This window comes from Streptomyces longwoodensis, assembly GCF_001514125.1.
GTDB classification, from domain to species: Bacteria; Actinomycetota; Actinomycetes; order Streptomycetales; family Streptomycetaceae; genus Streptomyces; species Streptomyces longwoodensis.
Genome location: NZ_KQ948552.1, coordinates 114,324 through 168,387, shown reverse-complemented (window position 1 = coordinate 168,387; position 54,064 = coordinate 114,324). Strand labels below are relative to the sequence as shown.

Here is a 54,064-nt window from a genome sequence, read left to right as displayed (position 1 = left end):
TCGAAGAACTCGGCTACCGGCCCAACGCCGCCGCCCGCAGCCTCAGCGAACGCCGCACCCGCACCGTCGGCGTCCTGCTGAACGACCTGCGCAACCCCTGGTACGTCGACCTGCTCGACGGCCTGAACACGCGCCTGTACGACAGCGGTCTGCACGTGCTGCTCGCCGACGGCCACCTCAACCGGCGCCTGGGGGAGGACCTGACCCGCACCTTCACCGACCTGCGCGTCGACGGTCTGATCGCCGTGGGCACCCTGCACGACCCGCAGGCGCTGCGCACCGCCGCCGGCCGTGTCCCCACCGTCGTCGCCGGCACCCGCGAACCCGTGCTGCCCGGCGTGGACATCGTCGCCGGGGACGACGAGTTCGGTGCCCGGCTGGCCACCGAGCACCTCATCGGCCTGGGCCACCGGCACATCGCCCACATCGCCGGCCGGGGCGCGGTCGGCGAGCTGCGCCGCCGCGCCTTCGAGGCGACCATGCGCGAGCACGGCCTGGCCGCGACGGCGACCGTGGAGCAGGGCGACCTCACGGAGGAGGGCGGCTACCGGGCCACCGTGCGGCTCCTGGGCCGCCCCCACCGCCCCACCGCCGTCTTCGCGGTCAACGACGTGACCTGCGTCGGCGCGCTGTCGGCCGCCGAGGAGAGCGGCCTGCGGGTGCCCCGGGACCTCTCCCTGGTCGGCTACGACAACACCTCCCTCGCCCGGCTGCGCCACCTGTGGCTGACCACCGTGGACCACGCGGGCCACGACGTCGGCCGCCGGGCCGCCCAGCGCCTCCTGGACCGCATCGAGGACCCGGCCCGCCCCGGCGCGGTGGAACTCGCCGCCCCGGCCCTGGAGGTGCGCGGCACCACCGCGCCACCCGGCACCTGACCCGCTCGGCCGGCCCCGCGCCGACACCGGCGGGGACCGGGACTGGTGGCCTCGGTCGGCCCGGCCGCCCGTACGCACGACGGGCCCCCGCCCGCGGACCGATGCCGCCGGGCGGGGACCCGTGTCGTGCTGCCGGTGTGTCAGGACAGCGACAGCACCGTGGAGAGCACCTCGTGCAGGATCGCCTCCGGGTCCGTGGCCGGCTCCGGGGAGCGCCAGGCCACGAAGCCGTCGGGGCGGACCAGCATCGCCCCGCCGGGGGAGATGCCCAGCCGGCCGGCCCAGTCGGTGTCCTCGTCGGGGACCAGCTCCGCGTCCGGACCCAGGCGCAGGGACACCAGCGGCACCGAGAGCCGCTCGGCCAGGCGCCCGGCCGCACCGTGCCAGTCGCAGTCCGCGCCGGCCGGGCCCGACCCCGGGCCGCCCGACAGCAGCACCAGCGACGTCTCGAACAGGTCCAGGGTGGAGACCCGTTCGCCCCGGTGCCGGACCCACAGGTGCGGTGCCCGGCTGCCCGGCTCGCCGGTCAGGGCCAGCTTGTCGGGGACGACCTGGGCCGCCGGGTCGGTGCCGACGACGGCGCCCTGGGGGTAGCGGTACCCCAGGGCTACGTTGAGGATGCCGCCGGCACGGCCGCCGCCCCCGCCCGCGTCGGGCGCCGGGGCGTAGCCCGGGTGGCTGTGCTCGACCGAGCGCGCGGCGGCGCGGGCGCTGGTGGCCTCCGCGACGGGGCGGCGCTCGCTGTCGTAGGTGTCCAGCAGACCGTCGCCCGCCCAGCCGCCGAGGACCGCGGCCAGCTTCCACGCCAGGTTGTGGGCGTCCTGGATACCGGTGTTGGAGCCGAACGCCCCGGTCGGGGACATCTCGTGCGCCGAGTCACCGGCGAGCAGGACCCGGCCGGCGCGGTAGCGCTCGGCGACCCGCTGGGCCGCGTGCCAGGCCGCCCTGCCGGTGATCTCCACGTCGAGGTCCGGGTCGCCGACCGCGCGGCGGATGTGCTCCGCGCACCGCTCCTCGGTGAAGTCCTCGAGGGTCTCGCCCCGTTCGGGGTGCCACGGCGCGTGGAAGACCCAGCGCTCCTGGTTGTCCACGGGCAGCAGCGCCCCGTCCGCGTCGGGACGGGTCAGGTAGCAGACGATGAACCGGCGGTCGCCCACCACGTCGGCCAGCCGGCGCGAGCGGAACGTCAGGCTGATGTTGTGGAACAGGTCGCCCGGGCCGCTCTGCCCGATGCCGAGCTGCTCGCGCACGGGGCTGCGCGGACCGTCGGCGGCGACCAGGTACTGCGCCCGGACGACGGTGTGCTCGCCCGTCTCCCGGCTCTTCAGGTACGCGGTGACCCCGTCCGGGTCGGCGTCGAACGACTGCAGCTCGGTCGAGAACCGCAGGTCCCCGCCGAGTTCCACGGCCCGGTCGAGCAGCACCGGCTCCAGGTCGTTCTGGCTGCACAGGCACCACGAGGCCGGGCTGAACCGGGCCAGTCCGCCGCCCGGGTCGATCTCCCGGAACAGCCACTCGCCCTCGCCGCCGGCCAGCGCCGGGGTCTGCAGGATGCCGTGGTTCTCGGCCAGCGTGGCCGCTGCCCGGCGGATCCCGTCCTCCGCGCCCGCCACCCGGAACAGCTCCATCGTGCGGACGTTGTTGCCCCGGCCGCGCGGGTGGATCGACGTCCCCGCGTGCTTCTCCACCAGGGTGTGCCGTACGCCGAGCCGGCCGAGGAAGAGCGAGGTCGACAGACCGACCAGGGAACCTCCGACGATGAGTACCGGGACCTCCAGGTCGGGCCGCCCGGCTTGTGCGTTCATCTCGCCTCCACACACGTCGTGACCACCGGCTCGGGCGAATCCGGCCGGGGCCTTCATCCATGCCCCGCGGCACGCTCCGCGGCCCAGGCTTCACCCGCTTAACCCGCCCGGTTCGCGGTGGCGCACGGCAGCGCCCACGATCGACCTGACGACGCGACCGACGCCGCCCGGCGCGCGCTCCGGGACCACCGTCCCGGTGCGCGGGGGCCCCGCAGGGGCCACGGGGGGCCGCGTCCGCCCCACAGGTCCGCGACAGGCGTGGACGTACCGCGAGGAAGCCATGTGGAAGACCACGAGGAAGAGGTGCGCCGGATGACCGTCTCCCCCGATCCGCCGACGGTCCCGGGCGGTGTGTCCAGCACCGCGTTCGACGGGTCCCGCGTGCGGGTCCTGCTGATGCTGGACGTCCACGACGGAGCCCAGCAGCAGTTCCTGGACGCCTACGAGCGGATGCGCCACCGCGTCGCCGCCGTGCCGGGCCACCTGAGCGACCAGCTGTGCCAGTCCCTGGAGAACCCCACCCAGTGGCTGCTCACCAGCGAATGGGAGAGCGCACCGCCCTTCCTCGCCTGGGTCAACAGCGAGCAACACCTGGACATGGTCGAGCCGCTGGCCGGCTGCGTCCGCGACACCCGGTCGCTGCGCTACACGATCCTGCGCGAGACCACCGGCACCGACACCGCCCCGGCCCCCGGGGCCGCCGCGCTGCAGTCCGCGCCCCGCACCGGTGACAACGTCGTCCGGCACGCCCTCACGTTCACCGTCACCCCGGGCAGCGAGTCCAAGGTCGCCGAGATCCTCTCCGGCTACGCCTCACCGCAGCCGGTCGTCAACGACACCACCCGGCTGCTGCGCACCTCGCTGTTCCTGCACGGCAACCGCGTGGTGCGGGCGGTCGAGGTGCGCGGCGACCTCCAGGACGCCCTGCGGCACGTCTCCCGCCAGCCCGAGGTGCGGGCCGTGGAGCAGGCGATCGACCCCTACCTGGAACAGGAACGGGACCTGACCGACCCCAAGTCCGCGCGGGTGTTCTTCACCCGGGCCGCCCTGCCCGCCGTGCACCACACGGCCTCCGGGCGCCCGGAGGGTTCCGCCGCCACGCGGTGCGCGCTGTTCCTCCCGGCCCTCCCCGGCCGCGGGGAGGAGCTCGCCCGGCTGCTGGCCCGGCAGGACGAGACCGTCGCCGCCCACGCGCACGGTCCCGTCCTCTCGGCCACCGTCTTCCACCGGGACGACATCGTCGTACGCCTGGTCGACGTGGACGGTGACCCGGAGGACGCGCCCGGGCCGGTCCTGGCGCTGGCCGACGCGGCGTCGGCCGCCGAGGCCGGGCGCCTGCTGGACGCGGCCGCCCTGGGGCTGGACGGCCCCCCGACGGACGAGCGGGCGGTGCGGCGGCTGCTCGCCCACGCCCGGATGCAGCCGCTCACCGACCGCCGCGCCCCGGTCTCCTGACCCACCGCCGGCACCGGACCACCCTCCCCGCCCCACCGTCCTCACCGTCCCCACCCACGACCTTTTCCGGAGTGACCGACATGACACAACAGCAGCAGGCAGGCATCGGCGTCGGCGGCGGCGTCGTCGACCTCAGCTCCATCGCACCCAACCGCCGCCGCGGCGGCGACGTGCGCGCCCTGCTCACGCCCTCCACGGTGGGTTCGACGAGCGGCTTCATGGGCGTCGCCATCGTCCGGCCGGGGGAGAGCATCGCCGAGCACTACCACCCGTACTCCGAGGAGTTCGTGTACGTCGTCGAGGGCGCCTTCGAGGTGGACCTCAACGGCGAACCGCAGCCCCTGCGCGCCGAGCAGGGCCTGCTCATCCCCAAGGACGTCCGGCACCGGTTCCGCAACGTCGGCGACCGCGACGCCCGGCTCGTCTTCCACCTCGGCCCGCTGGCCCCCCGCCCCGACCTCGGGCACGTCGACACCGAGGAAGGCCCGCGGGACGCCACGGCCGAGGGCCTCGCGGCCGAGGCGGTGTCATGAGCCGGCGGGTCGCGGTCACCGGCATAGGCGTCGTCGCCCCCGGCGGCACGGGCGTGACCCGGTTCTGGGACCTGCTGTCCCAGGGGCGCACCGCGACGCGACGCATCTCCCTGTTCGACCCGGCCGGGCTGCGGTCGCAGATCGCCGCCGAGTGCGACTTCGACCCGGCGGCGCACGGCCTGGACCCGACGACCGTCGAACGCTGCGACCGCTACGTGCAGTTCGCGCTGGTCGCCGCGCGCGAGGCGGTGCAGCACGCCGGGCTGGACATGACGCGCGAGAACCCCTGGCGCACCGGGGTCAGCCTGGGCACGGCGGTCGGCGGCACCACCCGGCTGGAGCAGGACTACGTCCTGGTCAGCGAGCGCGGCGCACGCTGGGACGTCGACGCCCGCAAGGCGGGCCCGGCCCTGGAACGGGCCTTCTCGCCCAGCACCCTGGCCTCCGCCGTGGCCGAGGAGTTCGGCGCCCACGGGCCCGTGCAGACCGTGTCCACCGGCTGCACCTCGGGCCTGGACGCGGTCGGCTACGCCCACCAGGCGGTCGCCGACGGCCGGGTCGACGTGTGCATAGCCGGCGCGTCCGACTCGCCGATCTCCCCGATCACCATGGCGTGCTTCGACGCGATCAAGGCGACCTCGCCGAACAACGACGACCCGGCCCACGCGTCGCGTCCGTTCGACGCCCACCGCAACGGGTTCGTCATGGGCGAGGGCGCCGCCGTCCTCGTCCTGGAGGAACTGGAACACGCCCGCGCCCGCGGGGCCCAGGTCCTGTGCGAGATCGCCGGCTACGCCACCTTCGGCAACGCCCACCACATGACCGGGCTCACCAAGGACGGCCTGGAGATGGCGCGCGCCATCGAGACCGCCCTCGACGAGGCCCGCCTCGACCCGACGGTCATCGACTACGTCAACGCGCACGGCTCGGGCACCAAGCAGAACGACCGGCACGAGACCGCGGCCGTCAAGCGCGCCCTGGGCGAGCACGCGTACAAGACGCCGATGAGCTCCATCAAGTCGATGGTGGGCCACTCGCTCGGCGCGATCGGCTCCATCGAACTCGTCGCGTGCGTCCTCGCGCTGACGCACCAGGTGGTGCCGCCCACGGCCAACTACGAGACCCCCGACCCCGAGTGCGACCTCGACTACGTCCCGCGCGAGGCGCGTGAGCGCCGGCTGCGCGGGGTGCTGTCCGTGGGCAGCGGGTTCGGCGGGTTCCAGTCGGCGGTCGTCCTGACCGGTCCCGAGCGGAAGGCGTGAGGCGATGAGCGGACGAGAACCCCGGAGGGCGGTCGTCACCGGCATCGGTGCGGTCACCCCGCACGGCATCGGCACCGAGGTGTTCTGGAAGACCACCGTCGGCGGCGGCAGCAGCCTCGCCGCCCTGGACCGGGGCGGCTGCGAGGGCTACCCGCTGCGCGTCGCCGGCCAGGTGCGCGGCTTCGACCCGGCGGCACTGGTCGAGGAGACGTTCCTCGTGCAGACCGACCGGTTCACCCACTTCGCGATGGCCGCGGCCCGGCTGGCCCTGGAGGACGCGCTGCTGGCGGACGCCGACTTCGACTCGCCGTACTCGGTGGGCGTGGTCACGGCCGCCGGCTCCGGCGGCGGCGAGTTCGGCCAGCGCGAACTGCAGAACCTGTGGGGGCAGGGGTCCAAGTACGTCGGCCCCTACCAGTCGATCGCCTGGTTCTACGCGGCCAGCACCGGCCAGATCTCCATCCGGCACGGCTTCAAGGGGCCGTGCGGGGTGGTGGCCAGCGACGAGGCCGGCGGGCTCGACGCCCTCGCGCAGGCCGCGCGGACCGTGCGGCACGGCACCGACACGGTGGTCGTCGGCGCGGCCGAGGCACCCCTCGCGCCGTACTCGATCGTCTGCCAGCTCGGCTACCCCGAGCTGAGCCGGGCCACCCGGCCCGACCACGCGTACCGCCCCTTCACCTCCGAGGCCTGCGGCTTCGCCCCCGCCGAGGGCGGCGCGGTGCTGGTCCTGGAGGAGGAGCGCGCGGCACGCGCCCGGGGCGCCGAGGTCCGGGCCACCGTCGCCGGGCACGGCGCGACGTTCACCGGCGCGTCCCGCTGGGCCGAGTCCCGCGACGGGCTCGCCCACGCCATCGACATCGCGCTGGGGGAGGCCGGCTGCCGTCCCGAGGACGTCGACGTGGTCTACGCCGACGCCCTCGGCGTGCCCGAGGCCGACCGGGCCGAGGCCGGGGCGCTCGCCGACGCGCTCGGCCCGCACGCCCGGCGCGTCCCCGTCACCGCCCCGAAGACGGGCACCGGCCGCGCCTACTGCGCCGCGCCGGTGCTCGACGTGACGGCGGCAGTGCTCGGCCTGCAGCACGGGCTGATCCCGCCCACCCCGCACGTGACCGACCCCTGCCACGACCTGGACCTGGTGACCGGCCCCGCCCGTGCCGTGGAGGCCCGCACGGCCCTGGTCCTCAGCCGGGGGCTCATGGGCTGCAACGCGGCGCTCGTCCTGCGCAAGGGCGGCGCCCGGGGCCCGCACCGGTAACCGATCCGCACCACCGAAGGAGCGCACCCCATGACCGACCAAGTCTCCTACGAGGTCACCCTGGAGGACCTGGCCGCGCTGATGAAGCGCACCGCCGGCGTCTCCGTCGACCCCGACCAGTTCGCCCGGCAGGCAGACGCCGGCTTCGACACCTTCGGCCTGGACTCGCTGGGCCTGCTCGGCATCGTCGCCGAGCTGGAGAAGCGCTACGGCCTGTCGATGCCGCCGGACGCCGAGCGCTGCAAGTCGCCCGCGGAGTTCCTCGCGCTCATCAACAGCGCGCTGACGACAGGAGTCTGAGATGCCCGCGCACACCGACAACGAGATCGTCATCGACGCGCCCTTCGATCTCGTCTGGGACATGACCAACGACATCGAGAACTGGCCGCAGCTGTTCAGCGAGTACGCCTCGGTGGAGATCCTCGAGCGCGAGGGCGACCGCACCACCTTCCGGCTCACCATGCACCCGGACGAGCAGGGCCGGGTGTGGAGCTGGGTGTCCGAGCGCACCGCCGACCGCGCCGCCCGCAAGGTCGACGCCCACCGCGTCGAGACCGGGCCGTTCGCGTTCATGCGGATCCACTGGGAGTACGAGGAGACCCCGGCCGGCACGCGGATGCGCTGGGTCCAGGACTTCTCGATGAAGCCCGAGGCCCCGGTGGACGACGCCGGCATGGAGGAGATGATCAACCGCAACTCCCGCACCCAGCTGGCCCTCATCCGCGACCGCATCGAGCAGGCCGCGGGCGAGCGGCGTCCCGCCGCCGTCCTGAGCGAGTGAGGGGCACGCCGATGCACCACACCCTGATCGTCGCCCGGATGAAGCCCGGCGCGGCCGACGACATCGCGCGGGTCTTCGCCGAGTCCGACAGCGGTGACCTGCCCCACCTGATCGGCGTCACCCGGCGCAGCCTCTTCCAGTTCGGTGATGTGTACCTGCACCTCATCGAGAGCGAGAACGACCCGGGTCCGGCCATCGCCCGCCTCACCGACCACCCCGAGTTCCGCGAGGTGAGCGAGCGGCTGACGCCGTTCGTCTCCGCCTACGACCCGGAGACCTGGCGCGGTCCGAAGGACGCCATGGCGCAGTGCTTCTACCGCTGGGAGAGCGACGCCGTGGTGTCCGGCTGATCCGGACCCGCCCACCGCGGACGCACGGGGCACGGCCTTCGGGCCGGGCCCCGTGCGCGTGTGTCCGGCGCCCGCGGCGGGGCGTCCGGGCACCCGGAGCGCGCGGGAGCGTGCGACCCGCTTTGCATGACCATGCGAGAGGGTGCATACTCTTCCTATGTCCAAGGTCCTCACCTCCCTCCCCGTCGGCGAGCGCGTCGGCATCGCCTTCTCGGGCGGCCTCGACACCTCGGTCGCGGTCGCGTGGATGCGCGAAAAGGGCGCCGTCCCCTGCACCTACACCGCCGACATCGGCCAGTACGACGAGCCCGACATCGCCTCGGTGCCCGGCCGCGCGGAGACCTACGGCGCGGAGATCGCCCGCCTGGTCGACTGCCGCGCCGCACTGGTCGAGGAGGGCCTGGCCGCGCTCACCTGCGGCGCGTTCCACATCCGCTCCGGCGGACGCGCGTACTTCAACACCACGCCGCTGGGCCGCGCCGTCACCGGCACGCTGCTGGTGCGGGCGATGCTCGAGGACGACGTCCAGATCTGGGGCGACGGCTCGACGTACAAGGGCAACGACATCGAGCGGTTCTACCGCTACGGCCTGCTCGCCAACCCCAACCTGCGGATCTACAAGCCGTGGCTGGACGCGGACTTCGTGACCGAGCTCGGCGGCCGCAAGGAGATGTCGGAGTGGCTCCTCGCCCACGACCTCCCCTACCGCGCCAGCACCGAGAAGGCCTACTCCACCGACGCCAACATCTGGGGCGCCACCCACGAGGCCAAGACCCTGGAGCACCTGGACACCGGGGTCGAGACGGTCGAGCCGATCATGGGCGTCCGGTTCTGGGACCCGGCCGTGGAGGTCCCCACCGAGGACGTGACGATCGGCTTCGACCAGGGCCGCCCCGTCACCGTCAACGGCAAGGAGTTCGCCTCCGCCGTCGACCTGGTGATGGAGGCCAACGCCATCGGCGGCCGGCACGGCCTCGGCATGTCCGACCAGATCGAGAACCGCATCATCGAGGCCAAGAGCCGCGGCATCTACGAGGCCCCCGGCATGGCCCTGCTGCACGCGGTCTACGAGCGCCTGGTCAACGCCATCCACAACGAGGACACGCTCGCCCAGTACCACACCGAGGGCCGGCGCCTGGGCCGCCTGATGTACGAGGGCCGCTGGCTGGACCCGCAGGCGCTGATGATCCGCGAGTCGCTGCAGCGCTGGGTCGGCTCGGCGATCACCGGCCAGGTCACCCTGCGGCTGCGGCGCGGCGAGGACTACTCGATCCTCGACACCACCGGCCCGGCGTTCAGCTACCACCCCGACAAGCTGTCCATGGAGCGCACCGAGGACTCCGCGTTCGGCCCGGTCGACCGGATCGGCCAGCTGACCATGCGCAACCTGGACATCGCCGACTCCCGCGCCAAGCTGGAGCAGTACGTCGGGCTCGGCCTGATCGGCACCGCCACCCCGACCATCGGCGCCTCCCAGGCCGCCGCGACCGGGCTCATCGGCACCATGCCCGAGCTGCCCGAGGGCGGCGCCGAGGCCATCGCCTCGCGGGGCGAGGTCTCCGAGGAGGACGCGCTGCTGGACCGCGCGGCGATGGAGTCCGGCACGGACTGACGGGCTCCGCCCGGTCCACCACCACTACCGGAGGGCCGGCTCGACGAGACACTCGCCGAGCCGGCCCTCCGGCCTGTTGCCGGCGAGGTGCCCGGCAGGGGACGCGAGGTCCGCGGTGGCCCCGGAGCTCAGTCCGACAGGGTCGCAGCCAGGTCCGTGGCGGCCCGGACGAGGTCCGGGTCCGTGGCGGTGTCGGGGTCGGCGAGCAGTGCGTCGAGGACCGCGCGCCCGGCGCGCACCGCCTCGCGGGCCGCGCGCTCCCAGCCGACGTAGTCCTCGGGGTGGTGCAGCAGCTTCGGGTACGTCGCAGCCGTGGTCTCCCACTGGCGCGCGTGGACGATGTCGGTCAGCAGGCGCAGGACGCGGGCGCGGCAGCCGAGGTGGGACAGCTGGACGAGGTCCCACAGGAACGGCACCGTCGGGGCGGTGGCCTGGTCGACGACGAAGCCGTAGCGGCAGACGCGGTCGCGGAGCTGCGCGAGCGCGGACGTGGCGGCCGGTTCGTCGCCCCGGGCGACCGTGGTGAGCAGGGAGGGGATCGCCGAGGCCGGCCCGGCGCAGTCCTTGATCCCGGACCAGGGCACCAGGGCGAGGTCGTCGAGGGTTCTCTTCACCGTGGTCATGTCAGGCCTGCGTTCGCGTCGGCAGCATCGCCCAGACGGTCTTGCCGAGGGGCGCGCGGCGGGTCCAGCCCCAGTGGGCCGACAGGGCCTCCACGATGTGCAGTCCCCGGCCGTGCTCCAGCAGCGAGTCCCCGGGGGACGGGTACAGCGGGGGCGTGTCGCACTGGTCGGTGACCGCGCAGACCAGGTGGGCCCGGCGCAGGGTGAGCCGCAGCCGCACGTCGGCGCCGCCCGGCGGCACGTCCGGCAGGGCGTGCAGCACCGCGTTGGCGGCGAGCTCGGTGACGACCGTGACCGCGTCGTCGGCGCACTCGCCCACGTCCCACATGTCCAGCGTGCGGTGGGTGAACTCGCGCGCCTCGGCGAACCCCTCCCGGCTGCCGGTGATGCGGAAGGTGGCTGTTCGGGCCGAGTCGTGCACGGACTCTCGGTTCCGGAACTGTGCAGGTGATGACACGGCATCTCCCTGAGGCGACGTCAGGACGGGGCGCCGGAACGGCGGTTGACGGCACGGCTATTATCCACGCTGAGAGTGGCCTCGTGCAATTTCACGGGAAATTGCGCGCACGAACGAGGAGAGTGCCGTGGCGTCGATACGGAACGGAGTGCGGGCGAGCTCGCTGGGCGTCCGCTGGATCAAGAGCACCCACAGCGCTGCCGAGGGCAACTGCGTCGAGGTGGCGGCGCTGGACGGCGGCGGCGTCGCGCTGCGCAACTCGCGTGACCCCGAGGGTCCCGCCCTGGTCTACACGCCGGCCGAGGTCGCCGCGTTCCTGGCGGGCGCCAAGGACGGGGAGTTCGACCACCTGGTGTGACCTCGCGGTTCGGCCGGACGGCCCCAAGGGGCCACCCGACGAGGGGAACTGAGGAGGTTTCAGCTTCCGCACCCCGTGCGGTGGACGGCGGCCGGATGCGATACTGCGGGAGTCGTCTGCCGGACCAGCGGGAGTCAGGATGTCTGTCGAGAAGCCCCGGGTCTCCCGTCTCGAACCGTATCTGAGCCGTTCGGAACCAGCCCCGACCCTGCTGAAGATGCTGGTCGGCGTGCAGCTGGCGGGCATCCGCGAGGACGCGGGCTACTCCCAGGAGCAGGCCGCGCGACAGCTGGGCTTCAGCCCGGCGAAGCTGTCGCGCATCGAGGCGGGCAAGGGCCGCAAGCCCCCGACCGAGGCCGACGTGCGCGCCCTGCTCGGGCTGTACGGCACCGGTGAGTACGAGGCGTCGCTGCTCCTGCAGTTGCTGCGGCGGGCCAACGAGCCGGGCTGGTGGCAGCGCTACGACAAGCGGCTGATGCCCGAGTGGTTCGACCGGCTGGTCGGACTCCAGGAGGCGGCCACCGCGATCCGTACCTTCGAGATCCAGTACGTGCCGGGCCTGCTCCAGACGGCCGCGTACGCCCGCGCCGTCGTCGAGCGCGGTCTGCCTTCCGCGCCGCTCCGTGAGGTCGAGCGGCGCGTGGAGCTGCGCATGCGCCGCTGCCAGCTGCTCCAGCGCCCGGACGCCCCGCAGCTGTGGGCGGTCGTCGACGAGTCGGTGCTGCTGCGCGTGCTGGGCGGCCGCGAGGTCATGCGCGAACAGCTAGAGCACCTGGTGACGATGGCGCAGAAGCCCCACGTCACCCTGCAGGTCGTGCCCCTGGACGTGACCCACGCCTCCGCGCCGGTGATCCCCGTCACCTACCTGCGCTTCGGCGGCTCGGACCTGCCCGACGTGGTGTACCTGGAGTAGATCCGCAGCGCCACCTTCCTGGAGGACCAGGACGAGACCGAGGAGTACCGGGTCACCCTCGACCGGCTGGCCGACGAGGCGCTCAACCCGCGGGAGTCCCTGGACCTGCTGCGCGACACGATGAAGCAGCGCTACGCGCAGTAGCGCCGCGCGCCGACCGTCCCGGTAACCGACGAGGGCGCCGCACCGCGGCGCCCTCGGCCCTGCCTAGCCCAGACGGGCCACACCGCCGAACTCGATCCACTCCTGCGTCAGTTGGCGGGGAGCCACCTCGGTGTCCGGGCGCCAGGTGGAGACCTCGACCAGACCCGGTTCGAGCACGTCGAGCCCCTCGAACCAGGCCTCGACGTCCTTCTGCTCCCGCACCCGGCCCCAGTGCCCCTGGGTCGCCTTGTCCATGAAGTCGGTGACGAACTCGCGGACCGCCGGGTCGTCGCTGACCAGCTGGCACATCACCAGGCAGCTGCCCGGCGCCAGCCGCTCGACGACGCGGCGCACCACGGCCGGCGGGCCGTCGGTCTCGCTGTCCGGGATGCAGTGGAACACCGAGTTGAACAGCACGGCCACCGGCTGGTCGAAGTCGATCAGGCGCCGGGTGTCCTCGTGTCCGAAGATCGCGTCGGTCTCGCGCAGGTCGGCGTGTATGACCGTGGTCCGCTCGTCCTGCTCCAGCAGGGCCCGGCCGTGGACCATGACCATCGGGTCGTTGTCGACGTAGACCACGTGGACGCCGGGGTCGATGCGCTGGGCGACCTGGTGGATGTTGTCCTGGGTCGGCAGCCCGGACCCGTGGTCCAGGAACTGCCGGATGCCGTACTCCTGGGTCAGCGTGCGCACGACCCGCTGGAGGAAGCGGCGGTTGTTCAGCGCGAGGGCCCTGGTGCTGGGGACGACCTTGTCCAGCTCCTCGACGGCCGCGCGGTCGGCGGCGTAGTTGTCCTTGCCGCCGAGGTAGTAGTCGTACATGCGCGCGGCCGTGGGGACCGACGCGTCGATCTTCGTGGACAGTTGCTCTCCAGGCTGCATCTCTTCCCCCAGACACCCGCGCCGTGGACCGGCGCGACCGACAATACATCGTGGGGGAGCGGGACTTGGAGGGACCGGGCAATGATCGTGCCGTCGCCCTCCGCCGCCCCGCGCCCCCTCGGCCGCGCGGCACGGGCGTCGAATGGCGGGTGGCCCGGGACGGGCGGAGGATGAAGGGATGGGGTGCGGTCCCCCATCGGTGACGTCCAGGGCCGCCGGGGAGACCGGCCCCGGCCGTGAGGCACGGCCGGAAGGGAGGAGCGTCATGCTGGAAGTGAAGACGCTCGACAAGCCCGACGAGCGGCGCGATTTCCCCCGCGGTCACCTCGAAGCCGTCCACCTGAGCGGGCTGGACTTCGCCGTGGCCACCTTCGAGCCCGGGTGGCGCTGGTCGGAGTCCGTGGCACCCATCGCGGGCACCGAGACCTGCCAGGTCCACCACAACGGCTACGTCGTGCAGGGACGCATGCACCTGCACATGGACGACGGCGGGGAGAGCGAGGTCGGTCCCGGCGACGTGTTCGTCTGCACGCCCGGCCACGACGCCTGGGTCGTCGGGGACGAGCAGGTCGTGGTGTACGACTTCGCCGGCGCCATGGCCCGGGACTACGCGAAGGCCGGGGACTGACCGCACGGCGCCCCGCCGTGGCGCACCACCCGGACGGACCGGGGCGGGGGAGGGGTCGCACCCCTCTCCCGCCCCGCGGCGTGCCCGGCGCCTCCCGGACGGGTCAGACCGGCAGGAGGCGCTCGACGAGGGTGCCGAGCTGGCGGGCGGTGCGGCACTCGTGCATGGGCACCAGGTCGGCGTAGGCGAGCGCCGCCGAGTCCCCGGTGCCCCACTGGGCGCGCGGCTCCGGGTTCAGCCAGTGGACGCGGCGGCAGCGCCGCGCGATCGCGCGGACGGCGGGCAGGTTCGGGTCGCTGCGGTTGGTCCGCGCGTCGCCGAGGACGAACACGGTGGTGCGGGGGGTGAGCGTGCGGGCGTACCGCTCGGCGAACTCGCCCAGGGCGACGCCGTAGTCGCTGCTGCCGTGCCAGGCGGCGACGGCGGCCTCGCCGTGGATGCGGGCGCTCAGGCCCTCGGGGTCGGCGGCGCCGTGCACGAGCAGCCCGGTCACCTCGTCGACGCGGTTGACGAAGGCGAACACGCGCACCTTGGTGAACTGGTCGTGCAGCGCCTGCACCAGCAGCATCGTGAAGTCCGAGAACCCGGCCACCGAACCCGACACGTCGCACAGCAGCACCAGCTCGGGACGGGCCGGCCGGCGCCGCCGCAGCACCGGCCGCATGGGCACGCCCCCGGTGGACAGGGAGCCGCGCAGGGTGCGGCGCAGGTCGACGGAGCCCCGGGCGGCCCGCCGCCGGCGCGCGGCCAGCCGGGTGGCGAGCTTGCGGGCCAACGGCTGGACGGTGCGCCGCAGTTCGGCCAGCCGGTCCTTCCCGGCGTACAGGAAGTCCACCCGGTCCGCGGTGGGCGCCACGGCCCGGCGGGCGATCTCCTCCCGGCCCCGCCGCTCCGCCACCCGCCGCCGCGCCTCCGCGGCCACCAGCGCGCGGAAGGCCTCGATGCGGCGCCGGATCTCGTCCTCCAGCAGCCGGTCCGCGAAGCCCGCGCCGGCGCCCCGTGCCCGCAGTTCGTCCCGCACCCTCGCCAACAGGGTCTGCGGGCGCAGTCGTTCGAGCGTCTGGTACGACGACCAGCCGTCCGATCCGGGTGCGCCGCCGTAGCCGCCCAGTCCGTCCACCGCCTCGACGGCCAGCCGGGCCAGCATCGCCCGGTCGTCCGCGGTGAGGGCGTCGGCGAGCCGGTCGCGCAGCTCCTCCCGATCGGCGGCCTCCGTCGCGGGGCCGCCCACGGCGTGCGGGAAGTACAGGTCGAACACTGCGTCGAACACCGGCCGTTGGCCCGTCTCGTGCAGCAGGGTCGCGGCCAGTCCCTCGCGCAGCACCGCCCGGTCGGCCAGGCCCAGCGCCGCCACCGCCCGGGCGGCGTCCACGGTCTCGCCCGTGCCGATCCGCACCCCGTGCGCCCGCAGCGCGGCGACGAACCCCGTCAGCCGCGCCGCCAGGTCGGTGGTCGCCGCGTCCGCGGTCACAGCGCGTCCAGGTCCAGCTTGGCGGACGCCTTCAGGACGTCCTCCTGGTGCTTGAGGACCACGCCGAGGGTGTCCCGCACGACGTTCTCGTCCAGCGTGTCCGCGCCCAGCGCCAGCAGGGTGCGGGCCCAGTCGATGGTCTCGGCGACCGACGGCACCTTGCGCAGGTCCATCGCCCGCAGCGCGCCGACCACCCGCACCAGGGACGCGGCCAGCGCCTCGTCGACGCCGGGCACCTTCAGCCGTACGATCCGCCGCTCCAGCTCCTCGTCGGGGAAGCCGATGTGCAGGAACAGGCAGCGGCGCCGCAACGCCTCGGACAGCTCCCGGCTCGCGTTCGAGGTGAGCACCACGAACGGGCGCCGGGCGGCGGTGATCGTGCCCAGCTCGGGGACCGTGACCTGGAAGTCGCTGAGCACCTCCAGGAGCAGGCCCTCCACCTCGACGTCGGCCTTGTCGGTCTCGTCGATCAGCAGGACCTTCGGGTCGTCGCCGCGGATCGCCGTGAGCAGCGGGCGGGGGAGCAGGAACTCCTCGCTGAAGATGTCGGTGCGCGTCTCGTCCCAGGTCTCGTCGCGGCCCGCGCTGATCCGCAGCAGCTGCTTGGCGTGGTTCCACTCGTACAGCGCCCGGGACTCGTCGACGCCCTCGTAGCACTGCAGCCGCACCAGGCGCGCCCCCGCCACCTGGGCGACGGCCTTGGCCAGCTCGGTCTTGCCGACCCCCGCCGGGCCCTCGACCAGGAGCGGCTTGCCGAGCCGGTCGGCGAGGAAGACGGTGGTGGCCACGGCGGGGGAGGCCAGGTAGCCGGTCTCGGCGAGACGGGCGGAGACGTCGTCGACGGACGTGAACAACGGGGCCTCCCGGCGGGTGCGGTGGATCGTACGGGCACCTATCTAAGCGCTTGTTCACCGCCGCTGTCACGGGGTGGGCCGGGACGACCGGGCCCGGGATGCCCGGGCCCCACGGGGTACCCGGCCGCCGAGCGGCGGTGGGCCGCACCGCCGGACACCGGGAGGAGGAGACACCGTGGCACAGCACGTACGGGACATCATGACCGGTGGGCCCGTGACCGTGGAGCCGCAGACCTCGCTGACGGCCGTGGCCCGGCTGATGCGGGACGAGAACATCGGGGCCGTCCTGGTCGCCGACCACGACGAGTTGCGCGGCCTGGTCAGCGACCGGGACCTGGTGGTGCGCGCCCTCGCCGAGGGCTGGGACCCCGAGCGGACGACCGTGGCCGGCGCGTGCAGCGACGACCTGGTGACGGTCACCCCCGACGACGACCTGGACCGGGCCGTCGGGCTCATGCGGGAGCACGCCGTGCGCCGCCTGCCCGTCGTGGAGGGCGGCCACCCGGTCGGCATGGTCGCCCTGGCCGACCTCGCGATGGAACGCGACCCGGAGTCGGCGCTGGGCGACATCAGCGTGGCCCGGCCGAACCAGTAGGGCCGCAGGGAGAGGGCGGGCCCTGGTGGCGGGGACACCGCCATCAGGGCCCGCCCGCCTCGCTCCCACGCCCGTCGTGTGATCCGCCCCGCCGCGGGCACTCGGCCCGCATGGACGATCAGGCGTACATCCACGGGTCGTACTGGCTCGAGACCGCCCCGCCGGCGGACCCCGCACCCCCGCCCGAGGGGCCGCTGACCGTCGACGTGGCCGTCGTGGGCGGCGGCATCGCGGGCCTGAGCACGGCCTGGGAACTGGCCCGCCGCGGCCGGAGCGTCGCCGTGCTGGAGGCGGACCGGATCGCGGCCGGCGTCACCGGGCACACCACCGCCAAGCTCAGCGCGCAGCACACCCTGATCTACGACCAGCTGCGCCGCACCCGCGGCCCCGAAGGCGCCCGCCTGTACGCCGAGTCGCAGACGGACGCCATCCGGCACGCGGCCCGGACGGCCGAGGAGCTGGGCATCGACTGCGACTGGGAGGACACCGAGGCGTTCACCTACGCCGAGGACCCCGGGCGCGTGAAGGAGCTGCGCGCGGAGGCGAGCGCCGCCCGGGAGGCCGGCCTGGAGGCGCAGTTCGTCACGGAGACGGACCTGCCGTTCCCCGTCGCGGGCGCGGTGAAGGTCGCCGGCCAGGCGCAGTTCCACCCGCGCAAGTACCTGCTGGCGCTGGCCGAGGACATCCGCCGGCTCGGCGGAGTGATCCACGAGCACACCCGGGTGACCGGCCTCAGCGAGGGCGAGCCGTGCGTGCTGACGACGGAGGCGCTGCACGGGGGACAGGCCGGGAACGGCGGCGGTGACGGGCCGCAGATCACCGCCCGTGACGTCGTCGTCGCCACCCACTACCCGGTGTTCGACCGGGCCCTGCTCTTCACCCGGCTGTCCCCGCGCCGCGAACTGGTGCTCGCCGCACCCGTGGAGGCCTCCCGCGCACCGCGCGGCATGTACATCACGCCCGAGCAGAACACCCGCTCGGTGCGCACCGCGCCCCTGCCGGACGGCCGGCGGCTGCTGATCGTCACCGGTGAGCACTTCACACCGGGCGCCGGCGGTGACGTGGAGGAGCGCTTCGACCGTCTCGCCGGCTGGGCGACGGAGCGGTTCGGCCCCTTGACCTTCTCGCACCGCTGGGCCACCCAGGACAACGACCCCACCGACTCCGTGCCCCTGGTCGGGCTCCTCCACCCGCGCGCGCACCACGCCTACGTCGCGACCGGGTTCGCCGGGTGGGGCATGGCCACCGGCATCATGGCCGGCCGGCTGCTGGCCGAGCAGATCACCGGCCGTGAGAGGCCGTGGAGCGAGCTGTACGACCCGCGCCGCATCGCCTCGGTCGTCCGGGAGGGCGGCACCTTCCTCAAGACGCAGGCGGAGGTGGCACGGCACTTCGTCGGCGACCGCGTCTCCACGCCCGGCGCCTCCTCGGTGGACCAGATCGCCCCGGGCGACGGCGCGATCGTCCGGGTCGACGGCGAGCGGTGCGCCGTGCACCGTGACGCCGAAGGACAGCTGCACGCGGTGTCCGCCCGCTGCACCCACCTGGGTTGCCTGGTCGCGTTCAACCGGGCCGAGGGCGCCTGGGAGTGCCCCTGCCACGGCTCCCGGTTCGCCCCCGACGGCAAGGTCGTCCAGGGGCCGGCCGTGCGTCCGCTGGAGCGCCGGGAGCTGTGAACCGCCGGGCGGGGTCCCGGCCGGCTCACCCCACCAGCACGACCTCCAGGGTGCGCGGGCCGTGCACGCCCTCCACCCGGTCCAGTTCGATGTCGCTGGTGGCCGACGGACCCGAGATCCACGTCAACGGGCGTACGGGATCGAGCCGTTCGAGGGCTTCCGGGACCGAGGAGACCACCTGGTCGGGCACCCGGACCACGCAGACGTGGTGGTCCGGGACCAGGGTGATCCGCCGGCGGCCCTGGTCGGGGGAGCCGTCCAGCACGAGGGTGCCGGTCTCCGCGACGGCGACCGCGCACCCGGTGACCACGCTGTCGACCCGGTCCAGCTCGTGCGCGGTGCTCCCGGCACGGTCGGCGACGCGGGCGACGTCCGTCCCCGCCAGCCAGGACGCGTCCAGTCCCGGCGGGACCAGCACCGAGGCCGACCCCCGCTCGGCGAGCAACCGGCCGATCAGCGACGGCAGTTCGTCCGGTGTGCAGCGGTGGACCAGGGCCCGGTAGTCCGCCAGGTTCTCGGCGAGCAGGGCGACCGTCTCCTCGACGGTGCGCTCCCCGTGCCGGCGCAGGTAGCCGCGCTCGACCGGGCCGTCGTCGCGCGGGGCGTCGGCGAGCGCGCGCCGCACCCGGCCGAGGATCCGCTCCCTGCTGCCGCTCATCGGGCACCGTCCTGGCCGCCGTGCGTGCGCTGCCACCAGTCCCGGAACGGCTCCGGGGGGACGGCCGGCAGGTCCCGGCTGCCCGTCCACGCCCGGCCGGGGCCGGGCAGGGTGCGCGGATGCAGGCGCCGGGTGCGCGAGGCGAGCCGCTGCCCGGCGCGCAGGGCCCCGGGGTGGCGGAACGCCCAGCGCGCCGCGCGCATCGCCGCCCGCTCGGCGCCGTGTCCCGCGGCCGGCTTCAGCACGACCTTGTTGCCCTCCCGGGTGACCGGTCCGCCCTGGGCGACCCGTTCGCGCAGGTGCACCAGCACCTCGGGGATGTCGATGGCCACCGGGCACACCTCGTAGCAGGCGCCGCACAGACTCGACGCGTACGGCAGCGAGGCGTCGATCGCGCTGCCCGTGCCGCGCAGTTGGGGGCTGAGGATCGCGCCGATCGGCCCCGGGTAGACCGAGCCGTAGGCGTGGCCGCCGGCCCGCTCGTACACCGGGCAGACGTTGAGGCAGGCCGAGCAGCGGATGCAGCGCAGGGCCTGGCGGCCGACCTCGTCGGCGAGGGTGTCGGTCCGGCCGTTGTCGAGCAGGACCAGGTGGAACACCCGGGGCCCGTCGCCGTCCGTGGTGCCGGTCCAGGTGGACGTGTAGGGGTTCATGCGCTCGGCCGTGGAGGACCGCGGCAGCGTCTGCAGGAACACCTCCAGGTCCCGCCAGGACGGGACGACCTTCTCGATGCCGACGACCGAGATCAGCGTCTCCGGCAGGGTCAGGCACATGCGGCCGTTGCCCTCGGACTCGACGACCACCAGGGTGCCGGTCTCGGCGACCATGAAGTTGGCGCCGGAGATGCCGACCTTGGCGCGCAGGAACTTCTCCCGCAGGTGCAGCCGGGCGGCCTCGGCGAGTTCGGCCGGGGTGTCGGTCAGCCCCTCGGGCGCGGGGCGGCCCCAGTGGCCCATCCGCGACCGGAACACGTCCCGGATCTCGCCCCGGTTGCGGTGGATCGCGGGCACGAGGATGTGCGAGGGCCGGTCCTCGCCCAACTGCACGATGAGCTCGGCGAGATCGGTCTCGTAGGCGCGGATGCCCTCGGCCTCCAGCGCCTCGTTCAGCCCGATCTCCTGGGTGGCCATGGACTTGACCTTGACCACCTCGGACTCGCCGGTCTCCCTGACCAGCCGGGCCACGATCCGGTTGGCCTCCTCGGCGTCGGCCGCCCAGTGGACGGTGCCGCCCGCCGCGGTGACCGCCGCCTCCAACTGCTCCAGGTAGCGGTCGAGGTGGAGCAGCGTGTGGTCCTTGATCCGCCTGCCGGCCTCGCGCAGCGCCGCCCAGTCGGACACCTCGGCGACGGCCTTGGCGCGCTTGGCGCGGATGGTGTGCGTGGCGTGCCGCAGGTTGCCCCGCAGCGTCGTGTCGCGGACGGCGTCCTGCGCCGCCTCCGGGAACGCCGGCATCCCGACGAACGTCCCGCTCATACGGCCGGTTCCTCCTCCGTGCTCGCCAGGATCTCCGCGAGGTGCACCGGCCGCATCCCGCTGTTCAGCCGGGTCATGGTGCCGCCGATGTGCATCAGGCAGGAGTTGTCGGCCGCGCAGAGCACCTCCGCGCCGGTCGAGGCGGCGTTGCGCACTTTGTCGGCGCCCATCGCGGCCGAGACGTCGGCGTTCTTCACCGCGAACGTGCCGCCGAAGCCGCAGCACTCGTCGGCGCCGGGCAGCTCCACCAACTCCAGGCCCCGCACCGCCTGGAGCAGCCGGCGCGGCCGGTCGCCGAGGCCCAGGGCGCGCAGGCCGTGACAGGTCGGGTGGTAGGTGACCGTGTGCGGGTAGGTGGCGCCCACGTCCGTCACGCCCAGCACGTCGACCAGGAACTCCGTCAGCTCGTACGTCGTGGGCACCACCGGCGCCAGCGTCCGGGCCAGGGCGTCGCCCCGCCCCTCGGCCCGGGCCCGCTCACCCATGCGCGGGTACATCTCCCGCACCATCGCCCCGCAGGACCCGGACGGCGTGACGACGGCGTCGTACCCCCCGAAGACCTCGGCGAAGTGCCGGGCCAGCGGCTCCGCCTCGTGCCGGTAGCCGGTGTTGTAGTGCGCCTGGCCGCAGCAGGTCTGCGCCATCGGGAAGTCGACGTCGACACCCAGTCGGGTCAGGAGTCTCACCACGGCGCGGCCGGTGTCCGGATAGAGCGTGTCGTTGACACAGGTCAGGAACAGGGCGACACGCATCGCGGCTCCTTCGGCGATCTTCGAGTGGGTCAAGCCTAGGCGGTGACCCGCCGCTCGGGCAGGAGGCCGTGGACAAGGGCAGTGCTCCCGCCGGAGCCGGTGGTCCGGCGCTCCCGCCCGGCCTCGCGCTGACCGGCCGTTCAGCAGCAGGTGGGCGCCGGTGCGCCGTCCCCGCCCGCGACCTGCGGCGGCGCATGTGCTGAACTGGGACGCGGCAAGCACCCCTTCCGTCCCGGGAGCCCCGTTGACCACGACCTACCGCCAGCCCGGCGTCGTCCTCACCGACCACCGGTTCACCGTTCCCCTCGACCACGCCGACCCGGCCGGGGAGACGATCGAGCTGTACGCGCGCGAGGTGGTCGCGAGCGAGAAGGCCGACCGGGACGACCTGCCGTGGCTGGTGTACCTCCAGGGCGGCCCCGGCTTCGGGGCGAACCGTTTCATCGGCCGCCCCGCCTGGCTCGGCCGCGCCCTGGAGGAGTACCGCGTGCTGCTGCTGGACCAGCGCGGCACCGGCGCCTCCACGCCCGCCAACCGCCAGACGCTCCCGCTGCGCGGCGGCCCCGCCGAACAGGCCGCGTACCTGGCGCACTTCCGGGCCGACTCCATCGTCCGCGACTGCGAGCTGGTCCGCCGCCGGGTCACCGGGGGCGCCCCCTGGACGGTCCTCGGGCAGAGCTTCGGCGGCTTCTGCACCGTCACCTACCTGTCCCTCGCCCCCGAGGGCCTGGCCGCCGCCCTGATCACCGGGGGCCTGCCCTCCCTCGACGCCCACGCCGACGACGTCTACCGCGCCGCCTACCCGCGCATCGAGCGCAAGGTCGCCGCGCACTACGCCCGTTACCCGCAGGACGTCGAGCGGGCCCGCCGCGTCGCCGACCACCTGCTGGCCCACGAGGTCACCCTGCCGGGCGGCCACCTGCTGACCGTCGAGGCGTTCCAGTCGCTCGGCATCCTGCTCGGCGGCGGCGAGGGGAGCCACCGGCTGCACCACCTCCTCGAGGACCCCTTCGTGCGCACCCCGCACGGCCCCGAGCTGTCCGACGCCTTCCAGGAGGAGGTGCGGGGCCTGCTGTCCTTCGCCGCGCACCCGCTCTACGCCCTCGTCCACGAGGCGGTCTACGGCCAGGACGACCGCCCCACCGCCTGGGCCGCCGAACGCGTGCGCGCCGAGTTCCCGCAGTTCGACGCGGCCAAGGCGCTGGCGGGCGACGGGCCGCTGCTCTTCACCGGAGAATCGATTCACCCCTGGATGTTCGGCTGCGACCCCGCGCTGCGCCCGCTGCGCGAGACCGCCGAACTGCTCGCCGCCCGCACCTGGACGCCCCTGTACGACCCCGCCCGGCTCGCCGCCAACGAGGTCCCGGTGGCCGCCGCCGTCTACCACGACGACATGTACGTCGACACCACGCACGCCCTCGCCACCGCCCGGAGCATCCGCGGCCTGCGCACCTGGGTCACCGACGAGTTCGAGCACGACGGCGTCCGCGCGGGCGGCCCCCGCGTCCTGGACCGCCTGCTCGCCCTGGCCCGCGACGAGGTCTGAGGACGCGCCCGCGTACGCTGCGGCCATGACCGACGACCACGGGGGACGTGTGCGCACCACGGACGAGGCACTGGCGGACCGGTTCGAGGAACACCGGTCCCACCTCAGGGCGGTGGCCTACCGCATGCTCGGCTCGCTGGCCGAGGCCGAGGACGCCGTCCAGGAGACCTGGCTGCGGCTCGGCCGGTCCGACACCGCCGACGTGCGCAACCTGGGCGGCTGGCTGACCACGGTGACCGGACGGATCTGCCTCGACCTGCTCCGCTCCCGGACGGCGCGCCGCGAGCAGCCGATCGGGGAGGACTCGACCTTCGTGCCCGACCCCGTCGTACGGCCCCTGTCGGCCGTCGACCCCGAGCAGGAGGCGCTGCGCTCCGACGCGGTGGCGCTGGCCCTGCTGGTCGTCCTGGAGACGCTGGAGCCCGCCGAGCGGCTCGCGTTCGTGCTGCACGACCTGTTCGCCGTGCCCTTCGAGGACATCGCGGGCATCGTCGAGCGCAGCCCGGCCGCCGCGCGGCAGCTCGCCAGCCGGGCCCGGCGCCGGGTCCAGGGCGCCACCCCCTCCGCCGAGCGCGACCTCGCCCGGCAGCGCGCCGTCGTCGACGCGTTCCTGGCGGCCAGCCGCGCCGGGGACTTCGAGGCGCTGGTCGCCGTGCTCGACCCGGACGTGGTGCTGCGCGCCGACGCCGGGGCGAAGGTGCGCGGCCTGGCCGCCTCCAAGCTGGTGCGCGGGGCCCGCGAGGTCGCCGGGCAGTCCCTGCTCTTCCGCCACTTCGCCCCCTACGCACGCGTGGCACTGGTCGGGGACGCCGTGGGCGTGGTCAACGTGGTCGACGGCCGGCTGGTGTCGGTCATGGCGGTCACCGTCGTGGACGGGCGCGTGGTGGCGCTGGACATCCTGGCCGACGAGGAGCGGGTCGCCGCCCTCGACGTCCCGGACCTGGCGTCCCTCGAACCGGCGCACCCCGCCGCCCCGGACGCCCCGGACGCCCCGGGCGGCCCTGGTGACCTCGACGGACGCGGTGCCTGAGCCATGGCCGCCGAGCCTATGCTGGACGCCATGGGAGATCGAACGGGTGAGCGAGCCGACCTGCGGGGCGACTGCTCCCGCTGCTTCGGGCTGTGCTGCGTGGCCCTGCCCTTCGCCGCGTCGGCGGACTTCGCGTTCGACAAGGACGCCGGCACCCCCTGCCCGAACCTCGGCGACGACCACCGCTGCGGCATCCACGCGCGGCTGCGGCAGCGGGGCTTCACCGGCTGCACGGTGTACGACTGCTTCGGCGCCGGCCAGAAGGTCTCGCAGGTCACCTTCGGCGGCCGGGACTGGCGCACGGGGCCGCCCGAGCACGCCCGCCGCATGTTCGAGGTGTTCCCGGTGGTCCGCCAGCTCCAGGAGCTGCTCGCCTACCTGACCGAGGCCCTCACCCTGCCCGCGGCCGCACCCGTCCACGACGACCTGCGCCGGGCGCGGGAGCGGACCGAGGCGCTGACCCTCGGGAGCGCCGAGGCGCTGGCCGGCCTCGACGTGGGCGCCCACCGCCAAGAGGTCAACGTCCTGCTGCTGCGCACCAGCGAGCTGGTGCGCGCCGGGGTCCCGGGCCGCAGGGCGAAGCGCCGGGGGGCCGACCTCATCGGTGCCCGGCTCGAGGGGGCCGACCTGCGGGGCGCCGACCTGCGCGGGGCCTACCTGATCGCGGCCGACCTGACCGGCGCCGACCTGCGCGGCGCGGACCTCATCGGGGCGGACCTGCGCGACACCGACCTCACGGACGCCGACCTGACCGGCGCGTTCTTCCTGACCCAGCCGCAGGTGAACGCGGCCCGGGGGAGCGGGGGCACCCGGCTGCCGGACTCAGTCGTGCGCCCGGTGCACTGGGCACCGCGCCGCTGAGGCCCCGTCGTCCGCCACCGTGCCGGTGCCGGTGCCGGTGCCGGTGCCGGTGCCGGTGCCGGCGTCGGGGCCCTGGCCCGCCGCGGCGGGCGTGCGCCGTTGCAGGCGCAGCCGCAGTCCCTCGGGCATCAGCGTCAGCCGTTCGGTGACCCGCAGCCGGTACGCCGGGTCGTCCACCAGGTCGTAGCGGCGCAGCAGCAGGCCGAGCACCAGCGTGGCCTCGTGCAGCGCGAACTGCCGCCCGATGCACGCCCGCGCCCCGGTCCCGAACGGCTTGAACGTGTGCGGGGGCCGGGCGCGCACCGCCCGGGCGTCGAACCGGTCCGGGTCGAACCGCTCCGCGTCCGGTCCCCACACCGCGGGGTCGCGGTGCAGCATCGGCGTCAGCACCAGCGCCCACGCCCCGCGCCGCATCGGGTGCTCCCCGGCCAGCACGGTGTCCTCGCGCGCCTCGCGTGCGTACGCCGGCGCCGTCGGCCACAGTCGCAGCGACTCGTCGAGCACCCGGCGGACGTACCGCAGGCGGGCCACCTGGTCGTAGCCGGGGACGCCGTCGCCCCAGACCCGGTCCACCTCCGCCCGGGCGCGGGCGGCGACGTCCGGGTGCCGGGCGAGGTGGTACAGGGCGAAGGACAGCGCGCCGGAGGTCGTCTCGTGCCCGGCGACCAGGAAGGTGATGACCTGGCGCCGCACGTTCTGGTCGGACAGCTTCTCGCCGGTGTCCGGGTGGCCGGTCTCCAGCATCCGGTCCAGCAGGTCCCCCGCACCGCCGCCGGAGGCCCGCCGGGCGCGCACCAGGTCGTCCACCGTGCTGTGCAGCCGGGCGATGTCCGCCTCGTTGCGCCGCCGCGCGCCCCGCAGCAGCGCGAGCGCCGGGGCGGGCACCGTGTTCAGCCGCTGGGCGTGGGTGAGGGTGCCGACCATCGCGGAGACGAAGGGGTGCTGCCGGGACCGCTCGAAGGAGCCGAAGTCGTGCCCGAACCCGGTGCGCGCGATCGTCTCCAGCGTCAGCTTGGTCATGTCCCCGGGCACGTCCACCCGGTGCCCGGCGCCGACCGCGCGGTCCCAGTGGTCGGTGAGCCGCGCGGCCGCGTCCAGCATCATCGGGTGGTAGGCGGCCATCGCCTCGCGGCTGAAGGCCGGGGCGAGGACGTCGTGGGCGAGCTGCCAGTTGGGCTCGTGGTTGTACGCGGTGAACAGCCCGTCGCCGACCACCGGGCGCAGGTTGGCGATGCCGAGGCCCACGTGCTTGGCGAACCGCGTCTCGTCCGCGAGGTCGGCCACCGGGCCGGCGCCCCACACGAACACGAACTCCTTGCCGAAGGCCCGGCGCCGGAAGACCGGGCCCAGCCGGCGGGCGTACCGCAGGGAGTCCTGCAGGGGCGTGGTCCGGCTGGCGCCGAGCACGTCGCCCAGCAGCGGCAGCCGGTACGGCGGGTGGGGGATCCGGTTGAGTTCCGGCCAGCCCTGCTCCGCGCTGCGGAAGCCCCTCGGCCGCACGTCACCGGTCGGCGCGTGCCCGGTCGTCGTCCCTGCCATGACGCGAACTCCCTTGGTCCAGTGGCCCGTTGCGGTGGCGCAGGTGCTGTCGCCCGCGGTGTTGTACGTGGGTTCAACAGCGCGTCCAGTCTCGTCCCGTTGCTGAACCGGCGTCAAGTAAAGTGCGGGCATGACCGCCAACCACGGGGAGCGCGTGCGCCGTCGGCTGAGCACCGGGGAGCGCAGGGAACAACTCCTGGGGGTCGGGGCGCGGTTGTTCTCCGAGAGCCCCTACGACGACGTGTGGATCGAGCAGGTCGCGGAGATCGCGGGGGTGTCGCGCGGGCTGCTGTACCACTACTTCCCGACCAAGCGGGACTTCTTCGCGGCGGTGGTGGAGCGCGAGAGCGAGCGGATGCTCGCCATGACGGCGCCGGTGCCCGGCGTCCCGGTGCGCGCCCAGCTCTCCGCCGGCCTGGACGCGTACCTGGAGTACGTGCGGGCGCACGCCCACGGCTACCGCGCCTTCCACCGCGCCGACGCGGCGGGGGACCGCACGGTGCGGCGGGTCTACCAGCGGGCGCTCGCCGCCCAGGAGCGCCAGGTGCTCGCCGCGCTGGCCGCCGATCCCGAGTTCGGGCCGGCCGTGGAGGTGCGCCCCGAGGTGCGCCTGGCCGTGCGTGGCTGGCTGGCGTTCACCACGGCGGTGAGCCTGGAGTGGCTGCGCGGCGGGGACCTGACCCGGGAGCAGGTGCGGGACCTGTGCGCGCGGGCCCTGCTGGGCGTTCTGGCGTAGTCGTCCCGGGGGCGGCGTGGTTGGCGTACCCCCCGATCTCCGATAGGTTAGGTGAGCCTTACCTAAGGAGGAATGGGATGGGTGTCAGTCAGAGCTGGTCGGCCATGCCTGCCACGGCCGAACGGGCCCGGTCGGTCCTGGCGGCCGCCTGGTCCTGCGCGGTCACCGCCGACGGCGCACGCGAGGAGTTCGTCGGCGCGCACACCGTCACCGACGACGGCCGCGTGCTGCTCGCCCCGGGGCCGGACAGCGCCCTGCGCGCCGCCGCGCTCTGCGCCCCGCGCGGCGAGTCGCACGCCGTGCTGGAGTTCGCCGACGTGGCCCCCGTCCCGGTGCGCCACCGCGTGCGGGCCCGCCTCTGGCTGGCCGGCTGGTTCACCCCCGAGGGCGACCGCCTCGCGCTGCACCCCACCCGCATCGTGCTCGAGGAACCCTCCGGCGCCGTCGTCGTCGGCCCCGAGGAGTTCGCCGCGGCCGCGCCCGACCCGCACGTCACCGCCGAGGCGCACCTGCTCACCCACCTCGCCGACGCCCATCCCGACGCCGTCGAGCGCCTGACCCGGCTCGTGGGGCAGGACAGCTTGCACGGCGCCGTCCGGGTCCGGCCGCTCGCCGTCGACCGGCACGGCCTCACCCTCCGCATCGAGCGCCTGCGCGGCCACGGCGACGTACGCCTGCCCTTCCACCGCCCCGCCGACGACACCGGACAGCTCGCCGAGCGGATGCACGTGCTGCTCGACCAGGCGAGCGCCGCGTCCTGCCGCCAGGCCCTACAGCGGCAGCGCACAGACCGCGACCGGTGACGGGAACGGCTCGCCCGCGAGCCGCAGTCCACCGTCCGCCGGGTCCACGTGGAAGACGCTGACACTGCCGCTGCGCTGGTTCGCCGCGAACAGCAGCCGCCCGCCGGGTGCCAGCGCGAGCTGCCGCGGGAAGTCCCCGGCCACCGGCACCGTCCCGAGCAGCCGCAGCCGGGCCCCGTCCGCCTCCACCGCGTACCGGGCGAGGGTGTTCGCCCCCCGGTTGGCGAGGAAGGCGTGGGCGCCGTCCGGCGACACCACGAACTGCGCCGGGTAGTTGGTGCCCGCCCCCTTCTTGCCCGACCCGGTCGACTGCGGGGCGCCGATCGTCAGCCGGCCCGTCCCCGGGTCGTAGGCGCAGACCGCGACCGTGTCGTCGAGTTCGTCGGCCAGGTACGCGTACCGGCCGCCCGGGTGGAACGTCAGGTGCCGCGGCCCCGCACCCGGCCGGGTGTGCGCCTGCGCGACCTCCGTGAGCGTGCCGGCCGCGTCGTCCAGGCGGTAGCTGTAGACGGTGTCCGTGCCGAGGTCCACGGCGAGGACGTGCCCGCCGTCCGGCGCGGTGACGACCTGGTGCGCGTGCGGCCCCTGCTGCCCCGGCCCGGGAGCGGGCCGCGTGTGCCGGACCAGCGCGGTGCGCCCGCCCAGCGCGCCGGAGGCCTCGACGCGGTGCACGGCCACCGTGCCCGATCCGTAGTCCGCGCTCAGCAGCCAGCGGCCGCTCGGGTGCACCGACAGGTGGCACGGCTGCGCACCGCCGGTCGGGCGGCTGCCGAGGACCTTCCGGTCCCCGATCCGTACGGCGGTCACCGCACCGCGCTCGCGCTCGTTCACCGCGTACAGCGTCCGCCCGTCGGGGTGCACGGCCAGGTACGACGGGTCGGGGATGCCGGTGAGCGTCCCGGTGCCGGTGATCCGCCCCGACCCGGGGTCGTAGGCGGCCAGGCCGATGCCCCGGCCACCGCCCTCGGCGGAGGTGTAGGTGCCGATGAAGAGCGGCCGCGCGGCGGCCCCCGACGACGCGGTGGGCGAGGCGGCGGGCGCGGACCCGGCGGAGCCGTCCCGGCCGGCGGACGGCGCCGGGGAGCCGGACGCGGATCCCGGCGCCGACGCGGGCGGTGCCGCCGCCCCGGACGAGCCGTCGCCGCAGCCGGCCAGCGCGCCGCCCGCCGTCGCGGCGCCGAGCGCCCCGACGAAGCGGCGCCTGCTCCACCGCGCGCGTACCGCGTCCGTCCCACCCGTCATGCCCGCACCTCGCGTCGTCGCCGGTCGCTCGTGTGACGACCACCTTGACGCGGACGGCGCGCCGGAGGCAAAAGCACGCCGCACGAACCCCCGGGCGCGCCGGGCGCTACCAGTCCCCGTCCGTCACCGGCCGGCCCGGCGGGATCGGCTTCACCTGGTGCGGCGCGGGCGGCGCCCAGGGGTCGAGGTCGTCGCCCAGCCAGTCGCCGACCGGCTTGACCGTGCCCAGGGTGTCGGTGGGGTCGAGGTCCCGGCCGTCCTCGTCGTAGTAGTCGAACCAGGGCAGGCCCGCCCGGGTGTACGCCGCGCGGTCGACGGGGGAGGGCGGCGGTGCCTCGCCGGTGATGCGGCGCCACTCCGGCGGCGTCACCAGGTGCACGAAGACCCGCCCGGCGGGCCGTGCCGCCCAGTCCGCCGGCGACCGCTCGTCCTGGTAGACCTCCTGCCGCATCGAACCGCCCACGCCGAGCCCCATCGCCGCGGCGGCCCGGGGCGCGGCCCCCGCCGCCCCGGGCGCGGCCATGGGAGCAGCCCCAGGGGCGGCCATCGGCGCGGGCATCGCGCCGGTGACCGGCGGGGCGCCGTACCCGGTGAACCGCGAGGCCGACCGGCGCCGCTGCTCCTCCAGCCGCCGCTGCGCCTCGCGCCACTCCGCGAGCCGGACCTCGTTCAGCGGGAACGTCTGGAGCTGGACGCCGCCCCAGACCTCCTCGCCGGTGACCTGGCCCTCGACCGTCGCGCCCAGCCCGAGCGGCACCGCCACGAACTGGCGCACCGTGCCCTTGCCGGAGTTGATGCCGTCCAGCCACGGCTGGCGGGGGAGCACCACGTAGTTCTGGGGGCGGCGCGAGAGCCGGTCGCTCCAGGGCTTGCCGGAGACCGCGCAGACCTTGCCGACGCCGACCTGGAGCGCGGCGGGCTCGGTGCTCCCGGCGAAGCTGAGCCACATCGCCTCGCGCAGGTACACCGGCAGCATCACGCCCCCGCGCGCGAGCCAGTCGGCCGGCGCGGTGTCGGGGTAGTCCGTGACGCGGCGGACGGGGAACTCGCCCAGGCCCGGGGGCAGCGGGTGGGTGCCCGTCTCGGGCAGCCGCAGGGTGCGCACGAACCGCACCGCCACCCCGCCCGGCAGCCGGAGCGTGTTCCCGTCGATGCGTACGGTGCTGTCGGTCATCCGCGTCCCCCTCGTCGTTCCGCACGGCCCGTGCCGTGGCGTGTCCGTCCGCGCCGGCGGCGACGTCCGGACGGCTCCTCACCTAGAACGATGCGCCGACCGCCGGCGGTTCCGCCAGGGCCGGCCGGAAAGACGCCCCCGCAGCGCGGTCAGCCGCGGCAGGCGCTCGCGCTGCTCGCGGGTGGAGCGGTCCAGCTCCTCCAGCAGGCGCTGCGAGCGGTGCTCGGTGTCGAGCTCGTCGATGATCCGGTTGACCTCGGTGAGCACCGCGCCGTGCAGCTGCCACTGGCGGGCGTCGTGCTGGAGCCGTTCGAGCAGCATCTGGGCCAGCTTGTCGCGGGTGGCGGCGGCCTGGTGCAGTTCGTTGGCCAGCCGGGCCTCGGCCGCGTCGGCGTTCAGGCTGACGTGCGTGGTGACCAGCACCGCGAAGCTGACCACCGCGTCGGCCACCTCGGACAGCAGCGCCTCCACCACCTCCCCGGTCTCGCGCGGGAACAGCGGCTCGGGCTCGCGCTCCTTGGCGAGGTCGGTGAGCGAACGGGCCAGCACCCGCAGCACGACCGTGCAGATCTCCAGCGTGTCCAGGCCGGTGCGCAGCACCACCCGGTGCAGCACGCCCTCCCGGACGCGCGGATTGAGCCGCAGGCTGTCCTCGGCCTGCCGCAGCGCCGCGTCCACCTCGGCGATGTCGTGGTCGAGCCGGCGGGCCTCGTGCAGCCGGGCGGCGGCCACCTCGGGGGGCGTACGGCCCCCGGCCTGCTCGCCGATCCGCAGCATCAGCTGCCGCACCCGCCGGGCCAGGTCCTCGATCGACTCACCGGCCTCGTCCACCCACACGGGCGGCGGCAGCAGCAGGTTGCAGCTCAGCCCCACGACCGCGCCGATCAGGGTCTCCACGACCCGCGCCCAGGCGTAGTCGCCGACCGCGGTGACCCCGAGGACCAGCATCGCGCTGATCGCCACCTCGGGCACGTACTCGTCGACGCGGACCAGGTGGCCCACGCCGAGCGCGGCCACGATGAGCAGGGCGAGGCTCCACCAGGTGAGCCCCACCAGCAGGCTGAAGGCGATCGCCACGAGGACACCCGCCACCACCGCGTTCACCCGGCGGATGCCGTTGGTGAGCGTGGCGTAGAGGGTGACCTGGACGACCAGCAGGGCGGTCAGGGGAGCGGTCAGCGGGGCGGCCTCGGGACTCAGCCGGAGGGCGACGACATAGGCGACGGTGGCCGCGAAGGCGGACCGCAGGGCCTGGACCACCACCGGGTCCCGGCGCCGTTTCAGCAGCCGCTCCAGCGGCGGGGCTTCCTCACGTGCATCGGACATCCCTTGGCCTGTTCCCGCTCATCCGGTGGCTCGAACGTGTCGACGGGGTTCGAACCCGCCCGCACCAGCGGCGGAGCCGTCCGGCGCGGGCCACGACGGGGTGCACCGGAGGGCGCGGACCGGCCGGTTCAGGCGTACAACTTCTCGACGAAGGCCGCCAGGTTGCCCGTGGTGCGGGCGATCTGCTCCTCCAGGGTGAGGCTCTCCTCGAAGCGCCCGCCGCTCTCCGGGACCTTCTTGCCGCGCACGTAGAGCGAACAGGCCAGGTCCGTGCACATGTACAGCCCGACGGAGTTGCCCTCGCGGCCCGCCGCGCCGGCCTTGCGGGCGGTCATCAGCGACACGCCGCCGCCCGGGTGCGTGGTCAGGCACAGCGAGCACATGCTGCGGTGCAGGAAGCCGCGCTGCGAGGCGGGGAAGCGCAGGGTCACGCCGACGCGCCGGCCCTGCCGCTCGGTCACCAGGTAACTGCGGTCGGGCGCGCCCGGGTCACGCCAGCCGAGGAAGTCCAGGTCGTCCCAGGGGCGCTCGTCCAGATCGCGCGGCACCGCGAGGCGCTTGGCCTCCCCCTTGGAACAGTTGATGAAGGAGTCGCGGATCTCCTGCTCGGTGAGCGGGCGCACGGGGGGCCTCCGGGGTAGTCGTTCGGTGCTCGTCGTGAGAAACCTAGGGGGTCTAGGTTTGGGCTCCAGGCTAGGGATCGGGGGCCCGTGGGGCCACCGAATTTCCGTCCGCGGCCGGCCTCGCCCTCCCTCGATCACGGCGGTGAACTGGCCCTTCCGCCCCATCCCCTTAGCTCACATCGTGAACTAAGGGTTGGAAGAAAGTCGCGCGGATCGCCTCCGGGGCGGTATGTTGCAGGTCGGGCGGGTGCGGAAGGGAGCCACATGACGGGGCGGAACGGGCGTACGGTACGCGATCTCAGGCGGGCCAACCGCACAGCCGTCCTCCAACGGCTCTACTTCGACGGCCCCCTCAGTCGCTTCGAGCTGGGCCCGGCCACCGGCCTGAGCTCGGGCTCCATCAGCAATGTGGTCGCCGACCTGGTCGGGGACGGGCTGGTGGAGGAGGCCGGCAGCGTCGACTCCGACGGCGGCCGGCCCCGCACGCTCCTGCGCGTCGCCCCCGGCAGCGGACACCTGATCGGCGTGGACGTCGGCGAGACCCGGGTCAGGATCGAACTGTTCGACCTCACCCTGACCGAACTGGCGCGCGCCGAGCGCCCGCTGGAACAGCGCCGCTACGAGGTCGAGGGCATCGTCGGCCACATCCGCGGCGGCATCGCCGAGGTGCTGGCCGTCGCCGGCGTGGCCCCCGAGCGGCTGCTGGGCGTCGGCATCGGCGTCCCCGGCATCGTCGAGCGCACCGCCGAGCGTGGCGCGGTCGTGCACGGCCAGACCATCGGCTGGGACGCCGTCCCGCTGGAGGCGCTGCTGCGCGAGGGGTCCGAGCTGCCGGGCACCGTGCCGTACTTCATCGACAACGGCGCCAAGACGCTCGGCCAGGCCGAGATGTGGTTCGGCGGCGGCCGCGGCGCCCGCAACGCGGTGGTCGTGCTGTTCGGCTCCGGTGTCGGCGCCTGCCTGGTCACCCCCGAGGTGGAGCACGGCCGGGCCGTCGAGTGGGGCCACCTCACCGTCCGCGTCCGGGGCCGGCGCTGCCGGTGCGGCGCGCTCGGCTGCCTGGAGGCGTACGCGGGTGCCGAGGCGCTGCTGGACCGCTGGCGCGAGGAGGGCGGACGCCCGCCGCGCGACACCGACGAGGAGACCGCGCTGACCGCGATGCTCGCCGCCGCCTACCCGGCCGACGGCGGCGCGCCCGACCCGGTGGCCCTCGCCGTCCTGGAGGAGACCGCCGAGTACCTGGGCGCGGGCCTGTCCGACCTGATCAACCTCTTCCAGCCCGAACGCATCCTCATCGGCGGCTGGGCGGGCCTCCAGCTGGGCACCCGCTTCCTGCCCGCCGTACGCCGGCACGCGCGGTCGTACGCGCTGCGCCACCCGGCGGAGAAGGTCACCGTCGACCTCGGCCGGCTCGGACCCGACGCCGTCACGGTCGGCGCCGCGATCCTCCCGCTCGCCGACTTCTTCGCCCGCGGCGGCCGCCGCCCGGACCCGGTCCCCACGGGCCCGACCCCGGTCTGGCGGACGGTACTGGAGGAGCGGGCCACGCACTGAGCGGGGGCGCGTACGGGGCCCCGCCGGTCACCGGGCCCCACTGGGGGTTTCGGGCCGCGACCGTGCGGTACTCGCGTCGCGCCCGGGCGATCTCCGCCTCGGGTCGCCGTGCCGCGCACGGTGTGCGGACGACGCGAAGGGAGCCGGCCGTGGTCGACCACCGCCTCGAAGGTCCTGGTGAGAACGGCACCCCGGTGCCGCGCGACCTGCCCGACCAGCAGGCGGACGCGCGCGAGGACCCCTGGGAGGGCAGCCCCGCCCGCGCCCAGGAGCAGGCCGAGCGCACCACCTCGGGACAGCCGACCGACGACGACGAGACCGGCGCCGACACCGCGGTCCCCGACACCGACGAGGCCGGCACCGGCCGCCGGGGCGCCCCGCAGTCGGCCACCGTCCACGAGGAGCACCCGACGCCGGACGAGCCCGCCGACTGAGGAACCGACCGGGAGGACCCCGGACGCGCTGAGCGCTCCGGGAGAACACGGCGAACGCGCCGCTGCCGGTGGCTGTGGAAGAAGCCACCGGCAGCGGCGCGTCCGGCTGCGACGGGATGCGTCGCAGACCCTGGCCTAGCCCACCTTGCGCCCCCGCAGAGGAGCCGTCTCCGCCCCCGCCCCCGTGCGGAAGCCGTCCAGGAATTCCTTGAGGACGTCCGTCGCCTCGTGCTGGGGGCTCCAGCCCAGGTCGACGCGGGCGCGGGTGCAGTCCATCAGGGGCAGGCGCAGGACCGCGTCGAAGAGGTGCGGGGAGGCGGGGAGCAGGTGCAGGCCCCAGGCGGCGGCGATCGCCGAGCGGGCCGCGCTGCGGGGCAGGCGGACCGGGCGGGCGTCCAGCAGCTCGCCGAGGAGCCGGGCGTCCACCGGCGGGTCGGCCGCCAGGTTGAACGGGCCGCGCACGTCCGTGTGCACGGCCAGCCGGTACGCCTCGGCCGCGTCGTCGGTGTGCAGCGCCTGCACCCGCAGGCCCGGGACGTCGGGCAGGAAGGGCAGCAGCTCGGGGCGGGCCAGCTGGCCCGGCAGGAAGCGGCCGCCGAAGATCCGCCGCTGCTCGCTGGCCGACTCCCGCTTGAACAGGAACGCCGGCCGCATCCGCACCACCCGCACCTCGGGGTGCTCCCGCTCGAAGGTGTCCAGCGCCCGCTCCAGGTACGCCTTCTCCCGGCAGTACGCGGCGTCCGGCCAGCCGTGCGTCGGCCACGACTCGTCCACTGCGTGGTCCTTCGGCCCCGGCGAGTACGCGCCGACCGACGAGGCGTGCACGAGCACCGGCACGCCGGCCGCCGCGACCGCCTCGAACAGCCGCATGCTGCCGAGCACGTTGGTGCGCCAAGTCGCCGCCGGGTCGTGCGTCGGCTGGAACGCCCACGCCAGGTGCACGACCGCGTCGGCGCCCGCCAGCAGGCCCGCCAGCTGGGCCTGCTCGGACGACAGGTCCACCGTCGCCCAGTCGGTCTTCGCGGGCGACCAGTCGGGCATCCGCCGCGCCAGTCCCAGCACCGACTCCACGTCCGGGTCCTCCGACAGCAGGCGCACCACACTCGTGCCCACGTTGCCGGTGGCACCCGTGACGACCACCTTGCCGCTCACGTCGGTCTCCTCCCGTTGCTCCCCGGCGACCGGGGTCGCCCCCCGCGCCGCCCCTGCGGAGCCGACCGAGTACCCCGGCCGCCGGTCACCGCACGCACCGGACGGGACCGGAGGCGGTCGCCCACGCGGCAATAGCCCAAGTGGCACTCGCCCACACGGCCACCCGGCACACGGCCACCCGGCCCCACCGCTACGCGGCGAACGCGTCCACCCCCGTCAGTTCAGCCGACAGTGCCCACAGCCGGGCCGCCTGCTCCGGGTCGGTCGCCCAGTCCCGCACCCCGCCGCTCGAGTCGCCCTCGACGGCCGGCTCGGCCACGTCGCAGTCCTCCAGGTAGACCCCGCCCATCCCGTCCAGCCGCGGGGAGGTCGCCGCCCACACCTGGGTCGCCGCGCCCTGCTCCGGGGTCTTGAAGCCCTGCGGGTTCAGCGGGGTGCCGTCCTCGTCGATCCAGCCCCGGTCCACCATCTCCTGCTTCGGCAGGTGCCGCTGCAGCGGGGTGAGGATGCCGCCCGGGTGCAGCGAGAACGCCCGGACGCCCCGGTCCCGGCCCAGCCGGTCCAGGTGCAGCGCGAAGAGCGCGTTGGCCGTCTTGGCCTGGCCGTACGCCCCCCACTTGTCGTAGCCGTGCCGCCAGTGCACGTCGTCCCAGCGGATGCCGCAGAAGTGGTGGGCGCGCGAGGAGACCGACACGACGCGGGCGCCGCCCGGTTCGAGGGCGGGCCACAGGAGGTTGACCAGGGCGAAGTGCCCCAGGTGGTTGGTCGCGAACTGCGCCTCCCAGCCCGGTCCGACCCGGGTCTCGGGGCACGCCATGATCGCGGCGCTGTCGATGACGACGTCCACGGTCCGGCCGCCGGCCAGGAACCGCTCGGCGAAGCCCCGCACGCTCGTCAGGTCGCCGAGGTCCAGCTCGTCCACCTCGACGGCGCCGCCGAGGTCCGCGAGGCCCTCCCGGGCGGCGTCCGGCCGGCGGGCCGGGACGACGACGTGGGCGCCGGCCCCGGCGAGCGCGCGGGTGGTCTCCAGGCCGAGGCCGGAGTAGCCGCCGGTGACGACCGCCAGCTTCCCGGTGAGGTCGACGCCCCGCAGGACGTCGTCGGCGGTGCTGGTGGCGCCGAACCCGGAACCGATCCGGTGCTGGGGGGTGCGGCCGTCGTCCGTGCCGTTGCTGTTCGTGACGCTGTTGTCCATGCCCTGAACGCTACGGATTGAAGTGCTCTCGAAGTCAAACGCAGCCCGCGAAGTCGACGAGGCCGACGAAGTCGACATGGAGAAGCCCCGACCGGGGCGGGGGGGGGTGCCGCGGTCGGGGCGGTTGGTGGTGGGCGCGCACGGCGGTCGCCTCTCGGCGAGACGCTCCACAGGGCTTCAGCCGAACGATCGTCCCTGTGGGCAGGAGGTGAGGCCCGGGGACACTGTCCCGTCCGCACCCACGGTCGGTTCAACGGAGAACCACCCATCGGTGTTCCCCGGCCGGGTCCGGTCCCGGGTGACGTGCGTCACCGCGCCGCCCGCCGGGTCCGTCACGCGCCGAACGGGCTCTCCGCCAGCGAGGACAGCAGGTGTGATCCTCTCTCCCACGGCGCGCACGCCGCCGGGGTGCGGGTACCACGTCAGCCGCCGGCCACGTCGGCCGGCACCCGGCCCTCCCGGGTCCAGGCGAGCAGCTGCTCGGCCGACCAGGTGGTCACCACCCGCTCGGGCGGCACCCCGCACTCCTCGGCGCGGGCGCAGCCCAGCACCTGCCAGTCGAGCTGGCCGGGCGCGTGGGCGTCGGTGTCGACGGAGAACAGCACCCCCGCGTCCACGGCCCGGCGCAGCAGCCGGCGCGGGGGGTCCAGCCGCTCCGGACGGCTGTTGATCTCCACCGCGGTCCCGGACCCGGCGCACGCGGCGAACACCTCGTCCGCGTCGAACGACGACTCCGGCCGTCCCCGCCCGGTCACCAGCCGTCCCGTGCAGTGCCCCAGCACGTCGGCGTGCGGGTCGCGCACCGCTGCCACCATGCGCCGGGTCATCGAGCGGGCGTCCATGCGCAGCTTGGAGTGCACCGACACCACGACCACGTCCAGGCGCTCCAGCAGCTCCGGCTCCTGGTCGAGCGAGCCGTCGTCGAGGATGTCGCACTCGATGCCGGTCAGCAGCCGGAACGGCGCCCACGTCGCGTTCAGCTCCGCGACCACGTCCAGCTGCCGGCGCAACCGCTCCGGGGAGAGCCCCCGCGCCACCGTCAGCCGGGGGGAGTGGTCGGTGAGGACGGCCCACTCGTGCCCCAGCGCGGCCGCCGCGCGGCCCATCTCCTCGATCGGGCTGCCGCCGTCGGACCAGTCCGAGTGCACGTGGCAGTCGCCGCGCAGCAGCGCCCGCAGTGCCCGACCGCCCTCCGTGAGCGGCCGGCCGGCCTCGCCCTCCAGCTTCTCCAGGTACGACGGCACCCCTCCGGCCAGCGCCTCCCTCGCCACCTGGGCGGTCTTCGGGCCCACGCCCTTCAGGGACTCCAGCGTCCCGGCGGCGGCGCGCTCGGCGACCTCGTCGTCCGGCAGCGCGGCCAGCACGCGGGCCGCCGTGCGGAAGGCGCGGACGCGGTACGTCGGCGCCAGCGACCGCTCCAGCAGGAAGGCGATCCGGTCCAGCGCCTCCACGGGGTCCATCGCCACCTCCTGGTCACTCCTGCCACCAGGGTTCCCCATGACCCCACGGCGCGCACCCGCGTTTGCGCCGTCACCGCAGGGGTACCGGCAGTCACCAGCCATGAGACTACGAACGAGTTCCTGCGACGGCCCGGGGTACCGCCGGCGCCGGCACGGCCGCGGCTTCCGCTACGAGGACCAGCACGGCGAGCCGCTCACCGACCCGGAGCAGCTCGCCCGCATCCGTGCCCTGGTCATCCCGCCCGCATGGCGGGACGTGTGGATCTGCCCCTGGCCCAACGGCCACCTGCAGGCCGTCGGTACCGACGACGCGGGGCGCCGCCAGTACCGGTACCACGACGCGTTCCGCGCCCGGCAGGACCAGGCCAAGCACGAGCACGTGCGCGAGGTCGCCCGGGCCCTGCCCGACCTGCGCAAGGCGGTGGCCGCCGACCTCGCGGGGCGCGGGCTGAGCCGCGCCCGGGTCACGGCCTGCGCGGTCCGGCTGCTCGACCTCGGCTTCTTCCGCATCGGCAGCGACCGGCACACCGAGGCCAACGGCACGTACGGCCTGACCACGATGCTGCGCGAGCACGTCCACTGCGGGCAGGGCGAGATCGCCTTCGACTATCCGGCCAAGGGCGGCATCGAACTCGTACGGGCGCTCGTCGACGAGGACGCGCACGCGGTCGTCCGGGCCCTGCTGCGCCGCCCGCGCGGCGGTCCGCGGCTGCTGGCGTACTGGGAGGGCGGGTCCTGGCACGAGCTGCACGGCGCGGACCTGAACGAGGCGATGCGCCGGCTGTCCGGCACCGACATCACCGCGAAGGACTTCCGCACCTGGCACGCCACCGTCTTCGCGGCGGTCGCCCTGTCGGTCACCGCCGAGGGGGCCCGCGCCACCGCGGCGGCCCGGCGCCGCCAGGCGGCGCGCGCGGTGCGGGAGGTCAGCCACTACCTCGGCAACACGCCGGCCGTGTGCCGGGCCTCCTACATCGACCCGATGGTCTTCGAGCTGTTCGACCAGGGGATCACGATCGCGCCCGCGCTCACCCGGCTGGGCGAGCACGGGGACTTCGGGCGGCCGGCCACCCAGGGCGCCGTGGAGCAGGCCGTGCTGGACCTGCTCGACGGACGCCGGGACTGACCGCTCCCGGCCCGTTCCCGAACCCCCTCGGCGACCCGGCCGATCTACGCTGAGAGACATGACCGAAATCGCGAGCCCCCACATCTCCCAGCCGCGGATCATGGTGCTCCGGGTGCAGCCGGGACACCCGCCCTTCCGCATCGTCGAGATCGATGGCGAAGTGGTCGGCGAGGCGCGGGGCGTCACGGACGTCCTGGAGACAGCCGCCGCGTTCGGCATCACGGTCCACGACCTGGACGACCCCGACGTGGTGCGCTGGGTCGGCGGGGACCGATACACCTGGACCGTGCACTGAGCCCGGGTGGGCGCGGGGCGCCCACCCGGGCCCGGGCGGGATCGTGGACGCGGTGCCGGCCGCGGGACGGCCGGCCGCGCCGGGTTCAGGCGCGCTTGTGCACCGCGCGGCTCAGGCGCCGCCCGAGCAGCAGGTAACCGATGAGCGCACCCGTGGTGTTGAGGATGACGTCGTCGACGTCGAAGGCGCGCCCGGTCACCAGCGCGCCCTGCGCGAACTCGACCATCAGCATCACGACCGCGGTCAGCAGCAGGATGCGCAGGAAGCCGCGCGTGCCCGGTGCCACGACCGGCAGCAGGATGCCGAACGGCACCCCGAGCAGGATGTTGCCGCCGATCTGCTTGACCGCGTCGCGCAGCTCGGGCTGGTCGAGGTAGGCCCGCAGCGAGTGGCCGGGCGTGAGGTTGGTGTGCACCAGCGCCTTCGACGCGGGCGACGGCTCCAGTGTGAGCCGGGCGAGCACCACGGCGAACGCCACCATGAACACGAAGGCGCAGAGCATCGCCGTCCACCGGACCAGGGCCCGCAGCGGTCGCGGCCGGTCGGCCCGCTCCGCCGGCGCGGAGCGGGCCGACCGGGCCGCCCGGGCGTCGGCGGACCCGTCCACCGCGTCCGGTTCCTCGGACTTGCTCGTGCGCAGGCGGAAAGCGGTACGCGGGCTCAGTGCCAGCCGGGCCATGCGGTCCTCCAGTTCTCAACTTACCTGCGTCCCCGAGCGGTTACCCCGAGAAGCAGCCGGGATGCGGTGTCGTTCGGCCAGTCGTCGCAGGGTCTCCCGGGGTCGGCCGGGAGGTGGTCGGGCGCCTCGTCACCGGGTCCCGTACGACACGCGCACCTCCTTGAAGCCGAGGGAGCGCAGCAGGCCCTTGAGCATGCCGGTGGTGTTGGTCTCGGCCCGCGCGGTCAGCCCGCTCTCCTTCGCGGCGTCGCCGATGTGCCGCACGGCGAGCTTCTGGACGGCCTGTTCGCTGTTGGGGTTGCCCGAGAACAGGTCGCCGAGCCGGTCGAGGAGACCGCGCTGCTTGGAGACCGCGTAGGAGCGGTCGGGGTCGAGGGCCGGGGTGCCCAGCCGGGCGTGGGGCAACCGGATGGTGGCCGTGGTGCGGTCGTCATTGACCGTCACGTCCTTCTCGCCCACCTTGCCGAGGTCGACGTAGGCGTCCACGGTGCCCGCGCCGACGTACAGGGTCCGGGTGCCGCGGACGGCGTCCGGGAGGAACTTGGCGTCCTTCTCCAGGTCCACGACGACCTGGAAGTTGCCCGACGCGGCCTCGTAGCGGCTCATGTCCTGGATGGACTCCAGCAGGGCCGGACCCGTCCGGTCCTGCGTCTCGGTGCCGAAGAGGTCGCGCAGTCCCGGCAGCAGGCTCAGCCGGATGCCCGCGAACATCACCACCAGCACCACCACGACGGCGATGAGCGCCTTGGCCCAGCCGGGCACGCGCCGGGGCGGGTCCTGCTTCTTCTGGGATGGCGTCCTGACGGAAGTCGTCATGTCGACGGTCCTCCTTCCTACCGGACGGATGCCCGTCAATTCCGGTGGCAGACCGCCCGTTCGGGGTTGTCGAGGTTCCGTGACACCCGGGGTCCGGTCAGCGGGAGCCGGAGGTGGCCCGCGGCCGGCTCAGGGCCGTCTCCACACTGGGGGAGGGGGGCAGCAGCCGGGACAGCCCGGTGACCCGCAGCACGCGCAGGGTCAACCGGTGGGTGCACACCAGGCGCAGGTCACCGCCGCGGTCCAGGACCCGTCCGCGCGCCCGGTACAGCAGGCGCAGCCCGGAGCAGTCGAAGAACTCGATGCCGCCCAGGTCGATCACCACTCGGGCGCCGGGCTCCTCGGTCGCGGCGTCGAGCAGCGGGGCGATCTCGGCGGCCGCGGAGATGTCGATCTCGCCGACGAACTCCAGCACCGTGTACCCGCGTTCCCGGCGGACGCGCAGGTAGAAGGACTCCGCGGCGGGCTCCCGCTGCACCACGACATCGCCTCCCGCCGACTCCAACTCAGGCCCCGCCCCAGCAAGTTACCCTCGATCGAGTGAATTCCAGCATGTTCGGTTGACATATGTCTTGGAAACTCGCCGGAGTTATCTCGTGACGTGAGCGAAGTCATGCGGAACGGGGGCGGGGACCGGTTTCCGGAGCCGGCGACGGGCGGTGCGGAAGCGCTCCGCACCGCCCGACCGTGCCGGCCCGTTCGACGGCTCAGTCGACGACCAGCACCAGCTTGCCCGTCGTGCGGCCGGTGTCGCCCTGGCGGTGCGCCTCGGCGGCGTCGGCCAGCGGGAACGTCCCCGCGATCGTCGGCCGCAGGTCGCCCGCCTCGACCAGCCCGGCGATCGCGCGCATCCCGGCGCGGTCGGCGTCCACCAGCATCCGCACCGCCCGCACGCCCAGCCGCTCGGCCTCCGTGAAGAACTCCGGCGAGCCCACGGGCAGGATCGACACCACGGTCCCGCCCGGCCGCAGCACCCGCAGCGAGTCCGTCGAGGTGTCGCCGCCGAGGGTGTCCAGCACCACGTCGACGTCCTTGACCGCCTCGGTGACGTCGGTCTCGCGGTAGTCGATCACCTCGTCGGCGCCCAGCCCGCGCAGGAAGTCGTGCTTGGCCGCGCTCGCCGTGCCGATGACGTACGCGCCGCGCGCCTTGGCGATCTGGACGGCCACGTGGCCCACCCCGCCGGCCGCCGCGTGGACCAGCACCCGCTGTCCCGCCTCCAGGCCGGCCGTCTCCACCAGCGCCTGCCAGGCGGTGAGGGACACCAGCGGCAGCGCGCCCGCCTCGACGTGGGTCAGCGCGGCCGGCTTGTGCCACAGGGCGCGCACCGGGGCGATGACGTACTCGGCGTGCGAGCCGTGGCCCCACGGGTACGGCAGCATGCCGAAGACCTCGTCGCCGGGCGTGAAGGTGGCGACGCCGACGCCGACCGCCTCGACGGTCCCGGACAGGTCCCAGCCCAGGACGAAGGGCGGCTCGCCCAGGAAGCCGCCGGTGGCGCGGTGCTTCCAGTCGGTCGGGTTGACGCCGGCGGCGCGCACCCGCACCAGTACTTCGTTGGGACGCGGAGCGGGCCGCTCCACCTCCACGGTTCGCAGGACCTCGGGACCGCCCAGGACGTCCTGGCGGATGGCGCGCATCGTGTTCACAGTGCTCATGGTGACCCAGCCTGCCGGGGCCCGCCCGCCCGGACAATGGCATGATGGTCACCCTTCGATAGGATCGTGCCATGACAGTGGCAACCCCCCGGTGCGCCGACACCGAACGCGGCGCCCCGCGCCCCGAGCGCGTCGTCGTCCTCGCTCTCGACGGCGTCTACCCCTTCGAACTGGGCATGCCCAGCCGCATCCTGGGCGCCGCCGACGGCCGGTACGAGGTGCTGACGTGCAGCGTCGACGGCGGACCGGTGCGCACCAGCGCCGACTTCGGCATCACCGTGGAGCACGGGCCCGAGGCGCTGGAGGGCGCCGACACCGTCGTGGTCGCGGCCGTCTCGCCCAGCCGGGTGAGCGCCGACCTGCCGGACGCCGTGGCCGCCGCCCTCGCCCGCATCCGCCCGGGCGCGCGCGTGGTGTCCATCTGCACCGGCGCCTTCGTGCTGGCCGCGGCCGGACTGCTGGACGGCCGCCGGGCCACCACCCACTGGCAGGTCTCGGACGCCTTCCGCCGGATGTTCCCGCGCGTCGACCTCGACCCGGACGTGCTGTTCGTGGAGGACGGCCGGATGCTGACCTCGGCGGGCGCGGCCTCCGGGGTGGACATCTGCCTGCACCTCGTGCGCCAGGACCACGGCAGCGAACTCGCCAACAAGGTGGCCCGCCGCTGTGTCGTCCCGCCGTTCCGGGACGGCGGCCAGGCCCAGTACATCGAGCAGCCCGTCCCGCAGCAGGGTGCCGCGAGCACGGCCGCCACCCGGGCCTGGGCCCTGGAGCGCCTGGCCGAGCCCCTCGCCCTGGCCGACCTGGCCGCCCACGCCCGGATGAGCCGGCGCACCTTCGCCCGGCGCTTCCAGGACGAGGTGGGCCTCAGCCCCGGCCGCTGGCTGATCCAGCAGCGCGTCGTCCGGGCCCGGCACCTGCTGGAGGCCAGCGACCTGTCCGTCGACCAGATCGCCGGCCAGGTCGGGTTCGCCACCGGGGCCTCCCTGCGCCAGCACCTGCACGCGGCCATCGGCGTGTCCCCGCAGACCTACCGGCGCACCTTCCAGCAGGCCCGCTGACCCGGTGCTGCGGCGACCGAACGTTTCCGTGCCGGCCCGCGTCGGAGGAACACGACGACGGTCGAGGGAACGGGGGCGGGTCGGTATGCGCACAGGCGCGGTGTCGGTGTCGGTGTCGGTGGCGGTCGTGGCGGCGGTGCTCGCGGCGGGAACTGCCGGGTGCGGTGCCGGTCGACACGATCCGGACGTGGTCGTCGACGGCACCCCGCCCGCGACCCCGTACGCCGGTCCGCTGCTCGTGCCCACCCAGGAGGTGGACGGGCACACCGTCCGCGACCTGCTCCTGGCGTCCGGCGCCGCGGGCCGCGCGCTGGAGTGCGACGGCCGCCCCTACGCGGGCACCGGACCGGACGGCTGGAGCCGGCGCGACGGCGGCGGCACCCCCGAGGACGGGCTGCGGCTGTACTTCGACCGGGACGAACCCGAACTCCCGCGCCACGGCTACCGGGTGGAGCGCCGTGAGGCCCACCGCGTGCTCTACTCCTTCGACGTCGCGGGCCGCACCAAGGTGGCCGTCGTCGTCGCCGAGGACCAGGAGCACCGGCCCGGCTGGGGCCCCGAGACGACCGCCGCCTGCGACCCGTCGGAACTCCCGGCGAGCGCCACCCGGGGGTACGAGATCTGGACGGACCGCGCGGGCCGTCGGCTGCCGGTCGCCGAGATCAGCAGCGCCGCCGGCCCCGAGCACTGCGGCTGGCAGCGGGCGCACTTCCTGACCCTCGGCCGCGACGAGGACGCGCGCACGTACGCCCGCGACCCCGACGGCGTTCTCGACCCGGACGTGCTGACGGCCCCGTACCGCGCCGGCGTGCGTCTGCCGCCGGCCGCGAGGGACACCGGACGCCGTTACGGGGAACGGGAGTTGTGGCTCACCGCGGACCGGACGAAGGTCTACGTCCGCACTCCGCACGGCGTGGAGGCGTGGCCCGCGCTGCGGGGCGGGGTGGGGTGCATGTGAGGCACGGAACGCGGTCGGCGGGCCTCACCGGCTCGCGTGCAGCGCCACCAGCAACTGCCAGACCTGGTCGGCGATCCCGGCGGGGGAGGCCTCCAGCAGGCCGTGCAGCCAGTCGGCCAGCACCCCGGCGAAGGTGGCGGCGACCGCCGAGGCCACCAGCGGGGCGTCCGCCGCGCCCGCCCGGGTCCGCTCGCGCAGGCTGTACTCCCGCAGGTCCCGGTGCAGCACCCGCCCGAGCGGACCGCCCCCGCCGGGCGTGAGGAGCGAGCGGTACAGGCCGGCGTGCGGGGCGAGGGAGGCGAAGAACCCGGCCAGCGCCTGCGGAGCCCGCACCGGATCGGGCCGCCCGCGCCAGGCGTGCAGCGCCTCGACGGCCTCCCGTACGACGTCGGCGCAGGCGTCGACGGCCAGCGCCTCCAGGTCGGCGTAGTGCACGTAGAACGTGGCGCGGCCGACGCCCGCGCGGCGCACCAGCGCGGCCACGCCCACCTCCTCCAGGGGGCGCTCGGCGCACTCCGCGAGCAGGGCGGAGCGCAGCCGCTCCCGGGTGCGGGCGGAGCGGGGGTCCCCGGGGGCCGGGCGGGTCATCGCGCGAGGAGGACGGCGGTCAGGGCGAGCGCACCGGGCAGGGCCTGGGCGACCAGGATGCGCCGGTTGGCGGTGGCGGCGCCGTAGACGCCCGCGACGACGACGCAGCACAGGAAGAACACCTGCGCGTCGGGGCCGGTCGGGTCGGCGGCGAGCAGGCCCCAGACCAGTCCGGCCGCGAGGAACCCGTTGTACAGCCCCTGGTTGGCGGCCAGGGGTGCGGTGGTGCGGGCCGTCTCGCGGTCGAAGCCGTGCAGGGACCGGCCCGGGCGGCGCTGCCAGAGGAACATCTCCAGCACCAGGATGTACACGTGCTCGGCGGCGACCAGTGCCACCAGCACGTTCGCGACGGTCCCCATGGGGGCCCCTTTCCTCCTGGCCCCCGCGGGCCCGACTTCCTGGACAGGTGTCCACTATAACGGGACACCTGTCCAGGAAGTCCAGGGGTCACCGGCGGCGGCGCAGGGACGGGTCGAGCAGGGAGGGCGGGGCGTCGTGCTTCTCGCCCGGGGCGAGGTCGGTGCCCGGCGCCACGACGGCGTCGATCGCGTCCAGGACGTCGGAGGACAACACGGTGTCCGCGGCGGCCAGGTGGTCGCGCAGGTGGCCGAGGGTGCGGGGGCCGACGAGCGCGCTGGTCACCGCCGGGTGCGCGGTCACGAAGCCGAGCGCGAGCTGGATCAGGGTCAGCCCCGCCTCCTCGGCGATCCCCGCCAGCCGCTCGACGGCGTCCAGCCGGGCCCGGTTGGCGGGCACCGACAGGTCGAAGCGGTCCGGCAGGAAGCCCGCGCGGTGGGTGGCGATGTCCCGGCCCCGGCGGATCGCGCCCGACAGCCACCCCGAGGCCAGCGGGCTCCACACCAGCACCCCGAGCCCGTACTCCTCGGCCACCGGCAGGACGTGGGCCTCGACCCCGCGCTGGAGGACGGAGTAGCTGGGCTGTTCGGTGACGTACCGGCCCAGGTGGTGCTCGCGGGCGGCCCACTGGGCCTGGACGATGCGGTGGGCGGGGAAGGTGGAGGAGCCGAACGCCCGGATCTTCCCGGCCCGTTGCAGGTCGGTGAGGGCCGACAGCGTCTCCTCGTCGCCGGTGGCCGGGTCCCAGCGGTGGATCTGGTAGAGGTCCACGTGGTCGACGCCGAGGCGGCGCAGGCTGTCGTCCAGCGCCCGGACCAGCCAACGGCGCGAGCTGCCGCGGTGGTTGGGGTCGTCGCCCATCGGCATGCCGGCCTTGGTGGCGAGGACGACGTCGTCGCGGCGGCCGGCGAGGGCCTTGCCGACCATCTCCTCCGACTCGCCCGCGCCGTACATGTCGGCGGTGTCGATGAGGTTGATCCCCGCCTCCAGGGCCGCGTCGACGAGCGCGGTGGCCTCCTCCTGGGTGGTGCGGCCGATCCGGCCGAAGTTCATGGCGCCGAGCGCCAGCGAGCTGACCTGCACACCGGTGCGGCCCAAGGTGCGGTACTGCATGACCTGGTTCCTCCACTGCGAGGGAAGGCGGCCGCCGCGGGGAGCGGCGGCAGCGCGGGGCGTGGTCGCGGGGCGCGCGCTCTGGCATCATGAGCAAGCGGAACCGCGTTCCGTTACGACGATACGGAACATCGTTCCGTTTTGCCAACGACGCAGGTCCGGTGCATGCCATGACCCGGAAACAGGAGAGGAGCGGCGCGGTGCACGACGGCGACCAGGGAGCGGAGCCGGTCAGCCGGCGCAAGGACGCGCGGCGCAACAAGGCGAACCTGCTGGACGCGGCCGCCGCGGTCTTCGTCGTACAGGGCGTCGACGCGCCCGTGCGCGAGATCGCGGCGCGGGCCGGGGTCGGCGTGGGCACGATCTACCGGCACTTCCCCACCCGCGCGGACCTCATCGTGGCCGTCTACCGGCACCAGGTGGACGCGTGCGCCGAGGCCGGCCCGCGCCTGCTGGCCGAGGGCCCCGGCCCGCACACCGCCCTGGAGCGGTGGATCGACCTGTTCGTCGACTTCCTGGTCACCAAGCACGGACTGGCCGCCGTCCTCCAGCCGGACGCGGGCTTCGACACGCTGCACGCCTACTTCCTCGACCGCCTGGTGCCGGTGTGCGGACAACTGCTCGACGCCGCGGCCGACGCGGGCGAGATCCGTGCCGACATCGAGCCCTACGCGCTCATGCGCGGCGTCGGCAACCTCTGCATCGGCGCCGACAGCGACGCCCGTTACGACGCGCGCCGCCTGGCGGCCCTCCTGGTCGCGGGACTGCGCCACGGAGCCTGACCGCCGGACGGCCGCCGAGGCGCACGGCGGGGCCCGGCGGCGGCCGGTGGGGGCCTGAATCCGGGGTATCAGAAGGGTCCGACCGGAGACACGGAGGAGTCATGGCACTGGTGGAAGCGGGCGTCGTCGTGCTCGACTGCGCGGAGCCCGAGCAGCTCGCGGAGTTCTACAAGGCGCTGCTGGACGGCGAGGAGACCTACGTCAACGCCAACCGGGTGGAGATCACCGGCGCGGGCGGCACCCGGCTCGCCCTGCGCCGGGACGTCAACGCGACCCCGCCGAGCTGGCCGCGCCCGGAGAACTCGCTCCAGGCGCACCTGGACTTCGTGGTCACGGACCTCGACGAGGCGGAGCGCAGGGTGGTGTCCCTGGGCGGCCGCCCCCTGGAGGCCAAGTCCGCCCCCGGCCCGTACGAGGAGCGCGCCTGCTCCGACCCGGCGGGCCACTCCTTCACCCTGCGCAAGGTACCGGCACCGGCACCCAAGCAGGGCTGACCGCACGACGCACTCGAGCGGGGCACGGCGAGGGCAGCAGACGAGAGGGGCTGGGCCGCACGGCCCAGCCCCTCTCGACGTCGTACCGGCCGGCGCCGCCGGCCCGTGACGGCCCGCCGCTCAGTCGCGGCCCTTCTTGTCCTTCGCCGGCCACGTCCCGGTGGACCGCTCGATCGCCTTCGCGCCGGTGCGGTCGGCCGCGCTGCGGACCGCCGCGAAGATCGCGCCCTGGATCGCCGCGGCCAGCAGGATCTCACCCCAGCCGCGTTCGCGGTCCAGCGCGTCCGGAGCGTCGTCCTCGTGCCGGACGGCCTTCCACACCTGCTGGAAGGCGTATCCCGCCAGGGCACCGCTCGCCCAGCTGAACACGAATCCGACGGGCTGGTAGACGAGGGGGAGTTTCCGCTTCTTCTTGGCCACGTGCGCCTCCTGTGTGTGTACGTGTGTCGATCGGTCAGGGCCGTCCCCGCGCCGGGACCTCCTCGCCCGCGGGCACCGGCCCGGGCGGGGTCCCGTCGCCGAACGGCCGCCCGTCGAGCTCCTCCCGGCGGTGCGGGGTGAGCCAGCCGGACAGGTCCGGGCCGAGGGGCACGATCCGGGTCGGGTTGATGCCGGTGTGGACCTGGTAGTAGTGCCGCTTGACCTGGTCGAAGTCGACGGTGTCGCCGAAGCCGGGCGTCTGGAACAGGTCACGCGCGTACGCCCACAGCACCGGGTCCTCCGTCAGCTTCCAGCGGTTGCACTTGAAGTGACCGTGATAGACCGCGTCGAAACGGACCAGTGTGGTGAACAGCCGGATGTCCGCCTCGGTGATCGTGTCACCCACCAGGTACCGCTGCCCGGCCAGTCGCTCCGACAGCAGCTCCAAGCGCCGGAAGACGCCCGTGCACGCCGCCTCGTACCCCGCCTGCTCGTGTGCGAACCCGGCCCGGTACACCCCGTTGTTCAGGTCCTCGTACACGTCGGCCATCACCGCGTCGATCTCGTCGCGCAGCTTCTCCGGATACAGGTCCGGCGCACCCGGCCGGTGCAGCGCCGTCCACTCGGTGGCGAGGTCCAGGGTGAGCTGCTGGTAGTCGTTGGTGACCAGCCGGCCGCTCGGCACGTCGACGACCGCCGGCACGCTCACCCCGCCGGGGTGGCCCGGCTCGCGCCGTTCGTAGGCCTCGGCCAGGTAGCGGATGCCGAGCACCGGGTCGCGGCCGCCCGGGTCCAGGGTGAACCGCCAGCTGCGGTCGTCCTGGACGGGGTCGGCGACGGCGAGGGAGAGCGCGTCCTCCAGTCCGAGCAGCCGCCGGGAGATCACCGCCCGGCTGGCCCAGGGGCAGGCCCGGCTCACCACCAGTCGGTAGCGCCCGGCCTCCACCGGCCAGCCGTCCCGGCCGTCCGCGGTGATCCGGTCCGTGAAGTGGCTGCGGGACCGCTTGAACGCCCGGTGGCCGTACGCCTGGTTGCCGTCGCCCCCACCGCTCATGCCGCCTCCCGATGCCTCGTGCGTCTCCTGTGCTCCGCGTTCCCCGTTCGCGCTACGCGTTCCCCGTTTTCGCCCGACGGCACGGTGTGAGCGGAACCGGCCGGGGCAATCGCCCAGGGTGACCGGGACAGCGACGCAGACGCAGACACAGACGGACAGTCCGAAGGAAGAACACACCGAGGAGGCAGCGGACCGCCGGACACGCGTCACCGTACTGGTGGCGCTCGCCGCCAACCTGATCATCGCGGCCGCCAAGGCCGTGGGCGGTCTCCTCGCCGGCTCGCCGGCCCTGCTGTCGGAGGCCGCGCACTCCGTGGCGGACAGCCTGAACGAGGTCTTCCTGCTGGCCGCCCTGCGGCGCAGCAGGCGCCCGGCCGACCGCCGCCACCCCTTCGGCTACGGCAAGGAGCGCTTCTTCTGGTCGCTGCTCGCCGCCGTCGGCATCTTCGTCATGGGCGGCTGCTTCTCCGTCTTCCAGGGCGTCGAGGCGCTCAGGAACGGCGCCGACGAGGAGCTGAGCGGCTACATCGCCGGCCTGATCGTCCTCGGCGTCGCCTTCCTCGCCGAGGGCGCCTCGCTCTTCCGCGCCCTGCAGCAGGTCCACCGCCAGGGCGGCAAGGCGGGACTGCGCGACCCCGCGCTGCGCACGGTCGTCGCGGAGGACGGCACCGCGGTGCTCGGCGTCACCTTCGCGGCCGTCGGCATGGTGCTGCACATGGTGACCGGGCAGGTCGTCTGGGAGGCGTCCGCCTCGATCGCGATCGGCGCGCTGCTCGTCTACGTCGCCTACCGCCTGGGCCGCGAGGCCCGCGACCAGCTGATCGGCGAGGCGGCCGACCCCGAGGCCAGCGACCGCATCCGGGAACTGCTGGCTTCGCAGCCGGAGATCGACAGCGTCGAGGCGCTGTTCACCATGAAGACGGGCCTGGACTCGATCCTGGTCGCGGCCCGCATCGACCTCGTGCCCGGCCTGGACAGCGAACAGGTCGAGGAGGTCGCCGACCGCATCAAGCGCTCCGTCGCCGAGGCGGTCCCCGACGCGGGGGAGATCTTCCTCGACGTCACCGACCGCGGCGGGCGGGAGACGCACGAAAGCCCCGCCGCGACGGGGGAGCGCGGCGGGGCCTGACCTCCGCGTGCCCGGGACGCGGTCCTTCATGCGCCCCGGGCACGAACTTCCCCGGCCTGCCCGAGACTTCCTCGGCCTGCCCGAGACTTCCTCGGCTCGCCCAAGACTTCCTGGGCCCGTCCGAGACGTCCCCGGCCGTCCTCAGCGGGGGTGCGGGCGGGTCTTCCCCGGCCACCCCCGCCGTGGACCCCGGCGCATCACGCCGACAGCGGCTCCAGCACGAACACCGGGATCTCCCGGTCTGTCTTCGTCTGGTAGTCGGCGTACGGCGGGTAGGCCGCGACGGCCCGCTCCCACCACTCGGCCTTCTCCGCGCCCGTCACCTCACGGGCCCGGTAGTCCCGCCGGTCGGGCCCGTCCTGCAGCTCGACGTGCGGGTCGGCCTTGATGTTGTGGTACCAGACCGGGTGCTTCGGCGCGCCGCCCTGGGAGGCGACGACCGCGTACCGGCCCTCGTGCTCCACCCGCATCAGCGGCGTCTTGCGGATCTTGCCGCTCCTGGCTCCCCGGGTCGTCAGCACGATCACCGGCAGCCCCGTGTCCCGCAGCGTCGTCCCCTTGGTGCCGCCGGAGCTCTCGTACAGCTCCACCTGGTCGCGCACCCACTGCTCGGGGCTCGGCTCGTACTCGCCTTCGAGGGGCATGGTGTGTCCTTTCCTCGCCTCGCGGACTGACTCGCACCGTGCGTCAACACTGGTACGGCTACGGATCATCCGCACCGGGTTCCGTCATGATCCCGTACCGACACGCACTCCCGGGCGGCTTTCGGCGCGGGACGTCATCCCTTGGTCGCGGTGCCGTGGACCTTCGGGCGACGGCACCGGGCGCGCCGCCCCGGGACAGTGACGGCATGGAGAAGAGCAACGGGACGAGCAGGGCACGGTTCCTCGCCGGAGCGGCGGCCGTCGGAGTGTCGGCGGCGCTGCTGCCCACCGGCCGGGCCGCGCGGGCCGCGGAGGCCGGGGTCACCGAGGGCGCAGCGGGCGGGCCGCGGCGCGGGCTGCGCCACCGGGGAGTCGTGTACACCGTCGGCGCGGGCGGGACGCCGGCCACCGGCTTCAGCGCGGAACGGATGCGCGCGGACCTCCGCGTGATCCGCGACGCCCTGCACGCCGACACCGTCGACGTCACGGGCGACGGCGTGGCCCGCCTGACGGCCACCGCCGCCGAGGCCGCCGAACGGGGGCTGCACGTCTGGCTCCAGCCGACGCCGGCCGACCTGCCGCAGCGCGACATCCTGGACCACCTCGCCGAGACCGGGCGGTTCGCCGAACGCCTGCGCCGCCAGGGCGCGAGCGTGGACCTCAGCGTGGGCTGCGAGTTCTGGCTGTTCGTGCCGGGGATCGTGCCCGGCGCCACGGTCCTGGAGCGGGTGCGCAACCTGCTGGAGGGCCACGTGGACCCGGTCGCGGTGCAGCGCCGGCTGGACGCGTTCACCGCCCGGGCGGCGGCCGTCGGCCGCTCGGTGTTCCACGGCCGGCTCGGGTACGCCGCCGCCCAGGACGACGAGGTCGACTGGCGGCTGTTCGACGTGGTGGGCATCGACTACTACTCCGCCTTCCGCGACCACGCCGCGCACCGCCGTGAGCTGCGCCGGTACCTGCGCTGGGGCAAGCCGCTGGCGATCACCGAGTTCGGCACCTGCGCCTACGTCGGCGCACCCGAGGCCGGCGGGATGGGCTGGGACGTCGTCGACCCGGAGACGGGGGAGGTCAGGGCCGGACTCGTGCGCAGCGAGCGCACCCAGGCCGCCTACGTCGCCGACCTGGTCGACGTGTTCTCCTCGATGGACCTCTACGCGGCGATGGCCTTCGAGTTCGTCACCCCTGACAGCCCGCACCGCCCCGACGACCCGCGCCACGACCTCGACCTGGGCAGCTACGCGCTCACCAGGACCGTCCAGGACCGCCCGGGCGACCCGGCGTCCGACTGGCACTGGGAGCCCAAGGAGGCCTTCCACGCACTGGCCCGCCGCTACGCCCACGAGCGCCGCCGCACCCGCGTGCGCCCCCGCTCCGGCGCCTGAGGAGTGTCCGCCTCCGGGGTCACACGGTCCCCTTAGGCTGCACGGATGACCGCATCCGACCGCAGTCCGTTCCTGTACGTCGTCGTCTGTGCCGCCGGGGTCGCCACCGACGTCGGCACGTTGATCACCGCCGCGCAGGAGCGGGGCTGGGAGGTCGGCGTCATCGCGACCCCGCTCGCCATGAACGGCTTCTTCGACACCGAGGCGGTGCGCGCGCAGACGGGCCGTCCCCTGCGCTCGGCCTGGCGGCGCCCCGGTGAACCGCGGCCCTTCCCCGCACCCGACGCGCTCGTGGTCGCCCCGGCGACCTTCAACACCGTCAACAAGTGGGCCGCCGGGATGGCCGACACCCTCGCCCTGGGCACGCTGTGCGAGGTGGCCGGGCTCGGGGTGCCGATGGCCGTCCTGCCCTGCGTGGCCGACGCCCTGGCCGCGCACCCCGCGTACCGGGAGAGCGTGGCCCGGCTGCGGGGGATGGGCGTGCGGTTCGCCGACCCGTACGGCGGGCACGCGGGGGAGGACGGCGGCCGCCCGCGGTTCGGCTGGGAGCGGGCGCTCGACCTGCTGGAGGACCGCCCCTGACCGTCAGGACACGACGTAGGCTCCGGACCGGTACCGCCACCGACCGCGGGGAGCAGGAACGATGGAGTACGTGAAGCTCGGCACGACGGGTCTCGACGTGTCGCGGATCTGCCTGGGCTGCATGACCTACGGCGTGCCGGACCGGGGCACGCACGAGTGGACCCTGGACGAGGACGCCTCGCGCCCGCTGATCCGGCAGGCGCTGGAGGCGGGCGTCACCTTCTTCGACACCGCCAACGTCTACTCCGACGGCACCAGCGAGGAGATCGTCGGGCGGGCGCTGCGCGACTTCGCCCGCCGCGACGACGTCGTGCTCGCCACGAAGGTGCACGGGAGGATGCGGCCGGGGCCCAACGGCGCCGGGCTCTCCCGCAAGGCGATCATGACCGAGATCGACCACAGCCTGCGCCGCCTGGGCACCGACTACGTGGACCTCTACCAAATCCACCGCTGGGACCCGCACACCCCGGTCGAGGAGACCATGGAGGCCCTGCACGACCTGGTGAAGGCGGGCAAGGTCCGCTACATCGGGGCGAGTTCGATGTACGCCTGGCAGTTCTCCAAGGCCCAGTACACCGCCGAACGGCACGGCTGGACCACGTTCGTCTCCATGCAGAACCACTACAACCTCCTCTACCGCGAGGAGGAGCGCGAGATGCTGCCGCTCTGCGCCGACCAGGGCGTCGGGGTGCTGCCGTGGAGCCCGCTCGCCCGGGGACGGCTCACCCGTGACTGGGGCACCGTCACCGGCCGCAGCACGACGGACGCCTTCGGCAGCGGCCTCTACCAGGAGGGCGACCGCGCCGTCGTCGAGGCGGTCGGCCGCATCGC

General features: G+C 74.5%; 57 protein-coding genes and 1 pseudogene (2 of these 58 only partly in view). 31 read left to right on the top strand and 27 right to left on the bottom strand.

From position 1 onward, the window contains the following. A protein-coding gene (locus tag AQJ30_RS13235; RefSeq protein WP_067233055.1) for a LacI family DNA-binding transcriptional regulator crosses the window boundary here: on the top strand, positions 1 to 878 show its 3' portion. 124 nt of this gene lie to the left of the window's left edge; 878 of the gene's 1,002 nt are visible here — the last part of the coding sequence; its start codon lies off the left edge, out of view; its stop codon occupies positions 876 to 878. 140 nt (positions 879 to 1,018) lie between these two features. Here the strand turns inward: AQJ30_RS13235 and AQJ30_RS13230 are convergent, their stop codons facing one another. Further along, positions 1,019 to 2,683 (bottom strand): FAD-dependent oxidoreductase, encoded by a 1,665-nt coding sequence (locus AQJ30_RS13230; protein WP_067233054.1) that lies wholly within the window; start codon positions 2,681 to 2,683, stop codon positions 1,019 to 1,021. Between the two features lie 312 nt (positions 2,684 to 2,995). On the opposite strand from AQJ30_RS13230, the gene AQJ30_RS13225 reads away from it, so the two are divergent. The 8 genes from AQJ30_RS13225 (at position 2,996) to argG (ending at position 9,934) form a co-directional block, all read left to right on the top strand. Continuing rightward, positions 2,996 to 4,138, top strand: coding sequence for a SchA/CurD-like domain-containing protein (locus tag AQJ30_RS13225; RefSeq protein WP_067233550.1), 1,143 nt, complete (start codon positions 2,996 to 2,998; stop codon positions 4,136 to 4,138). Positions 4,139 to 4,218: 80 nt separating this feature from the next. After that, a complete protein-coding gene (locus AQJ30_RS13220) occupies positions 4,219 to 4,671 on the top strand; it encodes a cupin domain-containing protein (RefSeq protein ID WP_067233549.1) in 453 nt (150 codons plus the stop codon). After that, positions 4,668 to 5,933 (top strand): beta-ketoacyl-[acyl-carrier-protein] synthase family protein, encoded by a 1,266-nt coding sequence (locus AQJ30_RS13215; protein ID WP_067233052.1) that lies wholly within the window; start codon positions 4,668 to 4,670, stop codon positions 5,931 to 5,933. The genes AQJ30_RS13220 and AQJ30_RS13215 overlap by 4 nt, the downstream gene beginning before the upstream one ends. Before the next feature lie 4 nt (positions 5,934 to 5,937). Next, the gene (locus AQJ30_RS13210) at positions 5,938 to 7,191 is read left to right on the top strand and encodes a ketosynthase chain-length factor (protein WP_067233050.1); all 1,254 of its coding nucleotides are present in this window, start codon (positions 5,938 to 5,940) and stop codon (positions 7,189 to 7,191) included. 30 nt (positions 7,192 to 7,221) lie between these two features. Further along, a complete protein-coding gene (locus AQJ30_RS13205) occupies positions 7,222 to 7,491 on the top strand; it encodes an acyl carrier protein (protein ID WP_067233049.1) in 270 nt (89 codons plus the stop codon). A 1-nt stretch (position 7,492) separates the two neighbouring features. Beyond that, on the top strand, positions 7,493 to 7,972 hold the full coding sequence (locus AQJ30_RS13200; protein WP_067233047.1) for an SRPBCC family protein: 480 nt from the start codon (positions 7,493 to 7,495) through the stop codon (positions 7,970 to 7,972). 11 nt (positions 7,973 to 7,983) lie between these two features. After that, on the top strand, positions 7,984 to 8,322 hold the full coding sequence (locus AQJ30_RS13195; protein WP_067233046.1) for a TcmI family type II polyketide cyclase: 339 nt from the start codon (positions 7,984 to 7,986) through the stop codon (positions 8,320 to 8,322). 157 nt (positions 8,323 to 8,479) lie between these two features. Then, positions 8,480 to 9,934, top strand: a complete 1,455-nt coding sequence (gene argG, locus AQJ30_RS13190; protein WP_067233044.1) for an argininosuccinate synthase — start codon at positions 8,480 to 8,482, stop codon at positions 9,932 to 9,934. A 128-nt stretch (positions 9,935 to 10,062) separates the two neighbouring features. On the opposite strand, the gene AQJ30_RS13185 is transcribed toward argG, so the two are convergent. Both AQJ30_RS13185 and AQJ30_RS13180 read right to left on the bottom strand, forming a co-directional pair. Further along, complete coding sequence (locus tag AQJ30_RS13185; RefSeq protein ID WP_245726910.1) at positions 10,063 to 10,557, bottom strand: hypothetical protein; 495 nt, start codon at positions 10,555 to 10,557, stop codon at positions 10,063 to 10,065. Between the two features lies 1 nt (position 10,558). Beyond that, positions 10,559 to 10,978 (bottom strand): ATP-binding protein, encoded by a 420-nt coding sequence (locus AQJ30_RS13180; RefSeq protein WP_245726909.1) that lies wholly within the window; start codon positions 10,976 to 10,978, stop codon positions 10,559 to 10,561. Between the two features lie 172 nt (positions 10,979 to 11,150). On the opposite strand from AQJ30_RS13180, the gene AQJ30_RS13175 reads away from it, so the two are divergent. Together AQJ30_RS13175 and AQJ30_RS13170 are read left to right on the top strand one after the other, a co-directional pair. Next, a complete protein-coding gene (locus AQJ30_RS13175; protein WP_067233545.1) occupies positions 11,151 to 11,372 on the top strand; it encodes a DUF397 domain-containing protein in 222 nt (73 codons plus the stop codon). 139 nt (positions 11,373 to 11,511) lie between these two features. Continuing rightward, a pseudogene (locus AQJ30_RS13170) lies at positions 11,512 to 12,429 on the top strand (helix-turn-helix domain-containing protein). Positions 12,430 to 12,492: 63 nt separating this feature from the next. Here AQJ30_RS13170 and AQJ30_RS13165 read toward each other — a convergent pair. Then, positions 12,493 to 13,311 carry an SAM-dependent methyltransferase gene (locus AQJ30_RS13165; protein ID WP_067233040.1) on the bottom strand — a complete coding sequence of 273 codons (819 nt, stop codon included), beginning with the start codon at positions 13,309 to 13,311 and terminating at the stop codon, positions 12,493 to 12,495. 265 nt (positions 13,312 to 13,576) lie between these two features. Between AQJ30_RS13165 and AQJ30_RS13160 the strand changes: the two genes are divergently transcribed. Further along, positions 13,577 to 13,939: a cupin domain-containing protein gene (locus AQJ30_RS13160; RefSeq protein WP_067233038.1), complete on the top strand. Its 363-nt coding sequence runs from the start codon at positions 13,577 to 13,579 to the stop codon at positions 13,937 to 13,939. A gap of 103 nt (positions 13,940 to 14,042) precedes the next feature. Here the strand turns inward: AQJ30_RS13160 and AQJ30_RS13155 are convergent, their stop codons facing one another. Together AQJ30_RS13155 and AQJ30_RS13150 are read right to left on the bottom strand one after the other, a co-directional pair. Continuing rightward, on the bottom strand, positions 14,043 to 15,410 hold the full coding sequence (locus tag AQJ30_RS13155; protein WP_067233036.1) for a vWA domain-containing protein: 1,368 nt from the start codon (positions 15,408 to 15,410) through the stop codon (positions 14,043 to 14,045). Then, positions 15,407 to 16,264 carry an AAA family ATPase gene (locus tag AQJ30_RS13150; RefSeq protein ID WP_067233035.1) on the bottom strand — a complete coding sequence of 286 codons (858 nt, stop codon included), beginning with the start codon at positions 16,262 to 16,264 and terminating at the stop codon, positions 15,407 to 15,409. The genes AQJ30_RS13155 and AQJ30_RS13150 overlap by 4 nt, the downstream gene beginning before the upstream one ends. Before the next feature lie 175 nt (positions 16,265 to 16,439). On the opposite strand from AQJ30_RS13150, the gene AQJ30_RS13145 reads away from it, so the two are divergent. Then, positions 16,440 to 16,859 (top strand): CBS domain-containing protein, encoded by a 420-nt coding sequence (locus AQJ30_RS13145; RefSeq protein ID WP_067233033.1) that lies wholly within the window; start codon positions 16,440 to 16,442, stop codon positions 16,857 to 16,859. 110 nt (positions 16,860 to 16,969) lie between these two features. Further along, positions 16,970 to 18,535 carry an FAD-dependent oxidoreductase gene (locus AQJ30_RS13140; RefSeq protein ID WP_067233031.1) on the top strand — a complete coding sequence of 522 codons (1,566 nt, stop codon included), beginning with the start codon at positions 16,970 to 16,972 and terminating at the stop codon, positions 18,533 to 18,535. A 25-nt stretch (positions 18,536 to 18,560) separates the two neighbouring features. Here AQJ30_RS13140 and AQJ30_RS13135 read toward each other — a convergent pair whose 3' ends face one another. Genes AQJ30_RS13135 through AQJ30_RS13125 form a run of 3 tightly spaced genes read right to left on the bottom strand, consistent with a single transcriptional unit; the run spans position 18,561 to position 21,420 of the window. Then, the gene (locus AQJ30_RS13135; protein ID WP_067233030.1) at positions 18,561 to 19,193 is read right to left on the bottom strand and encodes a LutC/YkgG family protein; all 633 of its coding nucleotides are present in this window, start codon (positions 19,191 to 19,193) and stop codon (positions 18,561 to 18,563) included. Next, entirely contained in the window at positions 19,190 to 20,668 is a 1,479-nt protein-coding gene (locus tag AQJ30_RS13130; protein WP_067233028.1) for a LutB/LldF family L-lactate oxidation iron-sulfur protein, read from the bottom strand. Before AQJ30_RS13130 ends, AQJ30_RS13135 begins: the two co-directional genes overlap by 4 nt. After that, a complete protein-coding gene (locus tag AQJ30_RS13125; protein ID WP_067233026.1) occupies positions 20,665 to 21,420 on the bottom strand; it encodes a (Fe-S)-binding protein in 756 nt (251 codons plus the stop codon). The genes AQJ30_RS13130 and AQJ30_RS13125 overlap by 4 nt, the downstream gene beginning before the upstream one ends. 244 nt (positions 21,421 to 21,664) lie before the next feature. On the opposite strand from AQJ30_RS13125, the gene AQJ30_RS13120 reads away from it, so the two are divergent. The 3 genes from AQJ30_RS13120 to AQJ30_RS13110 are packed head-to-tail and all read left to right on the top strand — an operon-like array spanning position 21,665 to position 24,857. Continuing rightward, positions 21,665 to 22,966 (top strand): alpha/beta fold hydrolase, encoded by a 1,302-nt coding sequence (locus tag AQJ30_RS13120; RefSeq protein ID WP_067233024.1) that lies wholly within the window; start codon positions 21,665 to 21,667, stop codon positions 22,964 to 22,966. Between the two features lie 25 nt (positions 22,967 to 22,991). Then, positions 22,992 to 23,996: a sigma-70 family RNA polymerase sigma factor gene (locus AQJ30_RS13115; RefSeq protein WP_079084000.1), complete on the top strand. Its 1,005-nt coding sequence runs from the start codon at positions 22,992 to 22,994 to the stop codon at positions 23,994 to 23,996. An 18-nt stretch (positions 23,997 to 24,014) separates the two neighbouring features. Next, a complete protein-coding gene (locus AQJ30_RS13110) occupies positions 24,015 to 24,857 on the top strand; it encodes a pentapeptide repeat-containing protein (protein ID WP_067233022.1) in 843 nt (280 codons plus the stop codon). On the opposite strand, the gene AQJ30_RS13105 is transcribed toward AQJ30_RS13110, so the two are convergent. Beyond that, positions 24,819 to 26,396: a cytochrome P450 gene (locus AQJ30_RS13105; protein WP_067233021.1), complete on the bottom strand. Its 1,578-nt coding sequence runs from the start codon at positions 26,394 to 26,396 to the stop codon at positions 24,819 to 24,821. The two genes, AQJ30_RS13110 and AQJ30_RS13105, sit on opposite strands and share 39 nt — an antisense overlap. A gap of 130 nt (positions 26,397 to 26,526) precedes the next feature. Between AQJ30_RS13105 and AQJ30_RS13100 the strand changes: the two genes are divergently transcribed. Next, positions 26,527 to 27,132, top strand: a complete 606-nt coding sequence (locus tag AQJ30_RS13100; protein ID WP_067233019.1) for a TetR/AcrR family transcriptional regulator — start codon at positions 26,527 to 26,529, stop codon at positions 27,130 to 27,132. A 77-nt stretch (positions 27,133 to 27,209) separates the two neighbouring features. Beyond that, the gene (locus AQJ30_RS13095; protein WP_067233017.1) at positions 27,210 to 27,935 is read left to right on the top strand and encodes a DUF2470 domain-containing protein; all 726 of its coding nucleotides are present in this window, start codon (positions 27,210 to 27,212) and stop codon (positions 27,933 to 27,935) included. On the opposite strand, the gene AQJ30_RS13090 is transcribed toward AQJ30_RS13095, so the two are convergent. The 4 genes from AQJ30_RS13090 to AQJ30_RS13075 form a co-directional block, all read right to left on the bottom strand. Further along, a complete protein-coding gene (locus AQJ30_RS13090) occupies positions 27,903 to 29,177 on the bottom strand; it encodes a lactonase family protein (protein WP_067233015.1) in 1,275 nt (424 codons plus the stop codon). The genes AQJ30_RS13095 and AQJ30_RS13090 overlap by 33 nt on opposite strands. A 106-nt stretch (positions 29,178 to 29,283) precedes the next feature. Then, positions 29,284 to 30,351 carry a hypothetical protein gene (locus tag AQJ30_RS13085; RefSeq protein WP_067233013.1) on the bottom strand — a complete coding sequence of 356 codons (1,068 nt, stop codon included), beginning with the start codon at positions 30,349 to 30,351 and terminating at the stop codon, positions 29,284 to 29,286. 78 nt (positions 30,352 to 30,429) lie between these two features. Further along, positions 30,430 to 31,677: an FUSC family protein gene (locus tag AQJ30_RS13080; RefSeq protein WP_067233011.1), complete on the bottom strand. Its 1,248-nt coding sequence runs from the start codon at positions 31,675 to 31,677 to the stop codon at positions 30,430 to 30,432. 128 nt (positions 31,678 to 31,805) lie between these two features. Continuing rightward, positions 31,806 to 32,300 carry an FBP domain-containing protein gene (locus AQJ30_RS13075; protein WP_067233009.1) on the bottom strand — a complete coding sequence of 165 codons (495 nt, stop codon included), beginning with the start codon at positions 32,298 to 32,300 and terminating at the stop codon, positions 31,806 to 31,808. Positions 32,301 to 32,564: 264 nt separating this feature from the next. Here AQJ30_RS13075 and AQJ30_RS13070 point away from each other — a divergent pair, with 264 nt between their 5' ends. Both AQJ30_RS13070 and AQJ30_RS13065 read left to right on the top strand, forming a co-directional pair. Further along, entirely contained in the window at positions 32,565 to 33,854 is a 1,290-nt protein-coding gene (locus tag AQJ30_RS13070) for an ROK family protein (RefSeq protein ID WP_067233005.1), read from the top strand. 149 nt (positions 33,855 to 34,003) lie between these two features. After that, complete coding sequence (locus AQJ30_RS13065) at positions 34,004 to 34,288, top strand: hypothetical protein (RefSeq protein WP_067233003.1); 285 nt, start codon at positions 34,004 to 34,006, stop codon at positions 34,286 to 34,288. 135 nt (positions 34,289 to 34,423) lie between these two features. Here AQJ30_RS13065 and AQJ30_RS13060 read toward each other — a convergent pair whose 3' ends face one another. The 3 genes from AQJ30_RS13060 to AQJ30_RS13050 form a co-directional block, all read right to left on the bottom strand. Continuing rightward, positions 34,424 to 35,440, bottom strand: a complete 1,017-nt coding sequence (locus tag AQJ30_RS13060) for an SDR family oxidoreductase (protein WP_067233000.1) — start codon at positions 35,438 to 35,440, stop codon at positions 34,424 to 34,426. Between the two features lie 190 nt (positions 35,441 to 35,630). Continuing rightward, a complete protein-coding gene (locus tag AQJ30_RS13055) occupies positions 35,631 to 36,635 on the bottom strand; it encodes an SDR family NAD(P)-dependent oxidoreductase (protein ID WP_067232996.1) in 1,005 nt (334 codons plus the stop codon). 422 nt (positions 36,636 to 37,057) lie between these two features. Next, a complete protein-coding gene (locus AQJ30_RS13050; protein ID WP_067232992.1) occupies positions 37,058 to 38,095 on the bottom strand; it encodes a PHP domain-containing protein in 1,038 nt (345 codons plus the stop codon). 100 nt (positions 38,096 to 38,195) lie between these two features. On the opposite strand from AQJ30_RS13050, the gene AQJ30_RS13045 reads away from it, so the two are divergent. After that, positions 38,196 to 39,221: a DNA topoisomerase IB gene (locus tag AQJ30_RS13045; RefSeq protein ID WP_067232991.1), complete on the top strand. Its 1,026-nt coding sequence runs from the start codon at positions 38,196 to 38,198 to the stop codon at positions 39,219 to 39,221. Positions 39,222 to 39,279: 58 nt separating this feature from the next. After that, positions 39,280 to 39,516 (top strand): hypothetical protein, encoded by a 237-nt coding sequence (locus AQJ30_RS13040; RefSeq protein WP_067232988.1) that lies wholly within the window; start codon positions 39,280 to 39,282, stop codon positions 39,514 to 39,516. A gap of 85 nt (positions 39,517 to 39,601) precedes the next feature. On the opposite strand, the gene AQJ30_RS13035 is transcribed toward AQJ30_RS13040, so the two are convergent. The 4 genes from AQJ30_RS13035 to AQJ30_RS13020 all read right to left on the bottom strand — a co-directional run bounded on the left by AQJ30_RS13035 (position 39,602) and on the right by AQJ30_RS13020 (position 42,669). Continuing rightward, positions 39,602 to 40,195: a VanZ family protein gene (locus tag AQJ30_RS13035; protein WP_079083999.1), complete on the bottom strand. Its 594-nt coding sequence runs from the start codon at positions 40,193 to 40,195 to the stop codon at positions 39,602 to 39,604. A 129-nt stretch (positions 40,196 to 40,324) separates the two neighbouring features. Then, the gene (locus tag AQJ30_RS13030; protein ID WP_067232987.1) at positions 40,325 to 41,011 is read right to left on the bottom strand and encodes a DUF4230 domain-containing protein; all 687 of its coding nucleotides are present in this window, start codon (positions 41,009 to 41,011) and stop codon (positions 40,325 to 40,327) included. Between the two features lie 97 nt (positions 41,012 to 41,108). Further along, positions 41,109 to 41,489, bottom strand: coding sequence for an anti-sigma factor antagonist (locus AQJ30_RS13025; protein WP_079084046.1), 381 nt, complete (start codon positions 41,487 to 41,489; stop codon positions 41,109 to 41,111). Between the two features lie 229 nt (positions 41,490 to 41,718). Further along, the gene (locus AQJ30_RS13020; RefSeq protein ID WP_067232981.1) at positions 41,719 to 42,669 is read right to left on the bottom strand and encodes an NADP-dependent oxidoreductase; all 951 of its coding nucleotides are present in this window, start codon (positions 42,667 to 42,669) and stop codon (positions 41,719 to 41,721) included. Between the two features lie 71 nt (positions 42,670 to 42,740). On the opposite strand from AQJ30_RS13020, the gene AQJ30_RS39780 reads away from it, so the two are divergent. Together AQJ30_RS39780 and AQJ30_RS13010 are read left to right on the top strand one after the other, a co-directional pair. Beyond that, entirely contained in the window at positions 42,741 to 43,730 is a 990-nt protein-coding gene (locus AQJ30_RS39780) for a GlxA family transcriptional regulator (RefSeq protein ID WP_067232978.1), read from the top strand. A gap of 85 nt (positions 43,731 to 43,815) precedes the next feature. Continuing rightward, positions 43,816 to 44,688, top strand: coding sequence for a hypothetical protein (locus tag AQJ30_RS13010; RefSeq protein WP_067232975.1), 873 nt, complete (start codon positions 43,816 to 43,818; stop codon positions 44,686 to 44,688). Positions 44,689 to 44,712: 24 nt separating this feature from the next. Here AQJ30_RS13010 and AQJ30_RS13005 read toward each other — a convergent pair whose 3' ends face one another. The 3 genes from AQJ30_RS13005 to AQJ30_RS12995 form a co-directional block, all read right to left on the bottom strand. Beyond that, on the bottom strand, positions 44,713 to 45,276 hold the full coding sequence (locus AQJ30_RS13005) for a TetR/AcrR family transcriptional regulator (protein ID WP_067232974.1): 564 nt from the start codon (positions 45,274 to 45,276) through the stop codon (positions 44,713 to 44,715). Further along, positions 45,273 to 45,635, bottom strand: coding sequence for a DUF1304 domain-containing protein (locus tag AQJ30_RS13000; protein ID WP_067232971.1), 363 nt, complete (start codon positions 45,633 to 45,635; stop codon positions 45,273 to 45,275). The genes AQJ30_RS13005 and AQJ30_RS13000 overlap by 4 nt, the downstream gene beginning before the upstream one ends. A gap of 88 nt (positions 45,636 to 45,723) precedes the next feature. Continuing rightward, positions 45,724 to 46,746, bottom strand: coding sequence for an aldo/keto reductase (locus AQJ30_RS12995; protein WP_067232969.1), 1,023 nt, complete (start codon positions 46,744 to 46,746; stop codon positions 45,724 to 45,726). 170 nt (positions 46,747 to 46,916) lie between these two features. Here AQJ30_RS12995 and AQJ30_RS12990 point away from each other — a divergent pair, with 170 nt between their 5' ends. Further along, entirely contained in the window at positions 46,917 to 47,528 is a 612-nt protein-coding gene (locus AQJ30_RS12990) for a TetR/AcrR family transcriptional regulator (protein ID WP_079083998.1), read from the top strand. 101 nt (positions 47,529 to 47,629) lie between these two features. Further along, entirely contained in the window at positions 47,630 to 48,022 is a 393-nt protein-coding gene (locus tag AQJ30_RS12985) for a VOC family protein (protein WP_067232965.1), read from the top strand. 120 nt (positions 48,023 to 48,142) lie between these two features. Here AQJ30_RS12985 and AQJ30_RS12980 read toward each other — a convergent pair whose 3' ends face one another. Beyond that, positions 48,143 to 48,442 (bottom strand): DUF4235 domain-containing protein, encoded by a 300-nt coding sequence (locus AQJ30_RS12980; protein WP_067232962.1) that lies wholly within the window; start codon positions 48,440 to 48,442, stop codon positions 48,143 to 48,145. A 34-nt stretch (positions 48,443 to 48,476) separates the two neighbouring features. Further along, positions 48,477 to 49,496, bottom strand: a complete 1,020-nt coding sequence (locus AQJ30_RS12975; protein WP_067232959.1) for a glutathione S-transferase family protein — start codon at positions 49,494 to 49,496, stop codon at positions 48,477 to 48,479. On the opposite strand from AQJ30_RS12975, the gene AQJ30_RS12970 reads away from it, so the two are divergent. Next, on the top strand, positions 49,495 to 50,625 hold the full coding sequence (locus tag AQJ30_RS12970; RefSeq protein WP_079083997.1) for a cation diffusion facilitator family transporter: 1,131 nt from the start codon (positions 49,495 to 49,497) through the stop codon (positions 50,623 to 50,625). The two genes, AQJ30_RS12975 and AQJ30_RS12970, sit on opposite strands and share 2 nt — an antisense overlap. A 197-nt stretch (positions 50,626 to 50,822) precedes the next feature. On the opposite strand, the gene AQJ30_RS12965 is transcribed toward AQJ30_RS12970, so the two are convergent. After that, positions 50,823 to 51,269 carry a nitroreductase family deazaflavin-dependent oxidoreductase gene (locus AQJ30_RS12965; protein WP_067232954.1) on the bottom strand — a complete coding sequence of 149 codons (447 nt, stop codon included), beginning with the start codon at positions 51,267 to 51,269 and terminating at the stop codon, positions 50,823 to 50,825. A gap of 206 nt (positions 51,270 to 51,475) precedes the next feature. On the opposite strand from AQJ30_RS12965, the gene AQJ30_RS12960 reads away from it, so the two are divergent. From AQJ30_RS12960 to AQJ30_RS12950, 3 genes are all read left to right on the top strand, one after another. Then, positions 51,476 to 52,651 (top strand): glycoside hydrolase family 113 protein, encoded by a 1,176-nt coding sequence (locus AQJ30_RS12960; RefSeq protein WP_067232951.1) that lies wholly within the window; start codon positions 51,476 to 51,478, stop codon positions 52,649 to 52,651. A gap of 45 nt (positions 52,652 to 52,696) precedes the next feature. After that, on the top strand, positions 52,697 to 53,233 hold the full coding sequence (locus AQJ30_RS12955) for a flavoprotein (protein ID WP_067232949.1): 537 nt from the start codon (positions 52,697 to 52,699) through the stop codon (positions 53,231 to 53,233). Positions 53,234 to 53,294: 61 nt separating this feature from the next. Then, positions 53,295 to 54,064, top strand: the 5' portion of a protein-coding gene (locus tag AQJ30_RS12950) for an aldo/keto reductase (protein ID WP_067232946.1). It continues 199 nt past the right edge of the window; 770 of the gene's 969 nt are visible here — the first part of the coding sequence; it begins with the start codon at positions 53,295 to 53,297; its stop codon lies off the right edge, out of view.

Coding starts and splice junctions, on each gene's coding strand:
- AQJ30_RS13230 (WP_067233054.1), bottom strand. CDS start 2,683: ATGAACGCACAAGCCGGGCGGCCCGACCTGGAGGTCCCGGTACTCATC.
- AQJ30_RS13225 (WP_067233550.1), top strand. CDS start 2,996: ATGACCGTCTCCCCCGATCCGCCGACGGTCCCGGGCGGTGTGTCCAGC.
- AQJ30_RS13220 (WP_067233549.1), top strand. CDS start 4,219: ATGACACAACAGCAGCAGGCAGGCATCGGCGTCGGCGGCGGCGTCGTC.
- AQJ30_RS13215 (WP_067233052.1), top strand. CDS start 4,668: ATGAGCCGGCGGGTCGCGGTCACCGGCATAGGCGTCGTCGCCCCCGGC.
- AQJ30_RS13210 (WP_067233050.1), top strand. CDS start 5,938: ATGAGCGGACGAGAACCCCGGAGGGCGGTCGTCACCGGCATCGGTGCG.
- AQJ30_RS13205 (WP_067233049.1), top strand. CDS start 7,222: ATGACCGACCAAGTCTCCTACGAGGTCACCCTGGAGGACCTGGCCGCG.
- AQJ30_RS13200 (WP_067233047.1), top strand. CDS start 7,493: ATGCCCGCGCACACCGACAACGAGATCGTCATCGACGCGCCCTTCGAT.
- AQJ30_RS13195 (WP_067233046.1), top strand. CDS start 7,984: ATGCACCACACCCTGATCGTCGCCCGGATGAAGCCCGGCGCGGCCGAC.
- argG (WP_067233044.1), top strand. CDS start 8,480: ATGTCCAAGGTCCTCACCTCCCTCCCCGTCGGCGAGCGCGTCGGCATC.
- AQJ30_RS13185 (WP_245726910.1), bottom strand. CDS start 10,557: ATGACCACGGTGAAGAGAACCCTCGACGACCTCGCCCTGGTGCCCTGG.
- AQJ30_RS13165 (WP_067233040.1), bottom strand. CDS start 13,311: ATGCAGCCTGGAGAGCAACTGTCCACGAAGATCGACGCGTCGGTCCCC.
- AQJ30_RS13160 (WP_067233038.1), top strand. CDS start 13,577: ATGCTGGAAGTGAAGACGCTCGACAAGCCCGACGAGCGGCGCGATTTC.
- AQJ30_RS13140 (WP_067233031.1), top strand. CDS start 16,970: ATGGACGATCAGGCGTACATCCACGGGTCGTACTGGCTCGAGACCGCC.
- AQJ30_RS13135 (WP_067233030.1), bottom strand. CDS start 19,193: ATGAGCGGCAGCAGGGAGCGGATCCTCGGCCGGGTGCGGCGCGCGCTC.
- AQJ30_RS13130 (WP_067233028.1), bottom strand. CDS start 20,668: ATGAGCGGGACGTTCGTCGGGATGCCGGCGTTCCCGGAGGCGGCGCAG.
- AQJ30_RS13125 (WP_067233026.1), bottom strand. CDS start 21,420: ATGCGTGTCGCCCTGTTCCTGACCTGTGTCAACGACACGCTCTATCCG.
- AQJ30_RS13115 (WP_079084000.1), top strand. CDS start 22,992: ATGACCGACGACCACGGGGGACGTGTGCGCACCACGGACGAGGCACTG.
- AQJ30_RS13110 (WP_067233022.1), top strand. CDS start 24,015: ATGCTGGACGCCATGGGAGATCGAACGGGTGAGCGAGCCGACCTGCGG.
- AQJ30_RS13105 (WP_067233021.1), bottom strand. CDS start 26,396: ATGGCAGGGACGACGACCGGGCACGCGCCGACCGGTGACGTGCGGCCG.
- AQJ30_RS13100 (WP_067233019.1), top strand. CDS start 26,527: ATGACCGCCAACCACGGGGAGCGCGTGCGCCGTCGGCTGAGCACCGGG.
- AQJ30_RS13095 (WP_067233017.1), top strand. CDS start 27,210: ATGGGTGTCAGTCAGAGCTGGTCGGCCATGCCTGCCACGGCCGAACGG.
- AQJ30_RS13090 (WP_067233015.1), bottom strand. CDS start 29,177: ATGACGGGTGGGACGGACGCGGTACGCGCGCGGTGGAGCAGGCGCCGC.
- AQJ30_RS13085 (WP_067233013.1), bottom strand. CDS start 30,351: ATGACCGACAGCACCGTACGCATCGACGGGAACACGCTCCGGCTGCCG.
- AQJ30_RS13080 (WP_067233011.1), bottom strand. CDS start 31,677: ATGTCCGATGCACGTGAGGAAGCCCCGCCGCTGGAGCGGCTGCTGAAA.
- AQJ30_RS13070 (WP_067233005.1), top strand. CDS start 32,565: ATGACGGGGCGGAACGGGCGTACGGTACGCGATCTCAGGCGGGCCAAC.
- AQJ30_RS13055 (WP_067232996.1), bottom strand. CDS start 36,635: ATGGACAACAGCGTCACGAACAGCAACGGCACGGACGACGGCCGCACC.
- AQJ30_RS13050 (WP_067232992.1), bottom strand. CDS start 38,095: ATGGACCCCGTGGAGGCGCTGGACCGGATCGCCTTCCTGCTGGAGCGG.
- AQJ30_RS13045 (WP_067232991.1), top strand. CDS start 38,196: ATGAGACTACGAACGAGTTCCTGCGACGGCCCGGGGTACCGCCGGCGC.
- AQJ30_RS13040 (WP_067232988.1), top strand. CDS start 39,280: ATGACCGAAATCGCGAGCCCCCACATCTCCCAGCCGCGGATCATGGTG.
- AQJ30_RS13035 (WP_079083999.1), bottom strand. CDS start 40,195: ATGGCCCGGCTGGCACTGAGCCCGCGTACCGCTTTCCGCCTGCGCACG.
- AQJ30_RS13030 (WP_067232987.1), bottom strand. CDS start 41,011: ATGACGACTTCCGTCAGGACGCCATCCCAGAAGAAGCAGGACCCGCCC.
- AQJ30_RS13020 (WP_067232981.1), bottom strand. CDS start 42,669: ATGAGCACTGTGAACACGATGCGCGCCATCCGCCAGGACGTCCTGGGC.
- AQJ30_RS39780 (WP_067232978.1), top strand. CDS start 42,741: ATGACAGTGGCAACCCCCCGGTGCGCCGACACCGAACGCGGCGCCCCG.
- AQJ30_RS13010 (WP_067232975.1), top strand. CDS start 43,816: ATGCGCACAGGCGCGGTGTCGGTGTCGGTGTCGGTGGCGGTCGTGGCG.
- AQJ30_RS13005 (WP_067232974.1), bottom strand. CDS start 45,276: ATGACCCGCCCGGCCCCCGGGGACCCCCGCTCCGCCCGCACCCGGGAG.
- AQJ30_RS13000 (WP_067232971.1), bottom strand. CDS start 45,635: ATGGGGACCGTCGCGAACGTGCTGGTGGCACTGGTCGCCGCCGAGCAC.
- AQJ30_RS12995 (WP_067232969.1), bottom strand. CDS start 46,746: ATGCAGTACCGCACCTTGGGCCGCACCGGTGTGCAGGTCAGCTCGCTG.
- AQJ30_RS12990 (WP_079083998.1), top strand. CDS start 46,917: ATGACCCGGAAACAGGAGAGGAGCGGCGCGGTGCACGACGGCGACCAG.
- AQJ30_RS12985 (WP_067232965.1), top strand. CDS start 47,630: ATGGCACTGGTGGAAGCGGGCGTCGTCGTGCTCGACTGCGCGGAGCCC.
- AQJ30_RS12970 (WP_079083997.1), top strand. CDS start 49,495: ATGCCGCCTCCCGATGCCTCGTGCGTCTCCTGTGCTCCGCGTTCCCCG.
- AQJ30_RS12975 (WP_067232959.1), bottom strand. CDS start 49,496: ATGAGCGGTGGGGGCGACGGCAACCAGGCGTACGGCCACCGGGCGTTC.
- AQJ30_RS12965 (WP_067232954.1), bottom strand. CDS start 51,269: ATGCCCCTCGAAGGCGAGTACGAGCCGAGCCCCGAGCAGTGGGTGCGC.
- AQJ30_RS12960 (WP_067232951.1), top strand. CDS start 51,476: ATGGAGAAGAGCAACGGGACGAGCAGGGCACGGTTCCTCGCCGGAGCG.
- AQJ30_RS12955 (WP_067232949.1), top strand. CDS start 52,697: ATGACCGCATCCGACCGCAGTCCGTTCCTGTACGTCGTCGTCTGTGCC.